The organism is Bacillus cereus group sp. BfR-BA-01316 (assembly GCF_022664195.1).
Classification (GTDB): domain Bacteria; phylum Bacillota; class Bacilli; order Bacillales; family Bacillaceae_G; genus Bacillus_A.
Genome location: NZ_JAKUGX010000038.1, coordinates 1 through 44,951 on the forward strand (window position 1 = coordinate 1; position 44,951 = coordinate 44,951).

The following is a 44,951-nucleotide window of genomic DNA, read 5'->3' on the forward strand; positions in this document are numbered from 1 at the left end:
TCCTTCAACTTCTTTTGCCGGTTCTTTTACTTCTTCTTTCGTTTCTTCAACTTCTTTCGTTGGCTCTTTTACTTCTTCTTTCGCTTCTTCAACTTCTTTTGTTCCTTCAACTTCTGTTGTTGGCTCTTTCACTTCTTCTTTTGATTCTTCAACTTCTGTTGTTGGCTCTTTCACTTCTTCTTTTGATTCTTCAACTTCTGTTGTTGGTTCTTTCACTTCTTCTTTGGGTTCTTCAACTTCTTTTGCTGGTTCTTTCACTTCTTCTTTCAGTCCTTCAACTTCTTTTGTTGGTTCCTTTGATTCTTCTTTCGTTCCTTCAACTTCTTTTGTTGGTTCCTTTGATTCTTCTTTTGGTCCTTCAACTTCTGTTGTTGGTTCTTTTGATTCCAATTTCTCTACTATATTCTGTACAACTTCACCACTAAACCATATACCAAGTCCATAATAGTCTGTTCCATCAAATGCAAATTCATATTTTTTCTCTCCAGGAGTACTCCAAACGATGGTACCATCTTCTTCATTGATTGTCCCATCTTCACTTTTCAACGTAATATCCTCAAGCGGTTCCCCTTCTACATCATGCACAGAGATTTTCACTGCTTGATTTACTTGTGCGTCATCAAGAACAATCTTCTGCTTTCTAATATCAATTGTTATCCACTGAGCTAATTGAATGATTGGTCTTATGTCACGAATCTCATTACCAGGAAGTTTTAAACTAAATAACTCTAGCATAGAAGAGAAAATAGAAATATCTTTAATTTTATTATCTGATAGATTTAACCATTGTAAATTTTGTAATTTACCTAATGGTGACACATCTACTACTTTATTTCCAATAAGCTCAAGTTTATTTAATTTACTTATTTCACTTATTCCATTCAAATCACTAACTTCATTACTATTCAATAATAAGACATCTAAATTTTTTAGTTTGTTAATTCCTTCAAGATCAGGGTTACTAATTTTATTATTTGATAAGTCTAAGTTTTTGAGAGACGATACTGTATATAACAACTTAACATTTTTCACATTGTTATGACTCATATTTAACTTTTCAAGTTTTTCTAATTTAACTATCGGTTCAATGTTTTCGATTTCGTTACGAGCTAAATCTATTGTTTTCAAACTTCTCAAATCCGAGATACCATCTACAGTTTTTAATCCACTATTTTGTAGTGTCAGATTTTCTAAGTTCTTCATAAATTCTAATCCAGAGAAATCCTTTATCCCTTGCTGTTTGCCATCAACTATTTTCAAGGTTTTAATTTGCAATAAATCGTCTTTAGTTATAGACGTATCTAAGTTTGTTCTACCTAAATTATTTTTATTAATAAATCGTTTTAAATTTTCATCTTTAATAACATTCACTTTCGCTTGCTTCTCTACGATATTTTGTATTATCGTTCCATTAAATCTTATTTGGCTCTCAGCAGAATTCACCTCTAAATTAAACTCATATGTTTTTTCTCCAGTACTATTCCACTTAACATACCCGTTATTTAGCGTTCCACCTTCACTCTTCCATCTGATATTTTGAAGAGTTTCTCCTTTTAAATCATATATAGGAATTTTTATATCTTCATTTACAATTCCATCACTTAAAAAGATTTTTTGTCTTTGCAGTTTAATTGGCACCTGCTTCCCTAATTCTACAACAGGTCTTATATCACGAATTTCATTTGCAATTAAGTTTAATGCATACAAATTCTTTAATTTGCTAAGTGGTGATAGATCAGAAATATAGTTTTCTTCTAAATTAAGCGATTGTAACTGTTCCATTTTAGCTAAAGGCGTTATATCCTTTATTTCCGCATCCATAACTTCTAGCTCAATAAGGCTCTTCATTTTACTAATATCTTCAAGATTAGTAATGTGATTATTCCCTATCCATAACACTTTTACACCACTTAATTGCCCAATATCTGTAAGATCACTAATTTCATTGTTAGACAAGTATAATTTATCTATAGATGACATAGAAAGTAAAGGTTTAATATCTTTAATTTTATTGCCAACTAAATCTAATACTTTAATTTTTTTCAATTGGTTTAATGGTTTCAAATCACTAATTTTATTATCTCTTAAATAAAGGAATTGAAGTCTATCTAATTGAGCGATCGGTTCAACGTTTTCAATTTGATTAGAAAAAAGATCTAAAAGCTTTAGTTTCTTCAAGTTAGAAATAGGAGCTAATTCCTTTACATTTGACTCATATAATCTAAACTTCTCTAAATTCAGCATATGTTCTAGACCTTCTAAACTACTAATCCCTTGACCACTGTATATTTCCAACTCTTTAATTTGAAATGCTTCTTCTTTAGTGATGGGTGCACCAATATCTTTTCGCCCTAAAACATTCTTATTAATATATTGCTGTAATTTAGTATCAGCTATTACGTTTTTCACTTCTTCTTTTTGTTCTTCTTTATTCTCTTTTGGATCTTCTGAGGTATTATTTTCTACATGGGTAGTAGTCACTTCGAACTGTACTTGATATTTTTCATCATACCCCATAGTTGGAATTAAAATATGCATTTGCATGTTATATCTTTTTCCTAATTCTCCAACTTCGAATTGAATAACTTTCGTCCCATTTTTCTTTTTATCCTCAGATATTACTTTCACATTATGAAACACACCAGGAGTATGAATATCCTCTGTTTTCAAGTATTGAAAGAAATCACTATCACTTAACGTTGCCGTTACAATTTTCTTTCCATTCTCAATTGTTAATTTCGGATCCTTTATATAAACAGCTGCCATGGACTCTTCATTTGTTTTATCTTTATACGCTTTAATAACAGCATCATATGTACCATCTTCTAAAGCATGTCCAGTTTTGTTTACCTCAATTGCTACAGCCGCTAAAGAAGGTGTTGAATACACAGCAAACGGTAGCGCTAAAGCTGCCGCCACTAACATCGCATTTATATGTTTTCTTTTATTTCTTTTCAACTTTACATCTCCTCCAAAATATATGAATCGAAATGTAATCATTTCTCGAATAAATGATAATGATTTTCATTTTCGTTGTCAACTAACAATTTAAATATTTCGCAAAAAAATAACCCCTTTTACAAGAGGTTATGCCATTTTCTCTCCTGATTCTTCTTTAAAAAAGCTTTTCATTGCATGAAATACATCTGCTTTTTGCTTTAAAATATAATATCTGAAATTCTCATCTTTAATGTTTTTGTAGGCTGACATAAGTGTACTATGGCGGTTGTATTGGTTTAGTTGGCAGGGATGTACCCTGTACTTCACAAAATAAACACCATGGTCTAGAAAGTATTCTTCTATTATCTGTATTACAAATAAGATTTAAAAACAAGCATCCACGCCAGGGATGCTTGTTTTTATCTAATTTATTTTAACAACTATTACTTTAAAATGAAGTTTGATCATTTCCTATTTATGCTACTCCACAATCGCGCCCGATAATTGAACAAGATAAATTCCAAGGTTTCCCCCATTTATGTATAACAACTTTACTTCTATTATAAATTTAAAGCGTTATGTAGAATGAATACGAATCAACGCTTCCGCATGATTAATGCTTTCTTTTAAATAAATTGGCGAATTGGGGTGATTTAATATTTCATCAGTAGTTAACCATAATACCTCTTCAACCTCATCGGGACTTTTAGAAAATGCCTCCCCCGATTCATATTCGCAAAGAAAAACAATATCCACAACATTTTCACCTGTATCGGTTACGAATGACGTACTATGTACATAATTTAGCCTGTCTTTTACGCTCACACCGACTTCTTCTAATATTTCTCGCTTTACTGTTCTCTCTAATATGTCTGATGAATTCTCTTCTATATCTACCTTACCTCCCACTAGAGAAAGCCAACCACCAGCATGTTCCTCTTTTTTGCTTCTTTCAATAATAAGCCATTTATCATTTTTCCTTATAGCACCTTCAACATTTACGATAAACATTTTAAAGTACCTCCTATAAATTATCCTTATTAATTTCGGGTATTTCCTATGCTTTGTAGCTTGTTCAAAAGCATAACCAAGTGTTTTTTGCCCTTTTTTATTTTCATATATGTACTCCCTTTCGAAAGCAAACGTATTTCTATATATATTGCTTTTATTATACCGTCTATCGTAGTTTTTAGGATATCGCTCTTTTACGTTTACAATTAAACAGCTTTATTATCACTGCACAGCTTGAATATAAACTAATGCGTGAAACGGCAACACCGATATTACCACAAAAGGCAGAAAAAAATAGCCCTACTTTGGCAGTGGACTTGTTGTTTAGCTATAAGCGCGCTATACGCTATTAGCTATATGCCAGGGGTATTGTATATATTGCATGTACTCAAATCATAATTTTAGATTGCAGCTGTTCCATTACAAAAAGTATTAAACTAACTAGCAAATATGCGATTTTTATATGGGAAATAAGGACAATTCTGAGACTGCATACTTAATAAAACAAGTATGTTTTTTTCTATAAATCTTTCAAAAGAAAAAAAGGCGTAATCCTTGATACATAAGGGATAAGCCTCTTTGCTTACCTCTTGCAATAGTATGTAATGGCAAATACCTATATATGATATCACAAATTAATGTTATATTTCCCCAATCAGGATGAATACCACTATCCAACCATCTGTACTTTCCATATAATTGAAATATTCTATGTGTCGAGGTGAAATCATGGATTCTTCTTCGTTTTACTCTATTGTGATCATAATTGCTGCGTTAGTCATATGGCGTAGAACTTTGGCAATGTATCGCCCTATTAAAGGAAACGGAACCCGCATTCTCTTACCCATACTATTTTTGTTACTCCCCTGCATTCACATCATCTTAAATCCAAAAGCACATGCCGCTGGCTGGGAATGGATTTGTGCAGCTATCTTTGGATTTCTTTTGTCAATTCCACTTATTTGGACCACTCACTATGAACTCCGATTCGATCAGCATATTTATGCTATAAGAAACAAGAGCTTTATTATTACCTTTCTCATCGTACTTATTATCCGTTTTTTACTTCGTGATTATTTAAAATGGCTAGGTCCAGAAACAGAAGCAGCACTATTTATGACTGTAGCACTGGGATATATCTTACCTTGGAGAATTATCTCTTTCATCAAATTTCGTCAACTATACAAAAGTCGAATCCAAACTAACAATAACATTGACTTACGATAACACTAATTATGTGAATGGAAAGTACTTTCAGAACTTCTGAGGGGACTTTCCAGGTTTTGAAATACATTGGTTTTATGCTAACAAAAGATGCTTATTTTTTTGAAGAACTATGTTAATTTTGAGGAACAAAGGGACAGATTTACTGCCCCCTATTGTTTACTTATTTTGATTTTTTTTGGGCTCTTAATGCGATTTTTTCAAGTCCATTTTCTCCCGCAAATTCTACATCTGCTTTTGGTACAGCATTTTTATTGTTCTTCAATTGATTATTCTTATTTTTAGCCATTTTTTCACCACCCTTGTAGCTTGATTTAGTTATTCCTTCAAGGATGCCAACTATAATAAATACACTATATACAGATAGCGGAGTTGTGTTTTTTCGTCATCAGCACCCACGATTTTAGTTTGCTTTCTTTTTTGTAGCCTATTCGATTTGATTTACTTCTTTAAATAAACTGCCCCATTCGCTCAATAAGAAATTGAATACAAAGCGATTGCACCCAATGGTTTTAACAATTAATATTTTTTGTTCCTTCGTTGGATAGATACGAAATTTATATGCTTTGTTGTAGCTTTTGAATAAAGTTTGATTAAATTAACCTAATAAACCTTGATAAAAGAGCAAATAGAAAAAGCGTGCTTTGAAAAAAGATTGATCAAAACACGCTTTTTCTATATTCAATTGAATCATCCTTTTATAAAAAAGTTTGATGATTTTTGTGATCCTTGCTCAATTAAAGCGCCCGATTATTGAAGTTCAGTTTTAGACTAATCCACTTCACATATTTACTTTATGAAGCTTCAAGATGAAGACTGCTGCCACGATAAGAAGGGACACCGTCAGAAAAGTAACTGCGAACGCGCTTTGCCCACTTGCGTACAAAGCTGCGGAAGCAACAATGAACACAACCAGCTTAAGCGTAGTTCGTATGGGGAAGGAGAAGATGGGGAGCGACGCCTTCGGGGAGAGAAACATCCCCCATAGAGTGGCTATGACTAGTGGCGTGGCAACCGCGAGTATAATTTTGACCGCTGCCCCTGTCTTGATATGATAACCCCAGTAACTGAACGCAGCCATTGCACCAAGCTCCAGTAGAAAGAATCCGGTGAGGACGCTAACACCTATCCATTTTATTTCCATCCGACTCTTCCTCCCAATAAAAAGAATTAAGAAACTAATGTTAATTTTTTTATATACAATATGTTTCGGTCATATTCTAAAATCCTGCCATTTAACTTAATAACAATTATTTCAAAATTCTGTGATTTAAGCAATCGCTTTATTCCAGAAAATGGCCCGATTGCTGAATAAGAAAAAAACCTGCACATCAACACAGCATTTTGAATGTACATTTTTACTTTGTACTTCGAGGATATTATGCGATTTTGGATGGAGTCAATATTTTAGGTGAAACGAATGTAAGCTAATGGGTAAAAGTTTACATTGGGATTTTGAATCATTTATAGCTAGTTTTGTAATAAATTTCTCAATATTGATATAGATGTTAAATATGGGTTTTATATCGAAAATTAACAAAAAATATAATATCATAAAAATTAAGATGGTTTGTGTCACTTGTTTTTCCCTTATGCTTAAGATAAGATCGTATTCGCCGATCTTATCTTTTTTTATTTGTAAATTTTATATGCAAAAAAAGGAATCCTTATAATAAGGATTCTGCAACAGGGAATTTACTCTTCTGTTTTAGGGGTAGCACTCCATGCCCATCAAGCTAACATTTTGAAGTGATACCGAAATGAAAATTTCATCTTTTCATAGGTATCCATGAGAATTTAGTTCATTTTTTTCGTTTTAGGGTAATTCTGAATTCTTAAGTTGATGGCAATGGGGTGGGACTCCAGTTAGTAATGAAAATCCCCATTAGGGGCACGGCAACGATTCCTTGTTTTTGGGGCCACTCATGATTGTAATTTAATCGAAATATCACTTAAACACGCATTTTACAATAAATAAAAGGAATACATTTGGAAAGAAGATTAACCAAAATGTATTCCTTTATGCTAATACTTATCGAAAAATAGACATATATAATAGACGTTTAAATGAATACAATCCAAATTAGGATTTTGTATATCGCCCAAGCTTCATCCTGTTTAATGGCTTGTTTCATGATTTTTTCTTTTTTTTGTAGAAATATATCCCTAAACAAATACCTATGACAACACAACCGATAATCGTTACTGTAATATACAGTGGGTCTTTATTTATTTCACCTGGGATTACCCTTTCTAAGATTGGGCCTATACACATTGAAAATGCTACAAAAATCGTAATCCACGATTTTGTATACAACGCAAACATAATAAAAATCAGAATACAAACAGCCGCAATACTATAATTTTGTAGTGTAGTTGCCACAAAATAATCGGTATCAATTTGTTTATTCATCCAAAAATAGAATCCTACCCAGACTCCGATAGCAATAAAATTAGCTAACATTACAAGAAATAGTGAACTTTTTGTAGATGGATATACTTTAGGAATCCCTTTGAATAGTGTAATTGCAAATACAGAAAGGGTCAGAAATAAGGGTAATGATCCAAATAACAATATGTTTTGTGAAATTTTGAATTGTCCTCTAATAGCTGGAGCAAAGCACATATAAGCGACAATAACTAGAATTGCTGCAGGAATTAATACGAACAATCCTTCTTTATCTACAGGTAGTTCTTTCCCAATATTCTTCATATGTTGTTTTCGGCTTTTGCCAATAATAGTATCTACACTTTTCCCCTTGTTTTCAGCTTCTATTAAATGAACTTCTAATTCTTCCACGATTCCATTTATATCTTCATCTTTTTTTCCTCGTTGCAATAAATACATTCTAAGTTCGACTAAAAATTGTTCAGACTTCGTTGATAACATGCTATTTTCCCCCTTTATTAATCACATTTTCAACAGATAGTTTTAAATCGCTCCAACGCTCTTTAAAACTATCCAATTCTTTTTCACCTAATTCTGATAACAAGTAGTATTTTCGTTTTGGACCAGCCGTAGATTCCCTTAATACACTCGTAACTAATCCTTCTTTTTGCATACGTAATAATAATGGATATATCGTTCCTTCACTAAACGAATGAAAGCCATAGCTATGCAATTTCTCCGTTAATTCGTAACCGTATATTTCCCCTTCTTGAATAATGGCTAAAATACATCCATCTAAAATACCTTTTAACATTTGCGTTGAGTCTGCCATTTCATCCCCCTTTTCATACATATTTTCTAGTAGCTTGTAATACAAGGTAAATGATTACAATAATAACTTGCAATGCAAGTGTTATGGATATAAAAATAACACATAATAACTTGTAATGCAAGGTATGTGGATGTACCTTTAAAATTAACACTCACAAAAACAAAACGATTTCAAAAGTATCTATTTTTAACTTCTTCCTATGTTTTATCTTTTAATATAAATATTACTTGATATATATTTTTGTTAACAGAATTAGAGTTCCGTTAACTTTTTGAGATGAATTTAACAAGATTAGTTTACAGAACACCTGTAAATATTGCTTAAAATATGTTTACGGAACACATTTTAAGCAAGTATTCTTGAAAATTTCAAATCTAATTACCTTAAATTCATTGTTTTATCATAACTTTGAAAGTTTTTTGCAAGTGGCCCGAAAAAGAACGAATCGTTGCCGTGCCCCCATTAGAGTATGAGATTTAAGGGGATTTTTATTTTGTCTTATTGAGATTTATAATAAATTATTAAGTATTTGATAATCTAAAAAAGAAGAAATATCTTCTTCATAATATGGTATCCTTATTAATTTAAAATCATTGTTTTGACAGTAATCATTTTTTATCTTGTCCCTTTTTTTCGTCTCCTCATACTTCTTTTTCCCACCAAAGTATGGAACCGGTTTAAAATGCTGTTCACCATCAAATTCAATTAAAGCAATTAAAGAGTTATTTTTATCAAAGATAGCAAAATCAAATTTTAATAAATCAATATTTTTACAATCTGGGAATGTATATTCTCTTTTAAAACAAATATTTTGTGATTCAAGGTATTCTTTAATGATACGTTCCCCCTTACTTTCATTACAATAGGGACATCTAGTTCCTGTAACAAAGTGTGAAGGAGTTACTTGATATGTATGACCACAAATCGTGTGTTGCATAAGTATCTTCTTTCTTGCTTTTTCATAAGAGCCAATAACTTTGTATTCGTTCCCTACTAGTTGGAATACTCTTTCTACAAATTCATCATGTGTTTTTGTTTTAGCCATACTAATTCTTTTACCTTTGCATTTTGGACAACCTTTCCCTCTTAAAAAATTAGATGGCATGACAGTGAATTCATTTCCACAATTATTATGTCTCATCAGTACATGGACATTTGTTGCTATGTATTCTGATAGCAAAGTATATTCCTCGCCAACTAAATGCTTGCACTCTTTAAGGAACTCAATATGGGATTTTCTTTTTAAATCTCCAATCACCTTACGGTTACATTCAGGACAGCGAGAACCAAATAGAAAACTTGCTGGATCTACTAAGTACTCAAGTCCACAATTGTTATGTCGTATCAAAACCTTAATATGTGCCCTTTCATAATTTCCTAAGACAGTATATTCCTCACCTACCGTAGAGTAGATATCTTTTATGAATTGTTCATGTGTTTTTGCATTCATATTCTTAAATGAACATACTTTACATCTTGAACCAGAAGAGGTGAAATGACTGGCTCTAACCCAAAATTCACGTCCACAAATATTATGCCTCATCAAAATTTTCTCTTTTGATGAAGTATAAGTAGTTAAAACCTTGTATTCTTCCCCTACTAATTTATAAATTTTAGTTAGGAACTGTTCATGTGTAATTGAATTTCCGTTCCTTTTCTTTATACTTCCGGACATTATCAAAAACTCCCTCATGTGTATTTAAATAATGATTTATAAAGAAAAGTCCTGTATTAACAGGACTCAATTTCTATTGTTTCTTTACAGATTTTCGCTATATACTTTATAAAATCAATTATCGGATATGTTATTAACGAAGGATGTTGTGTAAAATGTATTCCTTCTTTTTGTATTATTGAAACGAGTTGTTCTATACTCATTTCTTTTCGTTTAATTTTATTGTAATGTTTAAATACGATATTTTTCCACCTGAAAGAATCGCATTGGAAATAACTTTCTCCTTTTATTGTACGGTTGAAAATTTGTTCTAACTTTTCTCTTCGATGTTTTTCTTTCAGATAGTTCTCCATAATACATACCCCCTCCTAATCGTTAGCTATGCAAAGTTTTCTTCCGTATTTGCTATAACCAGTCTCTAAAGTTAAGATCCATTCATGTAAATCTTCCCAGGAGTATCCTAACTCAGATAAAAGTATAGGAAATAGATCAAAATTATCACGCCAATCATACATATTATTGAGAGCATCCTCTAATCGACCGAATGAAAACAAGGGAATATTTTTCTTCTTTTGATTTTTATAAGTAGCACGTACTAAGTAAACATAAGTCCTCCCATGTTTCTTACTAAACACAAAAAAGCCTTTCGTTCCCTCTTTCCCTTTCATTTCTCTCACCCTTTACGTTTTTCCCACCATACTATTGGAAAAAGAGAATATGGTGGGAAAGATTTGTTTAAATGTGATCTTATTTAACTAGTTACTAGTACATTATCTTTTACGAATTTTTCAGCTTGTATATAGAGCAAAAACAAATCGGCACTAAGCGTTATAGTAGTTGAGTCTTTCATTCTTTTAAGGTTAATAAAGTCGTGTTCTTCATTACCGAACATTTTTGCGTAACCTAAAACTAAGTATACAGTGTTATCTTTTGAAAAGTGAAAAAATTCACCGCGTTTTGGCCTCATATTATATCCTCCTAAAAGTAATTAGTTATAAGGGAAGATTATTGCGCCAAGAGCAAATGTTGTTTTCGAATTTTTTTAAACTGACCAAGCTTTACTAGTTGCCGGTCTTCTAGTCCAGGGATCTTATTTGGAGAATCGGAGACAGCCACAACAATGGTATTAGTTAATACATTAACTACAGAACCAATTAGTGTTACTGAAGAATCATGACGATAATGGAATTGTACAGAATCACCAATTTTTACATTTACAGATTTTTTATTCATAAAATAATTCCTCCTTAATTATATAAGTTGAAAGATATTAGAATTAAAACCCAAAACATATTCCAGAGATCATATATGTAGCTACAACCATGAAAATAGATATTCCAAATGTACCGAAGAACCAAATTTGTGAGGTAATACAATTATCTATACCAAACCATTTACAAGTGACGTTATATCGCTTATTTAAATTGGCCTTTATAACAATTTTCATTTTTTCTTTTTTAGTTAAATGTGATAAAATATTCTTGCTGTTATGAGTTTTTAGGTAGCTATTTGCCATCTAGAATCAGCCTTTCTTTTGTAATGTATCTGGAAAAGCCCTTACTTACTTTGGCGGTGGTGGGGGCTTTTTCATGTCTATTTTTAATGGGTATTTCTTGTGATTTATGGATCCTTAATTCTTTTGAAATCCGTAAACTTCAGTCATAACCTCTTTAGTTAGAAGCCATGTATTTCCTGACTTCTTGACTAATCCTAATTCTACGTAATTTTTTAATTTACCACGTACACATGACGATCTCACGGTACCTTTTTCTAATCCCCACTTCTGTTCGGCTTCACTTGCTGTAAAAACATTGGAAAGTGGGGAGTTTGAAAATTTTTTTCTACAGAACTTTTCTTATCAGGCATTATATCCCTCCTCTCCAATCACGAAAACGTGATATCCTATACGTCTATTCTATCACGTTTTCGTGATTAATTAATAATATTTCTGAAAATTCATTCTGTTAATTTCGACAAAAAAGCACATAATCTAAATAGATTATGTGCTTAATGGGGTACCGCCAGCATTTTGGAAAAAAACCACGTTAAGCAAAAAATAAAATGAGCTGTCCATATGGACAGCTCATTTACATAATTCTCGTTATTGGAAGTTATAAGCACAGTTTGTATTATGTTTAGGTAAATCTCAATCTTCATCAAGCATATAAAGTTCCTAAAATAAATCAAATATGATATTAGTTATGTAAGTTTCTAAGAATGCAGCAACGATAATTATAGGTAAAGTTAAAATAGCATAAATTTTTATTACTTCTAAAATTTTTTTACTAAGAGATACTCTTTCTTTATCCTTTTTGAACATAATTTTTAATTTGATTCTAATAAATTTATTTAATTCAAAAAGAATAGCCGCAAATAAACACAAAGCGAAAACTTCAACAAGGTAATGAGGGATGGATGAAATTATCATCACAAAACCTTTTTTAAAACCAACTTGTAACGCAATTCCAAAAGAAACCCCAAGAAGTGAAGCAGTTAAAATTATATGTATAACATATAAAAATTGTATTGGAATCAAGGCTAATATAAACATTTGTAAAGGCACGATAAAACCATTATTAACAATGTATTTCCATGCCTTTTCTATACCTGTTAATTCCTTTACTTGATCTGGTATTCTATTTCCTAACCCTTCCAGTGTTTCTTTTAGATCTGGATTGATTATAAAAGTTATTATGGTTGCAATAACAGTTAGTGCTACCCCTAATATGAAAAAGTTAATAGCTCTTTTAAATACAACCTTATTAATTATTTTCGAAATAACTCTCACCTCTCTTTTCTAAATTTTACCATCTGAATAATACGGTAGTAAAGAAATTTTTCTTGTATATCGTATACATAACCGGTTAACATAACGTCCCATTATTGGTAGCAAGGAAAAGGAGAATCCCTACTCTCACAAGGGATCCTCCTTTTTTCGTTCTATGGATCTATGCATTTTTTTACACATTCCTATCCTGGCGTAGTTTTAGGATTCTCGTTTGTTATTAGATTAGCCAAAAAACTGTATAAAATCTTGCATGCTCTTAGCGTGGGTTTTTTCCAAAATGCTGGCGATACCCCATGCCCATCAAGCTAAGATTTTCAGAAACCTCCCATTACAAAAATTTTACCTTTTCACAGTTATTCATAAGAGTTCGGCTCATTTTTTCTTTTTTTTGGCCTTTATTTTCTTTAAGTTGATGGGTATGTATGGTGACCCCCTCATGCCTCCCTACAGGGAGAATGATAAGGCATTTTTTATTTACCCAATTACCGAGCTCTCAAATGTTTTAAATAGTTACTTATCCCCTAATCACCGAGTATGTTTATTTCTCTAAATCACTGTCCATAATAATAAATAAAGACAAACCCTTTATCCTTAAGATACAAGCTCTTTCTCAAGAGTATCAAACTCGGTGATTAGGGTAGAGTGGTATACCACTCCCCCCTAACCACCGAGTAAAAGAAAATTCCCCATCTACATTTCGACCTAAATACCGATGTCATCAAAAATAAAAAACAGCCACCGATTTCGATAGCTGTTTTACAAAATTAAGCTGATTTGATTCTTCACATCACGTTTTGAAAAATCTGTTCGTAACTGTAGTGAAATATCATATTCATTACGCTTTTTATTTTCTTTAATAGATACAGATTGAATGAGAGGTAATAAAAAGCGTCTTTTATCCATATCGCTTATTTCTTGAAGTTTCACATCGTCTTGAAATACTTCGTTCAAGGTATGTAACCATGTTGCTTTGCTTTTTTCAACTTTTTCTTTGAGAGTGATTTGCTGTTTAAAGTGGTTTATTTGTTGTACGATTCCATCTAGTTTTCGCTGTACATCCAAACGGTAAATCGCTAAAGACTTCAAAAAACGTTTATCATCGTTATTTTTCATACGTTGTTTAAGTTCTTCTGTAATATTGTGAAGTTTGATGGTGTAGCTTTCGAAAAGACGCTGATGCTTTTGAATATTGTTATTCAATTCTTGTATCTCATACTGAATTTTTTGTTCTATCGCATGATATACATTATGAAATCCGCTTATTTTCACATCAGTAAGTGTTTGATTCACTACTTTATCATGAAGGAGGTCTGCATCTATTCTTAATTTACAGTTGGGACAGGAATAAATTTTCCCTCCATACTGTTTATTTGTAGAACTTACTGTTTGTTGATTCTTTGTTTTCATTAATTCTTGGCACTTTTCACAAGAAAGCAACCCTTGTAGCAAAAAACTTGTTTTGTAATGTTTAGGAACCATGTTGCCATTACGTTTTTCTGAATAAATACGCCAACATGATTCCCATGTCGCTCGTGAAATGATTGGCTTCACATAGTGGTTTGGTGCTTCAATCCAAATATCCCTTGCATTTTGCTTTCCATCTGTTTGTCGGCGCCATGATAATAAACCACAATAAAAAGGATTAAGCACAATCACCTTTACATTCTCTTTCCCCCAATCTTTTCCGCGGCGGGAACCGTTAGGGAGTGTATTAGCAATATACTGAAACCCATGACCATTTACATATAAATTGAAGATTTCTTTTACATAGCACAGCTCTTCGGTGTGTTCAATAAATTGCCCACTATTCTTATCATATGTGTAACCAAATGGTGGTTTTCCACCAAGCCATTTTCCTTGTTTTGCTTTGTTTTCTAGTCCCGATCGTGTTCTTGCAATGATGGTGTCTACTTCATATTTAGTAAAACCATCCTCCATAAGTTGCACAATCAAATCATTATCAGTACTGTACACACTTTCAGTCGAACTAATAATAATCGGAATACCAAGTGTCTTCATGACAATACGAATAGTTTGATGTTCAAGAGGATCTCTGGCAAGACGATCACTTTTATAAACAATCACAAAATCAAATTCTTGTCGTTTCGCCGCTTCAAACATGTTTTCAAGTTCTTTTCTACTAGTGAGTTTATTTTTACGAGCTGAAACAGCCTTATCAAGAAAGGAATGAGTATGAATGCAATTATATTTACGAACTACTTCCATAACAGAATTTATTTGCATATCCATGTCCTGCTTATCAGTAGAATGCCGCCCGTAAAAAGCAGCTTTCATATTTGATTGTAATATATAAGAGAGCTTCATGATGTTAACACCTCTTGAGTACGTAAGAATGGGTGTTTAAAAACAATTTCGCATTCCTTCCCGTCAGTTTTGACTTGCTGTATTAAATCTCGAAAAAAGGAACCTAACTTTCGATTCTCCTTGATCTCGTCATAGGACAACGACATAGAGGATTGATAATTACTTACCTTTTCACATAATTGCTTTACATCACTTAATTCCTGTATTACCTGTTCTTTTTGTTTTTTATATTTTGCCAGCTCATCATACAGCGCCATAATTTCGATTTCTTTCTGTTCCTTATAAGGTGCATCAGTTTCGTGATACCACGTATCTACTTTTGTAATTAACTTTTCATTCATAAGCTGGATTTTTTCTTCAATGGTTTGTATTTTCTGTTTTACTTGCTTCTTAGCATTCTGTTCATATCGATTAAATAATTCCTGGAAATGAGAAGTGAGTAGGCTATGAAAATATTCTTTGCAGCGTTCAAAGACTAATGGTTCGATTGTACTCTTAAAAACGTAAACTGAAGAATGGTTTAAACATTTATATTTTAAATTTTCTTTTCTTCTAGCCTTTATTTTTTGTAATGATTCATTACATTTCGAACAAATTAGTAAGTCTTGCAATGGAAATAACACTTGTTCGAATACATAATCTTGATGAATCTTTTTGGGAGATAAAACGGTGACAATACTACATGCTTTTTCCCATGTATTCTTATCAATAATGGAAAGTCTTTCATATTTACTAGTAACATCTTCACCAAAAATATTCATAGTACGCAATCCAATATATGTCGGGTTTAATGCAATTTTTCTTATATCAGCCGAAGTCCAAGACTTACCGTTTTCCTTCAAGCCTAATACATTACAAAGTTCTTTCAAGGATTCATATTTTCCCGATACAAGTTCTTGATAAATCCTTTTAACAATTTGTACTTGTTCATCAACCAATTCAATTTCTTTCGTTTCTTTATTCCATTTAAAACCATACGGAAGACGTCCTGGGTTTTTACCACTTTGGAAATTTGACTTTAATGTTTGCTTTAAACGTTCAATAATTTGTTCGCCTTCACGTTGGGCCATACCCGCCATAATTAATTCAAGATATTCACCAATTGGTGTGTAGTACACTGGTGGCTCATTCGGTGCAGTTAAAATAACATTTATTTTCTTGTTTCTTAGTATTTGATAAATTTCATAATACTCCATCACATTTCGAGCTAGTCGATCTCGCTTAAATAAGAATAAGGTTCCGACATCGTTATTGTTGATATCTTGTAGTAATTTTTGTAGGGCTGGACGCTTTTTTAAACTGACTTTTCGGGCTGATACCGCTTCATCGATATATTCTTCATCGATAATCAATGCCATATCAATGGAGCAAGTGAGAACTGAATTTTGTTGCATCCCGATTGAGTTTTCCTGAGAATCAATTGAACTTCTATAATATGCAACGGTCTTCAATTCAGGACCTCCTCTCATGATGTTCTATTTACACTGTATGTATCAAAAATAGCGGCTAGTCCTTATTAATTGCTTTAACTAATTCTTTTTCAACAATCTTGATATACGCTTCAAACCATTTTTGAGCTGATTCTGGATCATGAACATAACTTACTGATGTAATTGTAATTTTCTTTTGCCTATTCATTTTATGTATTCCTTTCAATAAATCCGTGGAGGTTATTCTTATGATAAATGAAATTGGTAAACACATTCGTACACTACGTACTCAAAAAGGCATTGGACTAAACACCTTTGCAAAACAGCTTGGTGTATCACCAGCTTATTTAAGTAATCTTGAGACAGGAAAAACAGATACCATTCAACTTTCACTACTACAAAAACTGCAAGATGAACTTCACCTCATTACAATAGATAACTTTTCCTTAATACAAGATGAAACAAAATATAGAATTGCTCGGGCAAGCACTCTCTTACATAGCTTGATGCAACAGAATGAAGCATTTGGATACTACTTATTAGAAACCTTAGAAAAAGGTATTTATCTATCTCAGGTATCACCTACCTCCGATAACAATGATCAGGATTATTATTTACAAAACTAAAAAGACTATTCACAATAAAAAACAATTATTTATGTTAGTGAATAATTTAATCAAAAAAAGAAGAGCATACCTCTTAAAGAAAGAGGATGCTCTTTTTATTTTTCGTCTTCCTGACAACTCACTGCCGCTTCAACTATAGACCTTAAAATTGGATTTTTCTTTTCCCACTCTTGTTGGAACCATTCTTTTTGTTCTTCTTTTTCCATTGATGCAAGTGGTGAATGGATAATGACTTTTGTATTACCAAATTGGAATTCTTTCATCATATCCCCCCTTGCATTATATGTATGCAAGACAGGAAAAAAGACGAACTATCATTTTCATAGGACAAGCTAGCCATACATATTTATAACAATAATAATAGACAAGCTGGTAGGTGAAACTAATGTACCGTCCACAAGAACTTGATGTATTCATCTATTTACGTAAAAGTCGAAAAGATCTTGAAGAAGAAAAAAAGGCGATGGAACACGGACAACATTATGATACACTTGAACGTCATCGTACTCAGTTATTAGAACTCGCTCACAAAGAGCATCATAATATTATTGATATTTTTGAAGAAGTTGTTTCTGGTGAATATATATCTGAAAGACCTATGATGCAAAAACTTCTTCGCGAAGTAGAATCAGGCATCGCTAATGCTGTGTTAGTAATGGATTTAGACCGTCTTGGTCGTGGGGATATGGTAGATCAGGGAACGATTTATCGTGTGTTTCGCTATTCAGAGACATTCATTATTACTCCAACAGAAATTATTGATCCCAATGATGAAAATCAAGAGTTGACCTTTAGTATAAAATCTTTAATTGCCCGAGAAGAATTAAAAACAATTGTTAAACGTATGCAGCGTGGTAGAAGGGTTTCTGCAAAAGAAGGAAAATCTATCTCTCGCGTGCCAGCTTTTGGATACTTACGAGATAATAATTTAAAACTTTATCCTGATTCTGAAAAGAGTTGGGTGATACCAAAAATTTTCGAATTAATGGCGAATGGAATGGGAAGACAGGCAATTGCCCAAGAATTAGATAGGTTGGGTATTTCTCCTCCTGAAGGTGAATATTGGAATCCTTCAACTATCTCCTCCATTATAAAAAACGAAGTATATCTTGGTCACATTATTTGGGGGAAAATACGTTATACCAAACAAAATGGGAAGTACATTCGTAAAAAAGTACCGAAGGAAAGATGGCAACGACACGATCATGCTCATACTCCACTTGTATCAGAAGAGTTATTTCAAAAAGCCAATATGGCTCATAGCAAACGTTGGAGACCTCCAACAATCAAAACAAAAAAACTTTCCAATCCATTGGCAGGAATCTTGTTATGCGAATTATGTGGTCATTCCATGCTTTATCAGCCACGAAAAGATCGCCCTAACCCCCAAGTTCGCTGTGTACAACCGTCTTGTAAAGGAATTCAAAAAGGAGCTTCCTTAGCACTTGTTGAACAGCGTATACTTGACGGATTAAAACAAATTATTGAAAGCTTTGAGATACAAGAGAACATGGTACAAAAAAAGAAAACAACGAATAACATTAATATGCAAAAAAAAGCTTTAGAAAAGAAAGAACATCAAATTAATGATTTGCAAAAACAAAAAAATACCCTCCATGATTTGTTAGAGAAAGGTGTATACGATATTGAAACTTTTTTAGAACGACAGAAATCCATTGTAATACGTTTAAAAACTATACAAGAAGAAATTAAGCAACTTGAGCACGAAATTAAGCATGTATTAGAAAAAGAAAAACATATACATGAGTTTGTTCCCAAAATTAAAAATGTATTAGAAGCATACTATGCGACCGAAGATATAGAAAAGAAAAATCGCCTACTTAAGTCAGTGCTTGAAAAGGTCACATATTTAAGAAAAAAAAGGTGGCAAAGAAAAGATGAATTTGTCGTGGAATTACATACTAAAATATAAGCATAAAACTCAGCTCTATATAACAGCATCCACTAAAAATACCCATTAATGAAGAAAGAAGATACCTACTACGTACAGGTATCTTCTTTTCTCTATTTATATTGATTTCGTTTTCATTACCTATTCATCATTGTTTCTCCAAGCAAAAAATGAATTGAATTTTCATAGACAACTGTGGAGAGATCAAATTTTCATTTTGGAATCCTGCCCCATTGCCATTAGGCTAAAAAGAACGAGTTACCCCAAAACAATAAAAACAAGCAAAATGCACAAAATTTTTGTTATAGGGGTATTATAAGATCTTAACTTGATGGGCATGCATCAAGTTAAGATTTTGAGGCACTCTATATTTACCAGACAGGTCTAAACTTCAATGGTAAATTACCTTCATTTGCTTCATAAACTAATTTTGTTAAATCTTCCTTGAGCATTTGCATTCGTTCAGCACCTATGTTTTCAATCCAACGTTGCTCAATCTCAGTTAGTATCTTCTCTTTTGCTTGCACTACTAACCAACCTCGTTCAGTCAAAACAATAATTTTCCCTCTCTTATCAGTGGGATGAGTTTTACGCATTACATAACCACTTTTTTCAAGAAAATCCACCATTTTACTTACAGCTTGCTTTGTAATTCCTAAATATTCAGCTAGTTCTATACCTGTTGCTCCATTAGGAGTGATGTATTTAAACATAAAACCATGTATAGGTCTAATATCTCCGAATCCCAATTCACTCAATCTGTCATGTAGTTCATTAATCGATGTACTAAAGGATAATGACAAAAGTGATGTAAGATCTAATTCACTAAATACTTGATGATTCATACATAAAACCTCCTCGAATAAAGTCAATTTAGTTGACTTTATTCGGATTCCATTGTACTACAAACAACATAATCAATCAAGTTCACTATGTTGTTTTTGTTATAAAAGAAATATGGCCCACTTAAAGCAACGCATTATTTTTAAACTGGAAATAATAAGACTCTCAATAAGTTTGTTTCCTTTACTTCCATAACTTTTAGCCTTTTCTCCATTCTGCAATTCTAAACTTTTAACATAATAAGTACACATATATACAAACAAAAAAACTCCCATCAATCTAAAAAAAACGGATACTCATAGAAATGAACATACGTTTCAACTTAAATGAATATAACATTCATGAAATTAACCTACTATAGAAACTAAAAGAACGTTCTCTATGTCTTATATAATAAAATTTCTTTTATAAACAGTAATAGAACTCAAATATTCAAAAATTTAACAGCTGTATTACAAAAGGTAACCTTTAGTAAGTTGGATTGTTTTATGTAACCGCAATATCCTTAAGGTAATTGTACGTCAAGAAATATTTACTCACATAAAAGCTCATTAAAATTACATATTAATAAGAAATAACATGATGAAAATATCGATTTTTTCAAAAAAATTTCCTCATCACAAAAATATACAGGTTACTTTAAATATCCAATTAATTATAATTTCCTACTAAAATAAAGGAATTATTTTATTTATTTGATATAATTTATGTGATTACAATAAATGCACGGGGAATAAAAGATTACAAATCATCTATACGGAGGTATGAGAAATGGATGAACAACGAGACATAGGGCCTAAAATAGAAAAAAGCTTTGAATTAATAGGAAAAAGATGGACAGGATTAATTATTTATGTACTAATGAGTGGTCCTAAACGTTTTAGTGAAATTCATTCAATGATTCCAGATTTAAGTAAACGTATGCTTACAGAAAGAATGAAAGAGCTTGAGGATAACGATATGGTAGTGCGACACGTGATTGCGGAACGCCCTGTACGAATAGAGTATTTACTAACAAAAAAAGGAACAGAATTAGGAAGAATTCTTGGACCAATTAGTCAATGGGCCGAAAGTTGGATAAAAGAGTAATTAAAAAGGCCCTCTCAAATACATAAATCAAACACATATTAAGAAAAGATGAAGTGCAATTTCCTAAAAAATATAGTCAATCAATTCAATAAGTAGACAATTCATATTAAAAAAATTACACTGTTTCATACTAAAGTAATAACTGATCTCATCTTAGAAAGGCAGGAAGAAACAAATGGCAAATCTTCTTTATATTACAGCGCATCCACTTGACGATACTGAATCATACAGTTTGACAGTTGGAAAAGAATTTATTAAATCCTATAAAGAATTAAACCCCCATGATGAAGTTGTTCATCTTGATTTATACAAAGCAGATATTCCATATCTTGATGCTGATGTATTTAGTGGGTGGAAGAAACTTAGATCTGGCATTCCTTTACATGAATTAACACCTATTGAAATATCAAAAGTAGGACGTCTAGCTGAATTAGGCGGACAATTTGTATTAGCTGACAAGTATGTATTCGTCACTCCAATGTGGAATTTCTCTATTCCAGCCATTTTAAAAACATATCTTGACGCCGTGGCTGTATCAGGAAAAACATTTAAGTATACAAAAGAAGGAGCAGTAGGATTATTAACAGGTAAAAAAGCATTGCACATTCAAGCACGTGGCGATATTTATTCTGAAGGACCAGAAGCACATAGAGAGATGGGGCATCGGTATTTAGAGGTTATGATGGAATTCTTTGGAACCTCTTTCTTTGAAGGAATATTTGTCGAAGGACATAACAAATTTCCAGGACAGGCTGAAGAAATTAAGGAAAAAGCTATTATTAGAGCTAAAGAAGTTGCTAAATATTTTTAAATATTTCAATCTAAAAACTCTCCTAGGCTTTTCTTCACTTACCTTGTATCTAATTCATCCCACAATATTATCTCGCTCTATAGTATTTTGTACATCAACTTAATCCACTAAAATAATTTTCAGTCGTTTACTCAGATTATTTTAGGACTATAATTATAGCCCTTATAGTGGACACTAAAAAGATGGCTCCGGTAGAATACCGAAACCATCTTTTTTAGTGCTTGATTTTTTAGAGTCTTTTTATTAAACTGTCCATTTTATAGAGTACAGTTCAATTCTTTACAATCTCAATTGATTGACAGTAACTATATTTACATCAACCAAGAAATCAAAAAGGGAAGGGTGACAAGAGACATAAGCGCACTAATAACAAAAGAAGAAGCTGTCTCACCTGCTAGACTGTCAAATTTCACTGAAATCATAGCAGCTACTGCAGATCCTGGGAATGCTACTAATAAAACTAACTTTGTTACGTCATCTGAAGATAATCCTATTGCAAGCGCAATTCCAAGCATGACAAGTGGTTGAACGATTACTTTAAGAAGTGAAATCCCAAATGCAGTTGGGCTAAATTGAACTTTACGAATTCCGATTGTGACCCCAACTGCAAATAACGCTGCACCCGATGTAATGCCACCAATTTGCTCTAAACTCTTCGCTAATAAATGTGGTGACTGGAACCCGAATAGCACAAGAATAACCCCAATTAAAGGAACACAGGCTAGCGGCTCTGAAAGACCATGTAAAATTGATTTAACAGTTACTTTCAAAAGACTTTCTTTCTCGTCAGTCTCTTCATTCTGACGTTGACCCACTGCACCAATAATAGTAGCTAATGGATCTAGCATGGCATTCACAACGATTCCTGTAATGGCAATTGGAAGCGCAGCCACACTTGCTCCAAACAAACTTCCTAAAACCGGAGTTCCCATAAATGCAAAAGTTGGTTGGGCTGAGTTTAAAGAAAACATTGATGCTTTTGTTAATGAAAACTTAAATACGTATTTAGCAATTAACAGGAAAACAATATAAAAACCTACAATACTAATAACTAAGGCAAGTAAAAATGGCCATTTTTCAATTAATGTTTGCTTAGGGGTTGTTGTAATCCCCACAAATAGATGGGCTGGTAATGCAAATTTAGTTACTAATGTATTTAATCCTTTTGATGTCGTCGCATCAAATTTTTTAAAATATCCAGCTAAATATCCTAATAGGATGGTAAAGAAAATAGGTGTTAAAATAATAAAGATTTGACTAATATCCATTTTAAAATCCTCCATACTTCACTTTGATCTAAGCGTATATATCCTAAATTACGATTTAATTTCAAAGTGAATAATTTCTATTAAATACCGATGCCTATCAAGGTGATAGGCATTCATTTAAACTTACATAGCTATCTCCGAATTTTCACTAGCTTTGATTTGCTTATAAGTTGGATGCCACATGGCATCTTTTACAGCTTGTTCAACATCTTCTGGAACATGTTGAGCCACGCCGTCTTGAATAGCTGCTTTTGCAACTTTAATTGCTACTGCTATAGAAACAGCACGCAAGTCCTTTGTACTTGGAAGTAATGAAGCACCAGTTTTACGACTATCAGTCATATCAGTCACAGCATTTGCAACAGCAGTAAACATACCACTTGTAATCACTTTAGCTTTTACGACAATCGAACCAAGTCCTAAACCTGGGAATACAAATGCATTGTTAGATTGACCAATTTCGTATACTGTACCTTTATAAGAAACGGGCTCAAATGGACTTCCTGTTGCAATTAGTGCTTTTCCATCTGTCCAAGTAAGTAAATCTTGCGGAGTTGCCTCTGCTAATGGCGTTGGGTTTGACATTGGCATAATGACTGGGCGTTCCACATGTTTGACCATTTCTTTTACGATTTCTTCTGAGAAGGCTCCCGTTACACCTGATGTTCCAATCAGAATAGTAGGTTTTACTTGTTTAATTACTTCCAGAAGAGTTATTTTACCGGATTCATCACGCGCCCAATTTTTTACTTCTTCCGATTTTTGTAAGTAAGGTTTTTGGAAGTTTAAAATACCATCCATATCGTCTGTTAAAAGTCCTCGGTAATCAACAGCCCAAAATCTACTATATGCTTCTTCTGTCGAAAGACCATCAAACACCATCGCATTATGAATTTGATCAGCATTACCAATCCCTGCGGCCCCTGGTCCAAATACCACTACTCGATGCTCTCGTAATGGGACGTCAGTAACTTGAACAGCAGAAAGGATAGCTGCTAATGTAATAGCTCCAGTACCTTCAATGTCATCATTAAATGTTAAAATCTTATCTCCGTATTTCTCAATAATGTTGCGCGCATTGACATTACCGAAGTCTTCCCAATGTAATAAAGCATTTGGGAACATTTCTAATGCTTTTTCAACATATGCATCAATAAATTCGTCGTATTTTTCGCCTCGAACACGTTCATGTCGATTTCCAATATAAAGAGGATCTTGTAACAACTCTTCGTTGTTTGTCCCCACATCTAACACAACAGGTAACACACGACTGGGATCGATACCAGCAGCTGCCGTGTAAACAGCCAATTTACCAACAGAAATATTAATTCCATTTGCTCCCCAATCTCCAATACCCAAAATACTTTCAGAATCTGTAGCTACAATTAAATCAATATCCTCTGCTTTAACTCCACTATTTGCAAATGCTTTTTCAATTCCATCCATATCATTAATAGAAAGATAAACACCGTCTGGACGATGATATTCATGACTATACTCTTGAATGGCTTGTCCAACAGTCGGAGTGTAAATGATAGGTAACATTTCACTAAGATGATCTGTTAGTAATCGATAGAATAATACGGTATTGCGATTAGATAAATCGTTTAACCAAACATTTTTTCGTAAGTTATTAGGCTGTTCTTTAAATTGTCGATAAGCACGTTTAACTTGTTCTTCTAACGTTAAAACTGTTGGAGGTAATATCCCTTCTAAGCCAAGATCTTTACGTTCTTGTTTTGTAAATGCTAATCCTTTATTTAAGAAAGGTTGAGCAAGAAGATTTTTCCCTTTCAAATTTGTTTGAATAGATCTGTCATTGGAAAGATTAAATGTAGTCATGTGATTATTCCTTCTTTCTAGATGCTTTGTATTGTATTCTTTTTTTTATTTATAAGAGAACCATAATTGGGTAGTAATAAAAAATTCATATGGCTTCTTTAATATGAGTTATCCTTTTTCTAAATAGGTTCCTTTTTACATAAAATTGTTATGCTGTCATACAACTTTCTATATCAAGATTGGCATTGTATTTGGTACGTCGACATACTCAATCGTTTTTAACTGATTACTTTGTCTAACGACCAAAATAAACGAGAAACGATTTCTACAATAATATTCAAAGGAGTCAATACTGGATGAATAACGAGATAGATAACAACTGAAAAGATCAGTGCTCCAATCGTTGTTTCCATCGTTTGACTATAAGGCCCTCCACCTAGCTTTACATTGAAGAGGACGATACTTCCCTAAAATAGTGCAGGAAGAATAGCTAAGAGAATATCCATTTGATTCAAACCTTCTTTCTTAAAACCTTAATGTATTTGTAAAGTGTCTTATTTGATTGCGTTACTCGAGGTTACTAATAGTAACTTGTGTCACTCAACGTTACTAATCGTAACCAACGTATTTTAAATAGTCAACAATTTTATTTTTCCTTATTTTCCCTTACCTTTACTTCTAATTATTTTTTATCGGCTAGTAAATAAATAGTTTCCTCTATATAAACACAAATTAAAACCATATAAAATAAAGGTTTTGTTTTTTACTTACATCAAAAAATTAATAGAAATAATTTAGAGAATAAGAACCTATATAGATGTTTTTTTAGAAAGGAAAATGTAAATACAATAAAAAATCTTTGGATAATAAAATAACTAAGTTACTATTTGTAACTTAGTTATTTTATTATCCCTCTATATGTGGTTTATTATCTATCATAGTAAAAACAGAAAGGTGAGAATGAATAATGGCAAAAGTGATGTAAGATCCAATTCACTCAGTATTTGATGATTCATACATAAAATCTTCTTAAATAAAGTCAACTTAGTTGACCTCATTCGAATTCTATTGTACTATGAGTAATATAGTCAACGCGATTGACTATATTCGGAGTATAAAAGGAATAGGATTCACCGAAACAAAAATTAATACATTATGGAGGTTTCTCATGGCTAATATCGTTAAAATTAGAGGAAGTGTATTTGCTCCTTATGCTTGGTTAAAGCCTATTAAGGAGTCTGCAACAGGAAGAATCTTAGAATATGCTGGTGATGCACGTGAATTTACACCATATGCCGTAAACACAATGCGATCAAGATTAGAGCAAGAAGTGATTATTGATTTTTATAAAAAAGAAATTTTCACATTTGCAGATGCTTGTATTACAACTGTAAAAATTACAAATCCAGATGGTTCTATTGAGCATAAAAAAGGAAAAACAGGTACAGACAACATTGTATGTACGAATGTTGTGTGGGGCACTGATGAAGTTTCTTTTGAAATGAGAGCAAGTGCCAGCAACCCTTTAGATACAGCAGCACCTGCGGCTGACTATTTATTAACTATACGTGTTAACAGAAATGGAACTTTGCATATTGAAGGTTCTCATGATGGGTTCCCTTGCTATGAATTTTATAAGCAAACGGATTTTGGTCGATTTGAATTAATCTATACACATGATTACAGAAAAACCGGTGATACTCCAGCGGCGCTAGCTGGAGAAATGGAATACAGTTTTAAAAAGACAATTTAAATATAAATATGAATCAGAAGCGTATTACTATTTAGACAAGAAAGAGCGAATATGAAAGGAAAAGCAATTGATTATGAGAAAGAAATTGCAACCTGTTTTGCTCAATGATTAAAGGTTATGTATTATCCAAAATAAAATTACAGAGGTGTTTCTCATGACTAATATCGTTAAAATTAGAGCAAGTGTATTCATTCCAACGTCTTGGACTGCAATAGGTTGGACTGGACCTAAGGAAGATAAACAAACGGGAAACTTAATCGAATTCGAAGGTGACGCACGTGAATTTACCCCTTATGCTGTAAACGCTATGCGTTCTAGAGTTGAACAAGAAGTAGTTGTAGATTTTCACAAAAAAGAAATTTTCACATATGGGAACACGGGTATAACAACAGAAAGAGTCACAACTCCAGATGGTTCTGTTAATAAGAAATCAGGAAAAGCTAGTACAGAACGTATTGTATGCACTGATATTGAATGGGCTTCTGATGACGTCAAGTTTCAAATGAGTGCAAGTGCTAGCAATCCATTAAATATAAATGCACCTGCTGTTGACTATCTTTTAACTGTGCATGTCAAAAAAGATGGTACTGTTGAGATTCAAGGTGCACATGACGGATTCCCTTGCTATGAATTTTATAAACAAACAGATTTTGGTCCGTTTGAACAAATTCATACACATGATTTCAGAGAAACTGGTGATACAGCTGAAGCTCTAGGTGGAGACATGGAGTATAGTTTTAAAAAGATATTGTAAAGACAATATCTTTTCCCTTTTAGTGAAGATGCAAAGTTTCTTAAAAGATAAACAAGAGCCTGAATATATGAGGAAATATTATGTGGCTATTAGTAATTTCTGTAAATTATGATACGCCGAAAAGGCGAAGTCTATTTGAAGACTTCGCCTTTGTTTATACAGGGCATGAACGGTTTCGATTCCTTTTATCGTACGTGAAACATAACGTAGATTTTTATAAAAAAGAAATTTTCTCATATGCAAATACGGGTATAACAACAGAAAAAGTCACAACACTAGATGGTTCAGTTAATAAAAGAGCAGGAAAAGTTGTTTTATTCCCATAAAAAACTAAATTTCACTTATCCTACGGGAGCAAATATACAAATTATTTTAGGGTTATTTTAGCCCATACACAAGAAGCGATGGATCAAGTATTAGAGAATATGGCAATGGAACAACTCGTTACATTATTAGTAAATAAAATAAATGCTTCGTATAGAGTGTATATTTTTTTACGCCACTTATAACTTATATAGTTACAAGTGGTGCGATAAAAAGAAAAGTGAGGAAACGTATATATGACTGTAAAAATTAAAGTTTATTCTGATTTTGTATGCGCATTTTGTTTTTTAGCAACAGGTCCTTTGGATGAGGTTGTAAAGGAAAAAGATGTAGAAGTAGAATGGATGCCATTTGAATTGCGTCCTAGTCCATCTCCGAAAGTTGATCCACGGACACAACCTCGTGTAATGGAAGCTTGGAATTCATTTATTTATCCTACTGCTAAAAAATTAGGATTAGAAATAAAGTTACCACATTTTCGTTCGTATACGCACCTTGCGTTTGAAGGTTATCAATTTGCAAAAGAACATGGAAAAGGAAATGAGTTTCACCATAGAGTGTTTATTGCACATTTCCAAGAGGAACAAAATATTGAAGACATCGAAGTGTTAACAAAATTGGCGGAGGAAGTGGGACTTTATCAGGATGCATTTAAAGAAGCATTAGTATCACGAAAGTACCGAGAAATGCATCAAAAAGCTATAAAACATGCCCATCAAGAAGTACAAATTATGGCTGTTCCAACATTCATGATTGGTGATGAGGTCATTCAAGGATTTACTAGCAAAGAAAAATTAGCAAAGGCGATTGATCAAGAACTAGAAAAGGGTAATGAGAATGCGTTAGATGGACTGCAATGTACTGTAGATAGAGATTGTTGATGATAGATTGGATTAGTGGAAAAATATAGATCAACAAAATTAAAGTCAATTAAGTTGACTTTATCAGAATTCTATTGTAATATGCATAATGTGGTCAATTAAGTTGACTACATTACTTTTGTTATAAAAGAAATGGGATCCCCCCTTTTTATTGAGTAAATAATAACAACGTAAGAGTGAATAACAGGAGGAAAAAAACATGACAACAGTTTTATTTGTAAAAGCAAACAATCGTCCAGCAGATCAAGCAGTTAGTGTGAAATTATATTATGCTTTTTTAGCAAGTTATAAAGAATCACATCCAAATGATACAGTGGTAGAGCTTGATTTATACAATGAGGAATTGCCATATGTAGGAGTAGATATGATTAACGGTACATTTAAGTCTGGTAGAGGATTTGATTTAACAGCAGAAGAAGCAAAGGCAGTAGCTGTTGCTGATAAATATTTAGATCAATTCCTTGCAGCTGATAAAGTTGTATTTGGTTTCCCGTTATGGAATTTAACAATCCCAGCCGTACTACACACATATATTGATTACTTAAACCGCGCGGGCAAAACATTTAAGTATACGCCAGAAGGTCCAGTAGGTCTTATTGGAAATAAGAAAATTGCATTATTAAACGCAAGTGGCGGTGTATATTCTAAAGGACCAAAAGCTGAAATGGAAATGGCTGTTAAATATGTAGCAAGTATGATGAGCTTCTTCGGTGCAAAAGATATAGAAAAAATAGTAATTGAAGGTCACAACCAATTCCCAGATAAAGCAGAAGAAATTATTGCTGCAGGGCTTGAAAAAGCGATTAAAGTAGCAAGTACGTTCTAATTAACAAAACACTTGTCACTCTATATGGCAGTACCAACACTTTTATAGCGGTGGTACTGCTTTTTTTATTTACTTATCCCTTTATTTTTGAGTGGCAAGAATACAATTGATGCGAGCTTTCTACGCTCAAATTATTCAAATGAAAGAAGGATTACATTATAATGGAACGATTATGGACAAAGAACTATATAATGTTGACAATTACAGCATTATTACTATTTAGTGGTTTTTATTTACTCATGCCAACACTACCTATTTTTATTAAACAATTAGGTGGAAGTGAATCTCAAGTTGGATTTATTATAGGAGTGTTTACAATATCGGCAGTCATTTTACGTCCTATTGTTGGAGGATTAATGGATCGATATGGTCGACGAGTATTTATAATAAGCGGACTATTATTTTTTGCAATTACAATGTATTTTTACGATTGGGTAACAGGAGTTATATTTTTAGTGGTATTACGTATCCTCCATGGAATCAGCTGGGCAATTGCTACAACTTCGATTGGTACAGCTGTGACTGATGTGATTCCACAATCTCGTCGTGGAGAAGGAATGGGATGGTATGGACTTGCCATGACTTTAGGTATGGCTTTAGGACCAATATTAGGTCTTTGGATAGTAAAATCATTATCATTTCATTATTTATTCCTTCTATGTACAGCCTTAGCAATTATGGCATTCATACTTGCATTTGGTACAAAAATCCCAGCAGTTCAGCATACATCAAAAAAGCCAATATCATTTTTTGAAAAAACTGTATTACCAGTCGCTATTGTTACATTTTTCCTATCCTTTACTTTTGGTGGCATTACAACATTTTTACCACTATTTGCGGCAAACATTCAAGTTAATGCTGGTACTTTTTTCTTAGTGTATGCTGTCACGCTTACAGTAATTAGACCACTTGCAGGGAAGATATCAGATAAACATGGAGAAGGGATCATCATTGTTCCTGCACTTTTTATACTGATAGTCGCACTATTAGTCCTAGCAATGACAAATGGGATTGTTGGACTAGTTATTACAGCTATTTTATATGGAATTGGATTCGGATCAGTACAACCCGCTCTTCAAATAGTAACTTTACGATTAGCTTCACCAGAGAAAAGAGGTGTAGCGAACGCTACATTCTTTACTGCTTTTGATTTAGGAATTGGTTTAGGCGCTATTCTTTTAGGGTTCGTTTCACAGCTCATGGGATATCAAATGATATTTATTGTTTGTGCTGTATCTGGGTTTATTAGTCTGTTAATTTTTATTTTGCTTGTAAAAAAGATGCTAAAATAACTTTTTAATTTACAAAAAAAAGAGCTATTCTTTTTGTAGAAATATACAGAAAGAATAGCCTATCTTTTCATTTGAGAGAAATTTTATTTTGTTCCCCTAAACGAAAAAAATGAGATGAACTTCCCCAAACGATAAATTTTTATTTCTCCTTCAAAAATTCACAGTGTATTCATTGATATATTTCTAACCCTAGGATATCTTAAATCTTAATATTTTAATGTTCGAATTTATTTCTTAAAGAACTTTTTAAGGCATTTAAACACATCCTCCTTATTTTTCAATATATAATACCTAAACTTCTCCTCTTCAATGTTTTTATAAACAGAAAAGAGGGTAGATGATGGACGTTTATACTGATTCACTTCCCCATAGCCAAACATATTACACTTCTTCATCAACTCTTCCACAAGCTTTACGCATCTAGCATTATCCGAAGTTAAATTATCACCGTCTGAAAAATGGAATGGATAAATATTATAACGGTCTGGTGAATATTTATTATCGATTAACTCAAGTGCTTTTTTGTATACGGAAGAACAGATCGTTCCGCCACTTTCTCCTTTTGAGAAAAACTCTTCTTCTGTAACGACCTTCGCTTCCGTATGGTGAGCAATAAACTCAATGTCTACGGTTTCATACTTTGTGCGTAAAAATCTTGTCATCCAGAAAAAGAAGCTACGTGCCATATACTTCTCCCATATTCCCATCGATCCACTCGTATCCATCATCGCTAATACAACAGCTTTTGAATCTGGCTTTAACACTTCATTCCAAGTACGGAACTTTAAATCTTCTTGGTGAATTGGATGGAAAGATGCTTTACCACGCATTGCATTTCGTTTATATGCAGATATCATCGTTCGTTTCTTATCGATATTTCCCCATAATCCTGTTTTTCTAATATCATTAAATTCAATGTGTTCAATCCGGTTTTCATCCAGTTCTTTTCTCTTTAAATTAGGCAACTCTAACTCTTTGAAAAACGCTTGCTCCAATTCTAAAATTGAGACTTCCGCTTCATAATAATCTTCTCCAGCTGCATCTCCTGCCCCTTGCCCTTTTCCTGGTCCTTTCTGCTTTTGACCACCTGATCCATCTCTCGCAACGACATCACCAACTTTGCTGTCACCGTTCCCTTGCCCAACATGTTTATTTTTATCATAATTGTATCTAATCTTATATTCATCTAAAGAACGAATCGGTATTTTCACAACATCCCTACCATTAGACATAACAATATTTTCTTCTGTTACAAGATCTGGTAAATTATTTTTAATTGCCTCTTGTACTTTTTCTTGATGGCGTTGTTGGTCGTCATATCCTTTGCGATGGAGGGACCAGTTTTCCTGTGAAATTGTATAGTTTGGTTGATTTTCTTCGCCCATGCCTTTCCCTCCTTACTGTATTTGTTTTCTCTTATGAACAGCAATCTATAATTTTGTTTTCTAGTGTGCGTAACTAGAATATTTGAAAAATAACTGTTCATCGAAAATCATCCCATAAACATATATAGCGTTTTTCATACAATACTCCGAGCATCTTAAACAAAATTTTGCCACTCACATAATATAAAGAAACATTCAGCCGTTGATAAGAAAGAAACACAATGCATTGTTGCACACATTTTCGTTTTGCAACATATTGTATTGTGTTGGCTTTTTTGTATGAATGGTTGGTTACTCTATCATATGCATATTGTAAAAATAATTGACAAGAAATTCATAAAATCGCATCTTAATTTATTATATTCGGACAAGTTATGACATTTTTCACAAATATCAATAGATAACAAAACGCCGTCCCAAGAATAAGAGACAGCGTTTTGTTATCAAACTATCGATTTAACAAACTACCTACATATCGTAACAATTCATTCGCAGATGAAGAATTATAGCCATGCTCATCAATTAAGCGTGCAACAACATCATTGATTTTCTTAAGCTGATTTTCGTCTGGTGTTTTCGTTGATGTTGTAATTTTCACTATATCTTTTAAATCAGCAAATAGTTTTTTCTGAATCGCTTCACGAAGACGTTCGTGTGAATTATAATCAAAGCGTTTCCCTTTACGTGCATAGGCAGAAATGCGAATTAAAATTTCTTCACGGAATGCCTTTTTAGCATTTTCTGAAATTCCAATTTGCTCTTCAATCGAACGCATAAGTTTTTCATCTGGGCTCATTTCTTCGCCCGTTAACGGATCACGTAATTTTGACTTATTGCAGTACGCTTCGACGTTATCTAAGTAATTATCCATAAGTGTCTTAGCTGATTCTTCGTATGAATAAACAAACGCTTTTTGTACTTCTTTCTTAGCAATTTCATCGTATTCTTTTCTCGCTAATGAGATGAAATTCATATAGCGCTCTCGGTCTTCACTACTAATTGACGGGTGCTGATCTAATCCGTCTTTTAACGATCTCAGTACATCTAGTGCATTAATAGATGGTACCTCTTTTCGAATAATTGTAGAAGAAATTCGGTTAATGACATAACGAGGGTCAATCCCCTTCATACCTTCATCTTGATATTCGCGTTGCAGCTCCTCTACATCAATCGTATTATATCCTTCTACCGTTTCTCCATCATATAAACGCATCTTTTTAATTAAATCAATATCTGGACGCTTCGGGTCTTTTAAACGAGTTAAAATAGTGAACATTGCTGCAACGCGAAGTGTATGCGGTGCAATATGAACATTGGACACATCACTTTCACGAATCATTTTTTCATAAATATGTTCTTCTTCACTAACCCGTAAATTATATGGAACCGGCATTACAATAATTCGTGAATGCAATGCTTCATTTTTCTTATTTGCTATGAAGGAACGATACTCTGTTTCATTTGTATGCGCTACAATTAATTCATCCGCTGAAATAAGCGCAAATCTTCCTGCTTTAAAATTCCCTTCTTGTGTAAGCGATAGTAAATGCCATAAAAATTTCTCATCACATTTTAACATCTCTTGGAATTCCATCATGCCGCGGTTCGCCTTATTTAATTCTCCATCAAATCGATATGCACGAGGATCTGATTCCGAACCGTATTCTGCAATTGTAGAAAAGTCTAGACTACCTGTTAAATCGGCAATATCTTGTGATTTTGGATCAGAAGGACTAAATGTACCAATTCCTGTACGGCGATCTTCAGAGAAGAAAATACGCTCTACAACTACATCCTCAATTCTTGACCCGTATTCTTGCTCTAGACGCATAACATTTAATGGTGATAAATTCCCTTCAATTCTTACTCCATACTCATCAAAGAAATCATTCCGTAAATGCTGCGGAATTAAATGAAGTGGATCTTCATGCATTGGGCAGCCTTTTATTGCAAAAATTGCTCCACGATCTGTTCGTGAATATGTTTCTAATCCTCGTTTCAACATCGTAACTAATGTTGATTTCCCACCACTAACAGGCCCCATTAATAACAAAATACGTTTCCTAACATCTAATCGTTTTGCAGATGGATGAAAATATTCTTCCACAAGGCGTTCTAAAGCATCCTCTAATCCAAATAGCTGATTACTAAAGAAGTTATATTTTCTTCTACCATCAACTTCTTCAATTCCAGCATCTTTTATCATATTGTAAATGCGAGAGTGTGCTGTTTGAGCCACCCATGGTCTTTCTTTCACAAGCTCCAAATACTCCGCAAACGTACCTTCCCATTGTAAACGTTCTTCTGCTTCCCGATATTGTTCAATTTTCTTTAGAATATCCATTATAGCTCCTCCCCCATCTCCTTGTTCAATCGGATTATTATAAAAGGTATGCTAGGATGTCCTTAAACATTCTTTAAATCAAAACGAAATATATAATAGCGCTATAAAATTCTCTCCAAAATTCAAAGAAAATTCTGTATAATAAAGGTATTAAAGTTTTCACGCTGCTATTCATTGTAAATAAATTCTTTTCTTCTAGGAACCTTACATACATTTCGATTCACAAATAGGATTCGTAAACCGAAAAAGTAAGGAGGAAATTAGTATGAAGTTATTATTAATTTTAGGTGTATCACTCACATTTCTTACAGCTATTTTCACATCTGGTTATAACGATAAACCAGGTACACAAAAAAAGTGATGTGCTTTTCAGCACATCACTTTTTTTCTTGTTTTTTATACACTATTTAAAATAAATATTTTCCACATCGTATATCGATAAAGGGCGATTATAAAAATAACCTTGTACGATTTTTACATTCTTTTCCTTTAAAAACTGTATTTGTTCCGCCTTTTCTACTCCTTCTGCAATTACATTTAACCCTAGAGTATGTGCTAAATGAATAATTGCAGCCGTAATATTCGTATCTCTTTCATCTTTATATATACCTTCCATAAAAGAACGATCAATTTTTAACGTATCAATCGGATATGTTTTTAAATAACTTAAAGATGAATATCCCGTTCCAAAGTCATCTAAATGAATCTTTAAATTTTGTTCTTTTAACTGCAACAACACTCTTTTCGATAAATCTTTATGTATAAGAGCCCCTTCTGTAACTTCTATTGCTAATAAATGAGGAGGGACATCGTACTTATTTAAAGCGCGTGTAATCATCTCTATTAATGTAATAGAACGAAAATGTCTAGCTGAAATATTGACTGCAATTGGTACAACTTCATATCCTTTATTTAACCATTCACGTATTTGCTCACAAACTTGATGTACTACCCATTCATCAAGTTTAATAATAAATCCTGTTCTTTCAGCAAGTGGGATAAATTGATTTGGCGAGACAAAACCTAGCTCCTTATTCTCCCATCTTATTAGGGCTTCCATACTGGCTATCTTTCCCGTTTCAATATTAATTTGAGGTTGATAATATAGGAAAAATTCATTTTTCTCTATAGCACGATGTAACTGATTCTCCATTATAAACCTTTGTTCACGTTCACAATCTAATCCACTACAATAAAAATGATAATATCCTTTTCCTTTTTCCTTTGCTTTTTCCAAAGCTGCGTCGACTCTTTGGAAAAGCATTTTTTCATCCATTCCATCTTCTGGGGCCATTATAATCCCAATTGATGCACTCAAATAAACATCCTCTTCTTCTATTACAAAATGCTCACTAATTTTTTTAAATATTGTTTGTGCAACTTCCTCTACGCATTCTTTCGTTATATTTTCTATTAACATAACAAATTGATCATCATGTTCTCTAAATAAATGCATATCTTCTATTTTTAGTTCCCGTAGGCATTCAGTAACTTTTTTTAATACTTGATCCCCTTCTTTATGACCAAATATATCATTAATAAGGTGAAATTCATCCAAATCTATAAAAACCAATGCAAATTCTTTATTATCATCTAAAAATTCATTTAGTTTATTTGTACATGATATTCTATTCATTAACCCCGTTAACTGATCGAAGTAAGCCAAATACTCTGTTTTCATCTCATTTAATACTTGCCTCGTAACATCCCTCGTAACAATGTACACCCCGACGATTTCACTATTCACAATAATGGGGATAGTCCTCGCAGAAATATAAAGTTCATATCCTTCTTTATGAACATATTTCTTTGCAACAATTTGTTTTGCTTTTCCCTGTAAAGCATTCTTAAATATAATTTGAAAAGTTTTTTCATACTCTTTATTTATAAACTGAAAAATAAGTTTGTCCTTTAACTCTTCATATCGATACCCAAAAATTTCATAAGTTGCTGGATTTGCATATATAATTCTTCCAATAGAATCTACAGATACAATGGAATCATTATTATATTCTAGTAATGACTTAAATAACATTTGTTTTTCTTCTATTTCCACTTTTTTCTTAACCTGTGCTGTAATATCTCTAGTAATACAAATAATAAACTGACATGTTCCATTTACATCGCATACTGGATTAAGTGAAGATTCATAATGTATATCACCAGTTGGCAAACTAATTACATCACAAAATGTAATTGCTCTCGCTTCTCTCATTACTTTTGCATATTGTCCTTGTAATAACCTTGCCGTATCTTCTGGTAATACTTCTGCAAAAGTTTTTCCATAACATTCTTTCCCTAGCCTGGCGTGATCCATTCCTATTTTATTCACATAAATATATTTAAAAGTTTCATCATCAATAACTTTCACAATAAACGCTAAATCTTGAATAGCATGTAGCAGTCCCTGTCTTACTAAATCCATATCTATCATACTTAAAAAGGTATTTTGATTATTATATTGTTCTTTCATATTTATCTCAACCCGTCTTATCTATTTTTATTCATATATCTCATTCTATATGAATATGTACCTTTTTTAAAATGTATGATTACATATTTTTAAAAAAAATAAAAAAGTCGCCAAATGGCGACTTTTAATAAACGATTTCTAAATCTAATCCTGGATAATTTTGTTGACGGAACGCTTCATAAATTAAAATTGCTGCTGTATTAGATAAATTTAATGAACGTACTTTATCCGTCATTGGAATACGTAAACAATGATCGAAGTTTTCTTCAATTACATTAGCTGGTAATCCATTTGTTTCTCTTCCAAATACGAAATAGTAATCCTTCTCACGTTTGCTATAATTAAATGCTGTATGAGCTTTCTCGCCATACTTTGTTAAATAGAAGAATTCACCATCTTTATTTTTCTCATAAAATTCTTCGATTGAATCATAATACGTAACTTTTACGTGCTGCCAATAATCTAGTCCTGCACGCTTTAACATTTTGTCATCCGTTGAAAATCCAAGCGGTCTAATCAAATGTAACTCTGTTCCAGTTGCTGCACAAGTACGTGCAATATTTCCTGTATTTGCTGGAATTTCTGGTTGATATAAAACAACATGTACTCCCACGCGATATTCACCTCTATTTTTTATCTACTACGTATTATACCACTTGAACGAAAAATCTCTACCCATTAATAATATGAAAGAATTTATATTTCATTTGTGGTGTATATTTACTAGAGTCTTCATAGTTCCAATAACGCCTGCGGCTATTCGCTGAATGTGCATTTACAAGCGGCATACCATCTGCGTCTTTTGCTACTACAATTGTCGTATGATTCCACCTACCATCATCCTCAAAATCATACGCAATTACATCGCCAAGAATAAGGTCTTCTGGCTTTTCTACTGCTTCTGCTCGAAGACCAGCTGTAGCACCTGACAAATACCAATAAAAAGAGTGTGCTACAGCCCAGCTCCAACTCCACTGGTTTCCCCTTTGCCACCACCCTTTACGAATATTAGGATGTCCATTCATTGGTACTTCTCCAGTGTGCAGACATTGTGAAATAAAATTTGTACAATTATCAGGAAAATTACGGTATGCAGAATTGCGATCATCCCACCAACGCTCTGCATATTTCACTGCCTCTAAACGATTATATTGATATGAACCGTATTTTTCTTTCGTGACTTCCCGTTCTAACGTTTCACCTACTCCTATTTCTTCTGACACTTCAAGAGCATAATCATCTATTATACAACTATTTTTTAAACAAACTCGTCGTTTTAATTGTTCCTCTTCGATATAAAATAATTCTTTATGCTTAATTAAATATTTCAAGTGTATTTGATAATCAATTTCTTGATGCTCATTACTATTTAATTGTCTAATGAAAGAAATATCTGCAGTTGCTTTCACTATATCTGCACTACGCTTTTGAAACAATTGTTTCTTTCTCTGTACCATTTGTAACAAATCTACTGCAATACCATCTACATCTGTTCGTTTCTCTGTTATATATGCTAAAAACTGTTGCACTTGCTTTTCAATACTCACTTTTACAACCATTCAGTCTCCCTCCCATATTACAATATGAAAAAGGGAGATATTATCTACTCTTTTTTCTGTGCTAACAATTCAAGTCCACGATTCATTTCATGAAGAACCTCTTCATCTTTCTCACGTTCCATCGCCTTTTCAATCGCTTCTCCTACTCCATCTCCACCAATTTTCCCAAGTGCCCATGCTGCTGTTCCCCGAAGTACTGGTCTTGGATCATCTTTCATAACACCGATTAAATCAGGAATTGCTGCTGTTTCTTTAAAATGTGCAAGTGCTAAAATAGCATTTCGTTGCAATGGCTTTTTACCTCTCCATGAACCAGACATAATCCCATATTTTCCTTTAAAATCACGATTACTAATTGTTAAAAGTGGTGTTAATAATGGTTTAACTAATTCAGGATCAGGCTCCATTTCAGGATGGTTATGAAAATCCATTCCTTTATTTTTCGGACAAACAGTCTGACACGTATCACATCCATATATACGATTTCCTATTTTATCGCGATATTCTTCAGGCAAAAATCCTTTTGTCTGTGTTAAAAATGCAATACATTTCTTCGAGTCCAACTGGCCGCCTTGTACTAAAGCACCTGTAGGACAAATATCAATACATTTCGTACAACTTCCACATTGATCTTCTATTGGCCGATCAGGAGGGAATGGAATATTCGTAATCATTTCGCCTAAGTATACATACGAACCAAATTCCGGCGTAATAATAGCGCAGTTCTTACCGCTCCATCCAATACCGGCACGCTCTGAAACAGCTCGATCACTTAGCTCCCCTGTATCAACCATTGATTTCACTTCTATATCCGGAAGCTTTTCGATTAAATACGCCTCTAACTTTTGCAAACGATCTCGTAAAACAAGGTGATAATCTTGGCCCCAAGAAGCACGGCAAAAAATCCCACGACGTTCTCCTCGTTTACTTAATGGTGCATTTTTTAATTTTGAAGGATATGCTAAAGCAATCGCAATAATTGATTTCGCACCAGGTAACAATAGCTGTGGATTCGTTCTCTTCTCTATATCAGGCTCTTCGAATCCAGACTGATAATTCAATTGTTGTTGCTGGATTAGACGCTGCTTTAATTCCTCAAATGGTGAAGCACTGGCAAAACCTATTTTATCTATACCAATCGTTTTACTATACGCAATTACATCTTGCTTTAATTGTTCAAAGTCCATTTTCAATCGCCTCCTCCGATGAATCCATCCCTTATGTAACGACTATATTGGTTATCAATTCACTTTTGGAATAATATTCTTCACTTCTATTTTCGCATACAATTATGATTTTCAAACATTAAAAAACGCAATGCTTCGTTTATCTTAGAAACGAAACACTGCGTTGATCACAATTTATTAGAAAAACATTAAATAAAATTTGGAGCGGGTGAAGAGAATCGAACTCTCGACCAGAGCTTGGAAGGCTCTTGTTTTACCACTAAACTACACCCGCAAATATGAAATAAATATTAGATATTGAAATAACTTATGTAAAGTAGTATAGCATGTAAAAAAAATCGAAGCAAGAAATTTATCGAAAAAAGTCGAAAAAGTGATGAGATACCTCATCACTTTTTCAATTCTTTATCAATCGCCTTCTTCATACTATCGAAATCAGGGTTTGCAAGATTCCCATTTATATATACTGAAGGAGCACCTTGAACTTTTAATTTTTGAGCACGATCTGAATCTTTACGTACTTTGTCTTTCATTTCTTTACTGTGTAAATCTTTTTTAAACTGTTCTACATTAATTTTTGGAAGCTTTTCTTTCACAATATTAAGAAGTAATTCTTCTGTAATCCATTCTTCCGTATCTTTCTTTTGATTTTGATAAATCTCATCATAGAAAATCCAGAATGAATCTTGATCTTGTTTATAAATTGCTTCACCAGCAGCTGCACCTAAATCAGAGTCTTTTCCGATAAACGGGAAGTTAATAAAATATAACTGCACTTCACCTTTATCAATATACTCTTCTTTTAATCGTGGTAATACTGTTACATCCCAAGTACGACAAGCTGGACATTTAAAGTCTCCAAATTCAACTACCTTAACTGGAGCATCATCTTTCCCTAAAGATTGTTGCGTAGAATAAGCAAACATCTCATTCCCTTTATCTTTCTTGTCATTTATGATGCTATACACAATCGTCCCGATTACAATCAATACTGCGATAGAAAAAACTATACCAAGAGCCATGAGTTTGTTTGATGATTTCATATACATTCCTCTTTAATTTCATATTCTGTATACATCATTGTACACAATACACATAATATCAATACTTACATAGGTCACGCAATGAACACGCTCACATAAATTACAAAAATACAACATTTGTGACAATATTGTGTCGTCTTTTGTCACAAATTATCCAAAAAAAGAAGCTCCTATTTAGGAACCTCTTTTAACTTACTGCTTTTTCACGGGCATTTTTTAACATGGATTGCTCTGTTTTTATATCATGACGAATTACTAATTTCTCACTAACTGCTTGCACATATTCATCATGATTTATATACCCTTCTTTCTCCATTAGCCTTAAAACTACATTCCGTCTCTCAACTGCTTTATCATAATTTTGTGCAGGTGAGTAATAAGCCGGTGCTTTTACTACAGCAGCCATCATTGCACTTTCAGCCAACGTTAATTGATCCACCTTTTTACCGAAGTAAAGGTTTGCTGCTTTTTCAATTCCCCATGCTCCTTCTCCGTAGTAAATATTACTCACATATAATTTTAAAATCTCATCCTTTGTGAATGTACGTTCAATCTTTTTCGTATAAAAAATTTCTTTCCACTTACGAGAAAATGTACGTTCATTAGATAAAAAAGCATTTTTAGATAGCTGCTGTGTAATCGTGCTTCCTCCTTGCACAACCCCACCAGCTTTTATATTTTCAATAGAAGCTCGAATAATTGCTATATAGTCTAAACCGTTATGATGATAAAACCTTTTATCTTCCGTCGCAATAAATGCGTGTGTTAATGATTCTGGCACCTCTAACTTAGCGGGTACATGTAATTTACTAATATCACTTCGCTCAATCATTACATTTCCAACGAATAATAATGCAAAACTTAACAATAATAATAATATAATGGCTTTATAAAGAAATTTAGTTAATGGATTTAATGCAACTTTTTGATGATAATTCACTCTAGATAATACTCGTTCTTTCATCTCGAACACCTCTTTTCCACACAGCATATAACTCTTAATTTAAGAATACCTTGTTGTAAAAGAATATCCCATCGATTTCTCTTACACCTACCTTACAACATTGTAAGGTGTAAAAATGTATTGTATCACAGTCCCTTTTTATCTACTATTCATATGAAATGTTGAATATATATTTGTTTATCACACTATTTATAGGAAGTAGGACTCTCCTTAATTTCACTTTATTCTTTTATTATATCAGTTTATACATTTATACTTTTAAACATCTAGCAATCTAATTATATACGATATATCACTATTATACAGAACGAACGTTCCGTAAATCAATACTAGCTTTCGAATTATCTCGCTATTTGTGGGTAGTAAGACTTCTCCCTCAAAACTTGGCTAAAGTAAGGAAGTTAGGTGTAGTCCTGCTTCCCCCACTAATTATTAGCCTACACTTTATTATTGTGACCTTTTTCTGAAACAGTATACATAAAGAAAAGGTTAGCAATTTGAGCTGTCCTCAAATAACTAACCAAAACTTTACAACCTTCCTATAAGATTATATGGCTGAACTTCCCATGTTTCGTATGGAATGAAATGCATTGCTTTCATCGCATCAAGTGTCCTTGATTTCATATGAGGACGCGTTATATACTCATCAATGTTCTCTTCGTTTAAAGCAACAAATTTAGCCTCTTGTATTTCTTCAGGTTGAATTTTTATGTCACCACTAACATATGCTACTTTAAAAACAACAGCTACAATATGCATAGAAGCATTATAATAAATCCCTGTAACTCCGATAGGCTTCACAGTTAATCCTGTTTCCTCCATTATTTCTCTGCAAACAGCTTGATCGAGCGCTTCCCCTTCTTCTACCTGTCCTCCAGGCATTTCCCACGTATCAGCTCGCCAGTGCACTTTCGTTAAAAGCACCTCATTCTTTTCATTTGTTAAATAACCTGCTACGGCAACGATATGCTTTGGTGTTTTATGCTCCACAGAAATACCTCCTAGAAATACGATTATTTAAAATACAAACCTATAACCATATTCCCTAGCAGCTACAAAATACCTTTAATACTTTATCACCTTAATTAACTCCATAAAAAAAGACCCTGTCCGTTAAAGGAAAGGGTCTTCTGTCTTATATCCCGCTATTTATGGGCAGTAAAACTCCCACCTCAAAACTCCGCTGGAGCAAAGAAGTTAGGTGGGAGATCAACTGCCCGTAAACGCCCGATTGGTTCAACTAATAATCAGTGGGGGATGAACAAAACCCCCACTGATTAAAGTTTCACTTTATTATTCCCCTAAGTCTACGTTGTGGTAAACTTGCTGTACATCTTCTAAATCTTCTAATGCATCAACCATTTTTTCAAATTGTACTTGAGCATCTTCAGGGAGTTCTACATCACTTTGTGCAAGCATTGTTAATTCTGCAACTGTAAATTCTTCAACACCAGCATTTTTAAGTGCAGATTGTACAGAATGGAACTGATCAGGTTCAGCATAAACGATGACAGAATCTTCTTCTTCTAGAATGTCACGTGCATCTACATCCGCTTCCATTAAAATTTCAAGAACTTCATCTGATGTTTTACCTTCAAGACCGATAACCGCTGTCGCATCAAACATGTAAGCTACAGAACCGTTTACACCCATGTTACCACTGTTTTTGCTAAATGCAGCTCGTACATCAGCTGCAGTACGGTTTACGTTATTTGTAAGGGTATCTACAATTACCATAGATCCGTTTGGTCCAAATCCTTCATAACGAAGCTCGTCATAGTTTTCTTCTGAACCGCCTTTTGCCTTTTCAATCGCACGGTCAATAATTGTTCTTGGTACGTTGTATGTTTTCGCACGCTCTAATACGACTCTTAGCGTTTGGTTTGATTCTGGATCTGGCTCGCCTTGTTTTGCTGCCACATAAATTTCACGTCCAAATTTCGCGTATATACGGCTTGTATTTGCATCTTTTGATGCTTTTTTTTCTTTAATATTGTTCCATTTACGGCCCATACTTTCCACTCTCTTTCCCATTTTAAATCTACATAAAAATATTAATATGAAATATAATGTGTATTCAACACATTTTTAAAAGAAATATAAAAAGTTCATTTTTGATTCATATTACAGACATAATATAAATCACTATCATTTTGTTCTTTCGACAAGTTATATTATACATGAATTCCTAAGTTTATTACGAATTTTAGAATCACATAGCATAATTTAACAAAAAAAACTCTAACATTTCTGTTAGAGTTTTTTTAAGTCACCGATACCGATGGTCGGGGTCGAACCGACACTCCCGAAGGAACACGATTTTGAGTCGTGCGCGTCTGCCAATTCCGCCACATCGGCATAAAATAAAGGCGGCAACCGGATTTGAACCGGTGGTAAAGGTTTTGCAGACCTCTGCCTTACCACTTGGCTATGCCGCCATATGAAGTTAAAATGGAGCGGAAGACGGGATTCGAACCCGCGACCCCAACCTTGGCAAGGTTGTATTCTACCACTGAACTACTTCCGCAAAAATGGCTGGGCTAGCTGGATTCGAACCAGCGCATGACGGAGTCAAAGTCCGTTGCCTTACCGCTTGGCTATAGCCCACCGAAGTTTTACTTAATTATATGTAAGTATCCATTAATTTATTTGTAATTTTAAAAAATAAAAATGGGGCGACTGATGGGAATTGAACCCACGAATGCCGGAGCCACAATCCGGTGCGTTAACCACTTCGCCACAACCGCCATGTTGTGTTTATATATTTGGCAGGGGCAGTAGGAATCGAACCCACACTGGAGGTTTTGGAGACCTCAGTTCTACCTTTAAACTATGCCCCTATGTAAATGGTGGAGGGGGGCAGATTCGAACTGCCGAACCCAAAGGAGCGGATTTACAGTCCGCCGCGTTTAGCCACTTCGCTACCCCTCCGAAACTTACATGGTGCCGGCTAGAGGACTTGAACCCCCAACCTACTGATTACAAGTCAGTTGCTCTACCAATTGAGCTAAGCCGGCATATTTTATTAAAATGGTGGCTCGGGACGGAATCGAACCGCCGACACGAGGATTTTCAGTCCTCTGCTCTACCGACTGAGCTACCGAGCCTTATTAAAATGGCGGTCCCGACCGGGGTCGAACCGGCGATCTCCTGCGTGACAGGCAGGCATGTTAACCACTACACCACGGGACCATTTGGTTGCGGGGACAGGATTTGAACCT

The 44,951-nt window shown here is 33.5% G+C and carries 39 protein-coding genes, 11 tRNA genes and 6 pseudogenes; 11 read left to right on the forward strand and 45 right to left on the reverse strand.

Annotation, left to right across the window (positions count from 1 at the left end):
• The 3 genes and pseudogenes from MR071_RS22025 to MR071_RS22035 form a co-directional block, all read right to left on the reverse strand.
• The coding region (locus tag MR071_RS22025) for a leucine-rich repeat domain-containing protein (protein ID WP_242238024.1) at positions 1 to 2,958 on the reverse strand (2,958 nt) is incomplete at its 3' end.
• 129 nt (positions 2,959 to 3,087) lie between these two features.
• Positions 3,088 to 3,243, reverse strand: a pseudogene (locus MR071_RS22030) (sporulation protein YhbH); the annotation flags it as partial.
• Positions 3,244 to 3,516: 273 nt separating this feature from the next.
• Positions 3,517 to 3,951, reverse strand: coding sequence for an NUDIX hydrolase (locus tag MR071_RS22035; protein ID WP_105586187.1), 435 nt, complete (start codon positions 3,949 to 3,951; stop codon positions 3,517 to 3,519).
• Positions 3,952 to 4,680: 729 nt separating this feature from the next.
• On the opposite strand from MR071_RS22035, the gene MR071_RS22040 reads away from it, so the two are divergent.
• Positions 4,681 to 5,178: a CcdC protein domain-containing protein gene (locus MR071_RS22040; protein ID WP_105586188.1), complete on the forward strand. Its 498-nt coding sequence runs from the start codon at positions 4,681 to 4,683 to the stop codon at positions 5,176 to 5,178.
• A 160-nt stretch (positions 5,179 to 5,338) separates the two neighbouring features.
• On the opposite strand, the gene MR071_RS25515 is transcribed toward MR071_RS22040, so the two are convergent.
• From MR071_RS25515 to MR071_RS25520, 15 genes and pseudogenes are all read right to left on the reverse strand, one after another.
• Complete coding sequence (locus MR071_RS25515; protein WP_001107285.1) at positions 5,339 to 5,464, reverse strand: hypothetical protein; 126 nt, start codon at positions 5,462 to 5,464, stop codon at positions 5,339 to 5,341.
• A gap of 147 nt (positions 5,465 to 5,611) precedes the next feature.
• Positions 5,612 to 5,746, reverse strand: a pseudogene (locus MR071_RS22045) (helix-turn-helix domain-containing protein); the annotation flags it as partial.
• Between the two features lie 210 nt (positions 5,747 to 5,956).
• Entirely contained in the window at positions 5,957 to 6,319 is a 363-nt protein-coding gene (locus MR071_RS22050; RefSeq protein ID WP_002144369.1) for a YrdB family protein, read from the reverse strand.
• Between the two features lie 987 nt (positions 6,320 to 7,306).
• Positions 7,307 to 8,065, reverse strand: coding sequence for an NADH dehydrogenase subunit (locus tag MR071_RS22055; RefSeq protein ID WP_105586190.1), 759 nt, complete (start codon positions 8,063 to 8,065; stop codon positions 7,307 to 7,309).
• Position 8,066: 1 nt separating this feature from the next.
• Complete coding sequence (locus tag MR071_RS22060) at positions 8,067 to 8,396, reverse strand: PadR family transcriptional regulator (protein ID WP_078177303.1); 330 nt, start codon at positions 8,394 to 8,396, stop codon at positions 8,067 to 8,069.
• Positions 8,397 to 8,904: 508 nt separating this feature from the next.
• A complete protein-coding gene (locus tag MR071_RS22065) occupies positions 8,905 to 10,071 on the reverse strand; it encodes a hypothetical protein (RefSeq protein ID WP_105586191.1) in 1,167 nt (388 codons plus the stop codon).
• A gap of 56 nt (positions 10,072 to 10,127) precedes the next feature.
• Complete coding sequence (locus MR071_RS22070) at positions 10,128 to 10,424, reverse strand: hypothetical protein (protein ID WP_105586192.1); 297 nt, start codon at positions 10,422 to 10,424, stop codon at positions 10,128 to 10,130.
• A gap of 15 nt (positions 10,425 to 10,439) precedes the next feature.
• The gene (locus MR071_RS22075) at positions 10,440 to 10,739 is read right to left on the reverse strand and encodes a hypothetical protein (protein WP_044797605.1); all 300 of its coding nucleotides are present in this window, start codon (positions 10,737 to 10,739) and stop codon (positions 10,440 to 10,442) included.
• 83 nt (positions 10,740 to 10,822) lie between these two features.
• Positions 10,823 to 11,038, reverse strand: a complete 216-nt coding sequence (locus tag MR071_RS22080; RefSeq protein ID WP_086411182.1) for a hypothetical protein — start codon at positions 11,036 to 11,038, stop codon at positions 10,823 to 10,825.
• A gap of 38 nt (positions 11,039 to 11,076) precedes the next feature.
• Positions 11,077 to 11,304: a methyltransferase gene (locus MR071_RS22085; protein WP_105586193.1), complete on the reverse strand. Its 228-nt coding sequence runs from the start codon at positions 11,302 to 11,304 to the stop codon at positions 11,077 to 11,079.
• Between the two features lie 397 nt (positions 11,305 to 11,701).
• A pseudogene (locus MR071_RS25860) lies at positions 11,702 to 11,878 on the reverse strand (helix-turn-helix domain-containing protein); the annotation flags it as partial.
• 366 nt (positions 11,879 to 12,244) lie between these two features.
• Entirely contained in the window at positions 12,245 to 12,859 is a 615-nt protein-coding gene (locus MR071_RS22090; RefSeq protein ID WP_105586194.1) for a stage II sporulation protein M, read from the reverse strand.
• A gap of 756 nt (positions 12,860 to 13,615) precedes the next feature.
• Positions 13,616 to 15,184, reverse strand: a complete 1,569-nt coding sequence (locus tag MR071_RS22095; protein WP_242238027.1) for a recombinase family protein — start codon at positions 15,182 to 15,184, stop codon at positions 13,616 to 13,618.
• Positions 15,181 to 16,635: a recombinase family protein gene (locus MR071_RS22100; RefSeq protein WP_105587926.1), complete on the reverse strand. Its 1,455-nt coding sequence runs from the start codon at positions 16,633 to 16,635 to the stop codon at positions 15,181 to 15,183. Before MR071_RS22100 ends, MR071_RS22095 begins: the two co-directional genes overlap by 4 nt.
• 55 nt (positions 16,636 to 16,690) lie before the next feature.
• On the reverse strand, positions 16,691 to 16,822 hold the full coding sequence (locus tag MR071_RS25520; RefSeq protein WP_003195041.1) for a hypothetical protein: 132 nt from the start codon (positions 16,820 to 16,822) through the stop codon (positions 16,691 to 16,693).
• A 40-nt stretch (positions 16,823 to 16,862) separates the two neighbouring features.
• On the opposite strand from MR071_RS25520, the gene MR071_RS22105 reads away from it, so the two are divergent.
• Complete coding sequence (locus MR071_RS22105; RefSeq protein WP_087963135.1) at positions 16,863 to 17,240, forward strand: helix-turn-helix domain-containing protein; 378 nt, start codon at positions 16,863 to 16,865, stop codon at positions 17,238 to 17,240.
• Between the two features lie 95 nt (positions 17,241 to 17,335).
• Here MR071_RS22105 and MR071_RS22110 read toward each other — a convergent pair whose 3' ends face one another.
• A complete protein-coding gene (locus MR071_RS22110; RefSeq protein ID WP_166504398.1) occupies positions 17,336 to 17,503 on the reverse strand; it encodes a hypothetical protein in 168 nt (55 codons plus the stop codon).
• Between the two features lie 122 nt (positions 17,504 to 17,625).
• Here MR071_RS22110 and MR071_RS22115 point away from each other — a divergent pair, with 122 nt between their 5' ends.
• The gene (locus tag MR071_RS22115) at positions 17,626 to 19,173 is read left to right on the forward strand and encodes a recombinase family protein (RefSeq protein WP_105587925.1); all 1,548 of its coding nucleotides are present in this window, start codon (positions 17,626 to 17,628) and stop codon (positions 19,171 to 19,173) included.
• A 350-nt stretch (positions 19,174 to 19,523) separates the two neighbouring features.
• Here the strand turns inward: MR071_RS22115 and MR071_RS22120 are convergent, their stop codons facing one another.
• Entirely contained in the window at positions 19,524 to 19,997 is a 474-nt protein-coding gene (locus MR071_RS22120; protein WP_087963133.1) for a MarR family winged helix-turn-helix transcriptional regulator, read from the reverse strand.
• 769 nt (positions 19,998 to 20,766) lie between these two features.
• Here MR071_RS22120 and MR071_RS22125 point away from each other — a divergent pair.
• Positions 20,767 to 21,084, forward strand: a complete 318-nt coding sequence (locus MR071_RS22125) for a winged helix-turn-helix transcriptional regulator (protein WP_087963132.1) — start codon at positions 20,767 to 20,769, stop codon at positions 21,082 to 21,084.
• A 175-nt stretch (positions 21,085 to 21,259) separates the two neighbouring features.
• Positions 21,260 to 21,895, forward strand: a complete 636-nt coding sequence (locus tag MR071_RS22130; RefSeq protein ID WP_002114593.1) for an FMN-dependent NADH-azoreductase — start codon at positions 21,260 to 21,262, stop codon at positions 21,893 to 21,895.
• Between the two features lie 311 nt (positions 21,896 to 22,206).
• Here the strand turns inward: MR071_RS22130 and MR071_RS22135 are convergent, their stop codons facing one another.
• The 3 genes and pseudogenes from MR071_RS22135 to MR071_RS22145 all read right to left on the reverse strand — a co-directional run.
• Positions 22,207 to 23,163, reverse strand: coding sequence for an AEC family transporter (locus tag MR071_RS22135; protein WP_002114592.1), 957 nt, complete (start codon positions 23,161 to 23,163; stop codon positions 22,207 to 22,209).
• Positions 23,164 to 23,286: 123 nt separating this feature from the next.
• On the reverse strand, positions 23,287 to 25,005 hold the full coding sequence (locus MR071_RS22140) for an NAD-dependent malic enzyme (RefSeq protein ID WP_105587924.1): 1,719 nt from the start codon (positions 25,003 to 25,005) through the stop codon (positions 23,287 to 23,289).
• Between the two features lie 177 nt (positions 25,006 to 25,182).
• Positions 25,183 to 25,406: pseudogene (locus MR071_RS22145) on the reverse strand (GRP family sugar transporter); the annotation flags it as partial.
• A 707-nt stretch (positions 25,407 to 26,113) separates the two neighbouring features.
• Between MR071_RS22145 and MR071_RS22150 the strand changes: the two are divergent.
• Positions 26,114 to 26,698, forward strand: a complete 585-nt coding sequence (locus MR071_RS22150; RefSeq protein ID WP_105587923.1) for a DUF3238 domain-containing protein — start codon at positions 26,114 to 26,116, stop codon at positions 26,696 to 26,698.
• 154 nt (positions 26,699 to 26,852) lie between these two features.
• Positions 26,853 to 27,452, forward strand: a complete 600-nt coding sequence (locus tag MR071_RS22155; RefSeq protein ID WP_002114589.1) for a DUF3238 domain-containing protein — start codon at positions 26,853 to 26,855, stop codon at positions 27,450 to 27,452.
• Positions 27,453 to 27,530: 78 nt separating this feature from the next.
• Here MR071_RS22155 and MR071_RS22160 read toward each other — a convergent pair.
• Positions 27,531 to 27,671 (reverse strand): annotated as a pseudogene (locus MR071_RS22160) (IS6 family transposase); the annotation flags it as partial.
• On the opposite strand from MR071_RS22160, the pseudogene MR071_RS22165 reads away from it, so the two are divergent.
• The 4 genes and pseudogenes from MR071_RS22165 to MR071_RS22180 all read left to right on the forward strand — a co-directional run.
• Positions 27,659 to 27,760: pseudogene (locus tag MR071_RS22165) on the forward strand (DUF3238 domain-containing protein); the annotation flags it as partial. The pseudogenes MR071_RS22160 and MR071_RS22165 sit on opposite strands and share 13 nt — an antisense overlap.
• Before the next feature lie 252 nt (positions 27,761 to 28,012).
• Complete coding sequence (locus tag MR071_RS22170) at positions 28,013 to 28,657, forward strand: DsbA family oxidoreductase (protein ID WP_105587921.1); 645 nt, start codon at positions 28,013 to 28,015, stop codon at positions 28,655 to 28,657.
• Positions 28,658 to 28,856: 199 nt separating this feature from the next.
• Positions 28,857 to 29,483, forward strand: coding sequence for an FMN-dependent NADH-azoreductase (locus MR071_RS22175; protein ID WP_105587919.1), 627 nt, complete (start codon positions 28,857 to 28,859; stop codon positions 29,481 to 29,483).
• Between the two features lie 161 nt (positions 29,484 to 29,644).
• The gene (locus MR071_RS22180; RefSeq protein WP_105587918.1) at positions 29,645 to 30,775 is read left to right on the forward strand and encodes an MFS transporter; all 1,131 of its coding nucleotides are present in this window, start codon (positions 29,645 to 29,647) and stop codon (positions 30,773 to 30,775) included.
• 227 nt (positions 30,776 to 31,002) lie between these two features.
• On the opposite strand, the gene yhbH is transcribed toward MR071_RS22180, so the two are convergent.
• The 21 genes from yhbH to MR071_RS22285 all read right to left on the reverse strand — a co-directional run bounded on the left by yhbH (position 31,003) and on the right by MR071_RS22285 (position 44,922).
• Positions 31,003 to 32,160 carry a sporulation protein YhbH gene (gene yhbH, locus MR071_RS22185; RefSeq protein WP_105587916.1) on the reverse strand — a complete coding sequence of 386 codons (1,158 nt, stop codon included), beginning with the start codon at positions 32,158 to 32,160 and terminating at the stop codon, positions 31,003 to 31,005.
• Between the two features lie 448 nt (positions 32,161 to 32,608).
• On the reverse strand, positions 32,609 to 34,504 hold the full coding sequence (locus tag MR071_RS22190) for a PrkA family serine protein kinase (protein WP_002029658.1): 1,896 nt from the start codon (positions 34,502 to 34,504) through the stop codon (positions 32,609 to 32,611).
• Positions 34,505 to 34,907: 403 nt separating this feature from the next.
• The gene (locus MR071_RS22195) at positions 34,908 to 36,977 is read right to left on the reverse strand and encodes a sensor domain-containing protein (RefSeq protein ID WP_242238029.1); all 2,070 of its coding nucleotides are present in this window, start codon (positions 36,975 to 36,977) and stop codon (positions 34,908 to 34,910) included.
• A gap of 124 nt (positions 36,978 to 37,101) precedes the next feature.
• Positions 37,102 to 37,590 carry a tRNA (uridine(34)/cytosine(34)/5-carboxymethylaminomethyluridine(34)-2'-O)-methyltransferase TrmL gene (gene trmL / locus MR071_RS22200; protein ID WP_002029656.1) on the reverse strand — a complete coding sequence of 163 codons (489 nt, stop codon included), beginning with the start codon at positions 37,588 to 37,590 and terminating at the stop codon, positions 37,102 to 37,104.
• A 58-nt stretch (positions 37,591 to 37,648) separates the two neighbouring features.
• The gene (locus MR071_RS22205; RefSeq protein ID WP_105587911.1) at positions 37,649 to 38,536 is read right to left on the reverse strand and encodes an amidase domain-containing protein; all 888 of its coding nucleotides are present in this window, start codon (positions 38,534 to 38,536) and stop codon (positions 37,649 to 37,651) included.
• Between the two features lie 44 nt (positions 38,537 to 38,580).
• Positions 38,581 to 39,723, reverse strand: coding sequence for a tRNA epoxyqueuosine(34) reductase QueG (queG, locus tag MR071_RS22210; protein ID WP_105587910.1), 1,143 nt, complete (start codon positions 39,721 to 39,723; stop codon positions 38,581 to 38,583).
• A 200-nt stretch (positions 39,724 to 39,923) separates the two neighbouring features.
• Positions 39,924 to 39,997: transfer RNA gene (locus MR071_RS22215), tRNA-Gly, on the reverse strand.
• A 115-nt stretch (positions 39,998 to 40,112) separates the two neighbouring features.
• Positions 40,113 to 40,766, reverse strand: coding sequence for a DsbA family protein (locus tag MR071_RS22220; RefSeq protein WP_242238031.1), 654 nt, complete (start codon positions 40,764 to 40,766; stop codon positions 40,113 to 40,115).
• Positions 40,767 to 40,953: 187 nt separating this feature from the next.
• Positions 40,954 to 41,730 carry a transglycosylase domain-containing protein gene (locus MR071_RS22225; protein ID WP_002113878.1) on the reverse strand — a complete coding sequence of 259 codons (777 nt, stop codon included), beginning with the start codon at positions 41,728 to 41,730 and terminating at the stop codon, positions 40,954 to 40,956.
• A gap of 528 nt (positions 41,731 to 42,258) precedes the next feature.
• Positions 42,259 to 42,720, reverse strand: coding sequence for an NUDIX hydrolase (locus MR071_RS22230; protein WP_105587908.1), 462 nt, complete (start codon positions 42,718 to 42,720; stop codon positions 42,259 to 42,261).
• A 303-nt stretch (positions 42,721 to 43,023) separates the two neighbouring features.
• On the reverse strand, positions 43,024 to 43,743 hold the full coding sequence (locus tag MR071_RS22235) for a YebC/PmpR family DNA-binding transcriptional regulator (protein ID WP_242238033.1): 720 nt from the start codon (positions 43,741 to 43,743) through the stop codon (positions 43,024 to 43,026).
• Positions 43,744 to 44,006: 263 nt separating this feature from the next.
• Positions 44,007 to 44,088, reverse strand: a tRNA-Leu gene (locus tag MR071_RS22240).
• A gap of 9 nt (positions 44,089 to 44,097) precedes the next feature.
• Positions 44,098 to 44,168 (reverse strand) — tRNA-Cys (locus MR071_RS22245).
• Between the two features lie 14 nt (positions 44,169 to 44,182).
• Positions 44,183 to 44,257, reverse strand: a tRNA-Gly gene (locus MR071_RS22250).
• A 5-nt stretch (positions 44,258 to 44,262) separates the two neighbouring features.
• A tRNA-Gln gene (locus MR071_RS22255) sits at positions 44,263 to 44,337 on the reverse strand.
• 64 nt (positions 44,338 to 44,401) lie between these two features.
• Positions 44,402 to 44,477: transfer RNA gene (locus tag MR071_RS22260), tRNA-His, on the reverse strand.
• 19 nt (positions 44,478 to 44,496) lie between these two features.
• Positions 44,497 to 44,570, reverse strand: a tRNA-Trp gene (locus MR071_RS22265).
• Between the two features lie 7 nt (positions 44,571 to 44,577).
• A tRNA-Tyr gene (locus tag MR071_RS22270) sits at positions 44,578 to 44,661 on the reverse strand.
• A 10-nt stretch (positions 44,662 to 44,671) separates the two neighbouring features.
• Positions 44,672 to 44,747, reverse strand: a tRNA-Thr gene (locus MR071_RS22275).
• A gap of 14 nt (positions 44,748 to 44,761) precedes the next feature.
• Positions 44,762 to 44,837 (reverse strand) — tRNA-Phe (locus MR071_RS22280).
• Positions 44,838 to 44,846: 9 nt separating this feature from the next.
• A tRNA-Asp gene (locus tag MR071_RS22285) sits at positions 44,847 to 44,922 on the reverse strand.
• Between the last annotated feature and the right edge of the window lie 29 nt (positions 44,923 to 44,951).

Excerpts from the sequence above, each read along its gene's own strand:
- MR071_RS22035 (WP_105586187.1), bottom strand. The coding sequence starts at position 3,951 with ATGTTTATCGTAAATGTTGAAGGTGCTATAAGGAAAAATGATAAATGG.
- MR071_RS22040 (WP_105586188.1), top strand. The coding sequence starts at position 4,681 with ATGGATTCTTCTTCGTTTTACTCTATTGTGATCATAATTGCTGCGTTA.
- MR071_RS25515 (WP_001107285.1), bottom strand. The coding sequence starts at position 5,464 with ATGGCTAAAAATAAGAATAATCAATTGAAGAACAATAAAAATGCTGTA.
- MR071_RS22050 (WP_002144369.1), bottom strand. The coding sequence starts at position 6,319 with ATGGAAATAAAATGGATAGGTGTTAGCGTCCTCACCGGATTCTTTCTA.
- MR071_RS22055 (WP_105586190.1), bottom strand. The coding sequence starts at position 8,065 with ATGTTATCAACGAAGTCTGAACAATTTTTAGTCGAACTTAGAATGTAT.
- MR071_RS22060 (WP_078177303.1), bottom strand. The coding sequence starts at position 8,396 with ATGGCAGACTCAACGCAAATGTTAAAAGGTATTTTAGATGGATGTATT.
- MR071_RS22065 (WP_105586191.1), bottom strand. The coding sequence starts at position 10,071 with ATGTCCGGAAGTATAAAGAAAAGGAACGGAAATTCAATTACACATGAA.
- MR071_RS22070 (WP_105586192.1), bottom strand. The coding sequence starts at position 10,424 with ATGGAGAACTATCTGAAAGAAAAACATCGAAGAGAAAAGTTAGAACAA.
- MR071_RS22075 (WP_044797605.1), bottom strand. The coding sequence starts at position 10,739 with ATGAAAGGGAAAGAGGGAACGAAAGGCTTTTTTGTGTTTAGTAAGAAA.
- MR071_RS22080 (WP_086411182.1), bottom strand. The coding sequence starts at position 11,038 with ATGAGGCCAAAACGCGGTGAATTTTTTCACTTTTCAAAAGATAACACT.
- MR071_RS22085 (WP_105586193.1), bottom strand. The coding sequence starts at position 11,304 with ATGAATAAAAAATCTGTAAATGTAAAAATTGGTGATTCTGTACAATTC.
- MR071_RS22095 (WP_242238027.1), bottom strand. The coding sequence starts at position 15,184 with ATGAAGCTCTCTTATATATTACAATCAAATATGAAAGCTGCTTTTTAC.
- MR071_RS25520 (WP_003195041.1), bottom strand. The coding sequence starts at position 16,822 with ATGAATAGGCAAAAGAAAATTACAATTACATCAGTAAGTTATGTTCAT.
- MR071_RS22105 (WP_087963135.1), top strand. The coding sequence starts at position 16,863 with ATGATAAATGAAATTGGTAAACACATTCGTACACTACGTACTCAAAAA.
- MR071_RS22110 (WP_166504398.1), bottom strand. The coding sequence starts at position 17,503 with ATGAAAGAATTCCAATTTGGTAATACAAAAGTCATTATCCATTCACCA.
- MR071_RS22115 (WP_105587925.1), top strand. The coding sequence starts at position 17,626 with ATGTACCGTCCACAAGAACTTGATGTATTCATCTATTTACGTAAAAGT.
- MR071_RS22120 (WP_087963133.1), bottom strand. The coding sequence starts at position 19,997 with ATGAATCATCAAGTATTTAGTGAATTAGATCTTACATCACTTTTGTCA.
- MR071_RS22125 (WP_087963132.1), top strand. The coding sequence starts at position 20,767 with ATGGATGAACAACGAGACATAGGGCCTAAAATAGAAAAAAGCTTTGAA.
- MR071_RS22130 (WP_002114593.1), top strand. The coding sequence starts at position 21,260 with ATGGCAAATCTTCTTTATATTACAGCGCATCCACTTGACGATACTGAA.
- MR071_RS22135 (WP_002114592.1), bottom strand. The coding sequence starts at position 23,163 with ATGGATATTAGTCAAATCTTTATTATTTTAACACCTATTTTCTTTACC.
- MR071_RS22140 (WP_105587924.1), bottom strand. The coding sequence starts at position 25,005 with ATGACTACATTTAATCTTTCCAATGACAGATCTATTCAAACAAATTTG.
- MR071_RS22150 (WP_105587923.1), top strand. The coding sequence starts at position 26,114 with ATGGCTAATATCGTTAAAATTAGAGGAAGTGTATTTGCTCCTTATGCT.
- MR071_RS22155 (WP_002114589.1), top strand. The coding sequence starts at position 26,853 with ATGACTAATATCGTTAAAATTAGAGCAAGTGTATTCATTCCAACGTCT.
- MR071_RS22170 (WP_105587921.1), top strand. The coding sequence starts at position 28,013 with ATGACTGTAAAAATTAAAGTTTATTCTGATTTTGTATGCGCATTTTGT.
- MR071_RS22175 (WP_105587919.1), top strand. The coding sequence starts at position 28,857 with ATGACAACAGTTTTATTTGTAAAAGCAAACAATCGTCCAGCAGATCAA.
- MR071_RS22180 (WP_105587918.1), top strand. The coding sequence starts at position 29,645 with ATGGAACGATTATGGACAAAGAACTATATAATGTTGACAATTACAGCA.
- yhbH (WP_105587916.1), bottom strand. The coding sequence starts at position 32,160 with ATGGGCGAAGAAAATCAACCAAACTATACAATTTCACAGGAAAACTGG.
- MR071_RS22190 (WP_002029658.1), bottom strand. The coding sequence starts at position 34,504 with ATGGATATTCTAAAGAAAATTGAACAATATCGGGAAGCAGAAGAACGT.
- MR071_RS22195 (WP_242238029.1), bottom strand. The coding sequence starts at position 36,977 with ATGAAAGAACAATATAATAATCAAAATACCTTTTTAAGTATGATAGAT.
- MR071_RS22205 (WP_105587911.1), bottom strand. The coding sequence starts at position 38,536 with ATGGTTGTAAAAGTGAGTATTGAAAAGCAAGTGCAACAGTTTTTAGCA.
- queG (WP_105587910.1), bottom strand. The coding sequence starts at position 39,723 with ATGGACTTTGAACAATTAAAGCAAGATGTAATTGCGTATAGTAAAACG.
- MR071_RS22220 (WP_242238031.1), bottom strand. The coding sequence starts at position 40,766 with ATGAAATCATCAAACAAACTCATGGCTCTTGGTATAGTTTTTTCTATC.
- MR071_RS22225 (WP_002113878.1), bottom strand. The coding sequence starts at position 41,730 with ATGAAAGAACGAGTATTATCTAGAGTGAATTATCATCAAAAAGTTGCA.
- MR071_RS22235 (WP_242238033.1), bottom strand. The coding sequence starts at position 43,743 with ATGGGCCGTAAATGGAACAATATTAAAGAAAAAAAAGCATCAAAAGAT.